Here is a 57,671-nt window from a genome sequence, read left to right as displayed (position 1 = left end):
AGCCGGAGTCTTAGTGGGCTCCGGCCCTTTGCCGCATAAGGATAGCGAGGTGAGCTATGAATGACGTTAACCTGAATGGCGCGGATTTAAAGCTGGTACGCACCAGCGATAAAGCTCCGGTTCGGGCAATTTCGTCAGCTCAGGCAGAGGGCAGGAACGCCTCAGCCCAGGTTGCTGCTTCGGACCAGAATACCGTTACATCAAAAGTTGCTGCAGCAGATCAGCTCTCGAAAGCTGAGAAGCTTGAGACTCGAAACGACGCTCAGCGCGAGCAACTGGATGAAGCCGTCTCCCAACTGAACGATTTCGTTCAGAGCGTTCAGAGGGATCTGCAGTTCGAGGTGAATGACGATCTTGGAGGAACCGTCGTAAGGGTGGTCGATCAATCGACCAAAGAATTGATTCGACAAATCCCGGATGAGGTGGCGGTAAGGTTGGCAGAGAACTTGCAGCAGAACGAACCGCTGACTTTATTTAACATCAAGGTGTAAGGCTTTGCCGCTTTTAGCCTGATGGATCAACGAAGACAGCACCGCCGCACCCGAAAGGGTCCGGCGGTGTTCTTCTTTATGGCTATACTGGTTTAACACGCGGTTACAAATCAGTTGGGCAATAGGGCAAAGTTTTGCCGCTTTCGGCCGATAAATGAAATAGAACGGATAGATAACGAATTTCGCCCCCTGAAGGAGGCATCGCAATGGCAAGTATCTCATCGCTGGGTATTGGTTCCGGAGTTCTCAACTCGGATCTTGTGGATCAATTGGTCCAGGCCGAGCGTGCGCCCACAGATAACCGGCTCACTCGAAAAACTGAGCAGACCCAGGCGCTGATTTCGGCGTATGGAAAGCTCCGTAGTGCGGTGACGGAATTGCGCTTGCCGATGCGGCAACTGAGTGCGCCGGATAACCTGAAGGCCTTCTCTGCGAATTCCTCCAATGAAGACATTGCCGTATCTGTGGACAGCACCAAGGCAAACCGTGGTACGTACAGCGTTGAAGTAACCAGCCTGGCTGGCGCGCAGGCTCTGGCATCCCGGGATGTGTTTGCTGACCGCGATGCGACCAGCGTGGGCCGTGGCGTTCTTACGCTGAACGTGGGTGATAAAACAACCAACCTGACTATTGATGGAAGCAACGACACTCTTCAGGGTCTGGCGAATGCTATTAATGACTCCGATGCCGGTGTTTCCGCGGGTGTAATCGACACCGGCAACGGGTTCCAGCTGGTTCTGTCTGCGGACGAGACGGGCACTGCCAACGCTGTCAGTATTTCAGTATCCGGTGATTCGGCGGGCACGAATACCGATAATCAGGGACTATCACGGTTTGCCTTCAATACCGGTATGGATGCGGACTCAGGTCTTCAGCAGACGATCGCCGCCACGGATGCCGTGATGAAAATCAATGGAGTGGAAGTCACTCGCTCCACCAACAGCTTCGAGAACGTGATCGATGGGCTGACTTTCGATATTGCGGCTACCGGCACCTCCACTATCAAGGTTGAGCAGGATTTGGGAGCAGTCTCCGACCGGGTTCAGGGGTTCGTCGACAAGTTTAATTCCCTGCAGTCAACCATCGATAGTCTGGCCGGTTTCAACGCGGAGGCCGGCGTAGGCGGTTTGCTGAATGGTGACAGTACCGTGCGTGGTATTCAGAACCAGCTGCGCCAGATTCTGACCCGTGTGGTTCCTGGCCTGGAAAACGCCAACGTTCGAAGCCTGGCGGACGTGGGTATTACGACCAACTTTGAAACCGGCGGGCTCGAGTTTGATCGGGTCAGGTTTGAAGAACAGCTAAAAAACAACCCGGACGACGTAACCGCATTGTTTGCGGAGCAGGGTCGCGCAACAGACAGCCAGGTTGAGTTTGTCCGCAGCGGCCTTAATACACGTCCGGGTAACTACGATATCAATATTACCCAGGCCGCTTCCCGCGGAAGTTTGCTTGCAGGTGGCTCGTTGGCAGCCGGCGTTACCATTGACGGCACCAACGACGAACTGACGTTGCGGGTTGATGGCGAAACGTCGGTGAGTCTGCAGCTAACCCAGCAAACTTACACTTCGGCACAGGATTTGGTGGACGAAATCCAGTCCCAGCTGAACAGCAATAATGCGTTGAACGCCGCTGGCACGTCCGTGCAGGTTGGGCTGGATGTGAATGGTAATCTGAGCTTCACGTCTGAGACTTATGGCAGTGAGTCGCAGGTTTCGCTGACTTCCGCTGAGAATGCCGCTACTTTTGGTCTGGGTTCGGTGACCAGTACGGCAGGTCTCGATGTGGCGGGCACGATTGGCGGCCGCACGGCAGAAGGCGATGGGCAGGTTCTGTTCCTGGGCAGCGGCAATGGCGGTGCGTCGGGCCTGCAGGTTCGCATCACTGGTGACAATACCGGCAGCCGCGGTTCGATAAGGTTCATTGAAGGTGTTGCTGAGCAGACCGTAAATCTCGTGACAAACTTCGTGGGTGCAGACGGCGCTCTTGAGTCCCGCACTGAAAGCCTGAACCGCGATCTTGAGCAGATCCAGGAAAACAGGGTTCGGCTTGAGGAACGAATTACTTCATACCGCGAGCGGCTGGTGAGTCAGTTTAGCGCAGCCGATTCGCTGATTTCCCAATTGAACAGCACCCGCGACTACGTTACCCAGCAATTGGCGGCACTGGCACCACGGAATAATCGCGACAATTAATAATTGTTGCCTGAATAGTGAACGAAGAGGTTGATTATGAATGGTTTACAGGCATACCAACGCGTCAATACCCAGACCAGCATTACCGATGCGGACCCTCACAAGCTTATCCAGCTTTTGTACAACGGAGCCATTGAGCGCATCAATATGGCCAAAGCTCGGATGCAGGCAAAGGACATTGAGGCTAAAGGCCGCTTGATTACCAAAGCGATTGAAATCATTGGTGGGCTCCGCAGTTTTCTGGACTTTGAAAAGGGCGGTGACCTTGCCCTGCGTCTTGAGTCGCTCTACGACTATATGGAACGCACACTGTTCGAAGCCAACCGTCACAATGATCTGAAGAAGCTGGACGAAGTAGCTAACCTGCTGCGCTCAATCAAAGATGGTTGGGATGGTATTCGTGAAGAGGCGGTCTCCCAGCAACAGGCTGTCTGACGCGTTTTGTTGGTAATCAAAACCCTTTCCGTTCTGCGCCGGATTCGCTATCTGGCGCTGTTTGTCTGTCTGGCCTTCGCGCCGGTTGCGGTGGCTTCCGATGAGGTTGTCACCTTTGCCATTCCCGATGTCTGGCCCTGGGCTTACGAGGATGATAAAGGCGTCCCGCGGGGCAGCCTGGTCGAGATTGTGCACCGGCTGTCGGAGTTGGCGGATGTGCCGGTCAGTTTCCGTTTGCGTCCATTGAGGCGCGCCCTGGTTGAACTCGAAGCCGGTGCCGTAAATTTCAGTCTGTTGTTTGAAAGCCCCGTCCTTGATGCCCGTGCCGTCAACGTTGGGCAGGTGCTTCAGATCAGCATTATGCTGGCAGCTCCAGTCAATACTAACTACCCCCTGACACTGGAAGCCCTGGAAGGGCAGCGGATTGGCTATATACGCGGCACCTATCTTGGCGAAGCCTTCCGCAAGGATACCGGGGTTAATAAAGTGCCGGTGGCTTTGATCACCCAGGCGGTGGAAATGCTCTCACTTGGTCGACTTTCAGCCGTGCTGGCAAGTGATCACGCAATCCTGAAGGCTCTTCATGCAATGGATCTGTCACCGGGGGTGTTGCGCTACAGAAATCATGTGCCGGGCCAGCGCGGTGCTCTTTACATGTCCCGGGAGTCTTCCCGTCCGGAGGTTGCCGAGAAGTTCCGCCAGGCTATTGTCACGATGAAAAAGAATAACGAGCTGGAGAGAATTTTCTTCGGTGAAGGCGGCCGCCGGCAACTTGATGGCTCGGCGAGTACCGCGCCGCGCGCCGCCCAATAGCCATTCAGTAAGCTCTCCCGTACAATATCCTCCTTCTTTTGTAACATCCATTCTGTTCAGTCTGGAGCACAGGCATGTCTGATATTAAAAAAGTGGTGCTGGCCTATTCCGGTGGCCTGGATACCTCGGTCATCGTTCGTTGGCTGCAAGACACCTACGATTGTGAAGTCGTTACCTTCACCGCCGACATCGGCCAGGGCGAGGAAGTTGAGCCCGCCCGCGAAAAAGCGAAAAAGCTGGGTGTAAAAGAAATCTACATTGAAGATCTGCGCGAGGAGTTCGTTCGGGACTATGTATTCCCCATGTTCCGCGCAAACACCATCTATGAAGGCGAGTACCTGCTGGGCACCTCGATCGCCCGCCCGCTGATTTCCCGCCGCCTGATCGAAATTGCCAATGAAACCGGCGCTGATGCCATTTCCCACGGCGCAACCGGTAAGGGCAATGATCAGGTCCGCTTCGAGCTTGGTGCCTATGCGCTCAAGCCGGGCGTTAAGGTGATCGCGCCCTGGCGCGAATGGGATCTGAACTCCCGCGAGAAGCTGCTGGCCTACTGCGATGAGCGCGATATCCCGGTGGAAAAGAAGAAAGGCAAGTCGCCTTACTCCATGGACGCTAACCTGCTTCACATCTCTTACGAAGGCATCAACCTGGAAGATCCCTGGGCAGAAGCCGAGGAGGACATGTGGCGTTGGAGTGTGTCACCGGAAAACGCACCGGATACGCCGACCTACGTTGAGCTGACCTATCGCAAGGGCGATATCGTGGCGGTTGACGACCAGGAGATGAGGCCCCATGAGGTGCTGGAGCATCTGAACAAGGTAGCGGGTGCCAACGGCATTGGCCGTCTGGATATCGTTGAGAACCGCTATGTGGGCATGAAGTCCCGGGGCTGCTATGAAACACCCGGTGGCACCATCATGCTGCGGGGGCACCGCGCTATCGAGTCCATCACCCTGGACCGCGAAGTGGCTCACCTCAAAGACAGCATCATGCCGCGCTACGCGGAAGTGATCTACAACGGCTACTGGTGGTCACCGGAGCGGGAAGCGCTGCAGGCGCTGATCGACCAGACCCAGACCTATGTCAACGGTACGGTTCGCCTGAAACTCTACAAGGGCAATGTGGATGTGGTCGGCCGGAAGTCTGATGACTCCCTGTTCGATGAAAAGATCGCCACCTTCGAGGAAGACGAGGGCGCTTATGACCAGAAGGACGCCGAAGGCTTTATCAAGCTGAACGCTCTGCGTCTTCGGATTGCGGCCAGCAAGGGCAGGAAGCTCTGAGCTGCATTACCCTGAAACAGGCATAAAAAAAGCCAGCTCAGTGAGCTGGCTTAAAAACAAGGAAAGAACGAAAGTGCCTGAAAAATTCGTTTATCCGGCGGACTAAACATCCCCATATGGCGGCGGAGGTACTACTCGGCTCCTCCACCATGGGGGATACTGCTTCAATCCACAATTTCAGAATAGGCCTTTCGCTCAGGGAAGTCTGTTTGTGATCTGTGTAGCAGTGTTACCGAGTGTGTAGAGAAAGCTTCCTCACGCTCCCTGCGTAATCTCGGGAAACGTCTCCGTAAAACGGCGGGTCTCATACGCATCCACCAGCCCCTGAACCGACGCCCGCTCCATTTCCTGCACCGAAGGTGTACCCTTCTGGGCATCTGCCCGGCAAAGAACCATGCCAGCCTCTACTGAGAGATAACCTTCGGTGGTTTTGAAAGCCTTGTGGTTAATGCCATCGAACACCCGGCGAAAGGCGGTGGTTGAGCAGTAATCGCTGTTGGGGAAATGGGCAATAATAGCGAACTGGTTGTCGCCTACACGGCACAGGGAGTCCATGGGCCGGATCAGGTGGCTCAGGCGGCGGGCAATGCCTACTGCCAGTTCGCTGATCACAGCCGGGGAGTGCTTGCGTTTGAGCGCCTGCCAATTGCGGATGCCACACAGTACGTAAGCTGTGGCGCCGCCACGGGATTCTGCCTGGCGCAGACATTTGCCCAGTTTTTCGCGGCCATAGCGGTTGTTGCAGAGGCCGGTTTCCAGATCAATGATGTTGGTGGATTCCAGCTCGCGGTTGTTTTCAATCAGCAGGGAATTGGCTTTCAGCAGCGTATTCTGGCGGTCGGCCATGCGGTCGGCGGCATAAATGCGCGGAATCAGCTGTTTGGTCATGTCGGACTTGTAGATGAAGTCGTCCACACCCCGGTCAAAGGCCTCCGACAGGGCTGCCACGCTTTCCCTTGCGGTCAGCAGAATCACATAGGTGTAATGGTTGTTCTGCTCATCCTGCTGGCGCACCTGGTCGGTGAGTTCCAGACCGTCCATCTCTGGCATCAGCCAGTCGGCAATCAGCACGCTGACGGGGCGCTGTTCGATAAAATCCAGAGCCGCCGGCGCATTGTTGGCGATGCGTACATCACGGTAACCGGCATTACGCAGGGTGCGGCCGACCACCATGCTGCTGAATTTGGCGTCGTCTACCACGAGGATGGGAAGATCAAGATTTGGCATATGTTATTCTCTGGACCTTGGATAATCAGAAGGGCAGCATTATAGCGTTTTGTGTTTGCCCTGACGTGGATAAATGTAAAAAGTGAGAATCCATCATGCCTTCTTTTGACATAGTGTCTGAAATTGATATGCACGAAGTAACCAATGCGGTGGACCAGGCGAAGCGTGAGCTGGGAAATCGCTGGGACTTCAAGAACGTGGAAGCCGACATCGAGCTGGACGATAAGGGCATTACCATCAGTGCCGAACAGGAATTCCAGCTGGAACAGCTGATGGACATGCTGCGGATGGCCTTCGCCAAACGCAATATCGACGCCCGCGCACTGGCCGAGGACGGCGAGAGCAAATCCGGCAAGCTGGTCAAACAGCACCTGTTGCTGAAACAGGGTATCGAGACCGATATGGCGAAGAAGATTGTCAAGATGATCAAGGACGGCAAACTGAAGGTTCAGGCCAGCATTGAAGGGGATAAAGTGCGGGTAAAAGGCAAGAAGCGGGATGACCTGCAGACCGCCATTGCCCTGCTGAAAGAGGCCGAGCTGGATATCCCGCTGCAATTCAACAATTTTCGCGACTGACCCGGGAGCTGCATCATCTTCAACGGCCTGAATGGGACCCTGCTTCGGGAAACCCTGTACACCTATACCCGCTGGCAGGTGATCGCGCTGCTGTTTTTGGGCTTTTCGGCAGGTCTGCCTTTTTTGCTGGTGTTCTCCACCCTGAACGCAAGGCTGGCGGATGTTGGCGTGGAAACGGCCACTATCGGGTTTTTCAGCTGGCTTGGCATTACCTACTCCATCAAGGTGTTCTGGGCGCCGGTTGTTGATCGACTGAAACTGCCCATCCTGGACAGGCTGCTGGGCAAGCGCCGAAGCTGGATCCTTCTGGCCCAGGCCGGAATAGCCACCGGTCTGTATCTGATGGCCCAGGTCGATGCTATTTCCGCCCCTGAAATGATGGCCTGGTGCGGATTGCTTGTGGCTTTCTCGTCTGCCACCCAGGATGTCGCTATTGACGCTTACCGCATCGAGATCGCCGATGAGCGTCTGCAGGCTGCATTGGCCGCCACCTACATATTTGGTTATCGGTTGGCTTTGCTGGTAGCTGGGGCCGGCGCGCTTTATCTGGCGGAGTTCTGGTCCTGGCAGGTGTCCTACGAAGTCATGGCCCTGCTGGTGGGCGTGGGTATGCTGACGGTCCTGATTGTTCGCGAACCGTCGGTCAATCACTTTGCCGCCGCCCAGGATATTGCCGACAAGATCCGCCACGAGGCTGGCAAGCGGGCCCACCTGGATCCGCGGCTCGCGCGATTGATCGGCTGGTTCTATGCCGCGGTTGCCGGCCCCTTTCTGGACTTTTTCCGTCGTTACAAAGAATTGGCGATTGTGATCCTGATGATGGTGGCGGTGTATCGCATTTCGGACATTGCGATGGGTGTGATGGCAAACCCTTTCTACCTCGACTTCATGGGCTTCTCCAAGACCGAGGTGGCCGATGTCACCAAGATCTTTGGCTTCTTCATGACCATTGCGGGCTCACTGGCCGGCGGTGTTCTGGTAGTGCGTTACGGCGTTCGAAAGATACTGCTGGCGGGTGCCGTAATGACCGCGGCGACTAACCTTCTATTCGTGGTGCTGGCGCAATACCCGCCGAATCTGGCAACGCTGGCGTTGGTGGTCAGCGCAGATAACCTGAGTGGCGGCGTGGCTAACGTGGCGTTGATCGCCTGGCTGTCCAGCATGACCAGCGCATCTTTCACCGCGACTCAGTATGCCTTGTTCAGCTCGCTGATGACCTTGCCGGGGAAATTCCTGGGCGGCTTTTCCGGCATAGTGGTGGCAGGGTATGGCTACGCCGAATTCTTCCTGATTGCGGGCCTGATGGGTGTTCCTGCCATCCTGCTGGCTATGTTTATGATCAAACAAGGTGATCGCCTGGATGCGCTGGCGCCGCGGGCTTCGGAAACTACCGAGGCATCGGAGTCTGGTCCTGTAGCCTGATGATTCTGTGGCTGGCCCGGCCCCAGGCCGATCATGCCTTACAGGTTTACGCTGGGCGATTGATGATCGACCATCGTAGGTCGGATTAGGCAACGCCGTAATCCGACAAATCAACTCACTCGGTGCACAAACCATGACCGAACCCACCAAAGACCAGAAAATCTGGCAGGTCGTCGCCTCAATCCCTGCGGGTTGCGTGGCGAGCTACGGCCAGGTCGCCGACATGGCCGGGCTTGGCCGGCAGGCCCGATACATCGGCAGAGCTCTGGGTAAACTCCCGGCCGGCCATTCGATACCCTGGTACCGGGTGATCCGGAGCGACGGTCAGATAGCCTTTCCCATTGGTAGTGAAAAACATGAGGTGCAGGCGCAGAGTTTGCGGGAGGAGGGTGTTGAGGTGATCGGCGGCCGGGTGTCTATGAGGCGGTTTGGGTGGCGGCCTTAGGGTTATGCGTCGGATTACGGCCCGTTGGGCGTAATCCGACCTACAGGGAGTCTGTCTTTTACACGTAGGTCGGATTAGGCGAAGCCGTAATCCGACAAACACGCCCTGACGTCTACTCGTTCCCAACTCCTTCCAAAATCGACTCATCAATTCCCCAATCCACCGGCAAAACCCCATCCCTCACAAAACTGTGAAAACTCGAATAGGGCCAATCCGCAGCTCTGGTGACATACCCATGTTTCACCGGATTGAAGTGTATGTAGTCAACGTGCAGGTTGAAATCTCTCTGGTCACGGATGGTGTGCTCCCAGTAACGCTTTTGCCAGAGGGATTTCGGGTTCTGAGCTGCGGGGGCGGCCCTGAAGCTCTTTGTCACGTCAGTTTTGATAAGTCGCCAGCGGGTTGAGTAGTTGGAGTCACCCGTTGGCAAAGTCCAGATGCAATGTATGTGGTCGGGCATTATGACTATGGCGTCTATGGTGAAAGGGTGGCGATGGATTACATGGCGGAAGGTGGTTCTGAGGCATTGAACTGCGGCAGGTTTATTGAAGATGGGAGCTCGATTGGAAGTGACTACAGTGAAAAAGTAGGTGCCGCCGGCCAGGCGGCTTCTGCGGTAGTTCATCTCATACGTCCTTGTATGGGTGGTTTGGTTTTTTGGCTCGAATATTTGTCGGATTACGGCTTTGCCTAATCCGACCTACGGGTGTTGATGCAAAGCTGGGAGAAGGCCTGAGATCGACGTGGGGGTGGGAGGGTGTTTTCTGCAGGAACAAAGTTGTCTGAGCGAAGCGAGTACTTTTTCCAAAGAAAATATCCTCCCACCCCCGCGTCAGCCCCCAGGGTCTGAGGGCCAGGCAGGCAACAATTAGAGCCGAAGGGCGCCGTCGACTTCGATCATGCGGCCGGACATGTAGTCGTTTTCGAAGATGAACGCGGCGGCGGAGGCGATTTCCTCTGGCTTGCCCATCCGCTTGAGAGGAATGCCCGCCGTCATCTTCTCCAGGGCTTCTGGTTTCATGGATGCGGTCATCTCGGTTTCGATAAAGCCCGGTGCGATGCCCATGCAGCGAATGCCGTAACGCGCCAGCTCTTTCGCCCAGACAGGCACTAACGCAGAGACACCGGCTTTCGCCGCGGAATAGTTGCTCTGGCCCATGTTTCCGGCACGGGAAATGGACGCGATGTTGATGATCACGCCCTGGTCGCCGTTCTTGATCATCTGGGTAGAAGCTTCGCGCCCACAGAGGAACACTCCGGTCAGGTTCACATCGATGACGGACTGCCACTGGGCCAGCTCCATGCGCTTCTCCACCTGACCGTCTTTCACCTTGACCATCAGCCCGTCACGCAGGATGCCGGCGTTGTTGATCAGCCCGTTGAGCTGGCCGAAGTCTTTAACAATGGCTTCAAACGTGGATTCAACGTCTGCTTCCTTTGCCACGTTGCAGACATAGGTTTTTGCGTCACCACCGGCTTTCTTGCAGGCTTCGGCGGCCTCGTTCAGTTTCTCCGGCATCAGGTCAATCAGCGCCAGCCGCGCGCCTTTGGCGGCGAGGAATTCGGCCATTGCACGACCCAGCCCCTGGCCGCCGCCGGTAATCGCAATCACGGAATCTTGAAGTTTCATGTTTTGCCCTAAGGTTAGTTGGAAGTGAAAGCGGCGATTATACCAGAGAGCACGAGAGGTTTTGCTCGCCGCTTGCGGTCCAGAACAACCTGAATCCGGAGGCTCCGTTGGGCGTTTTTCTTTTCTTATTCATCGTCATGCCCATTGTGGAAATGACGATTCTGATCAAGGTGGGCACCATGATCGGGGCCCTGAACACCGTGGGCCTTGTTCTGTTGACCGCCGTTATCGGTGCGGCGCTTTTGCGCCAACAGGGCCTTTCAACCCTTCTGAAGGCTAACCAGCGGCTGAACAGCGGCGAGCTTCCGGCCCAGGAAGTGGCCGAGGGCCTGATTCTGGCTGTTGGCGGCGCGCTGCTGCTCACGCCGGGGTTTGTCACGGATACCATTGGTTTCCTGTGCCTGATTCCCGGTTCCCGTCACTGGCTGGCAGGTCAGGCGCTAAAACGCATGGTCGTGGCGGGGCAGTCGGGCAGTTTTTCCTTTCGCGCCGGTTCCGGCCCCTTCGGCCCGGGTCAGGGACCTTTCGGGCCCGGCCAGGATCCGTTTCGGTCTGACCGGGACGACATCATCGAAGGCGAGTACCGCGATGAAACAGAGCGCGACCGCCAGCGCCTAGACCGGGACGACAGAAACGACCCGAAACCGTAAAAATTTTTTATCGCGGGTGTTGAAAACCCATCTGCGAACCCCACATAGGTTTCACAAGATCGCTGTGGGCCAATAATCGCCTTAAAACAGATGGTTAAGGTCCCAGTTTTTACGCAACCATCATTGCCAAACCTAACTTGATAATGGAGATACCGAGCAATGAAAATCCGTCCGTTACACGACCGTGTCGTCGTGCGTCGTAAGGAAGAAGAAGAGAAAACTGCAGGCGGCATCGTGCTGCCGGGCAACGCCAAAGAAAAGCCGTCACAGGGTGAAGTCATCGCTGTAGGCAACGGTCGTATTCTCGATAACGGCGAAACTCGCGCATTGGCGGTCAAGGCAGGCGATAAAGTGGTCTTTGGTCAGTATGCCGGTAACACCGTAAAGATCGACGGTGAAGACCTGCTTATCATGAGCGAGAGCGACATTTTCGGCGTTCTCGAGTAAGGCTCGCTGACGCAACAATCCGATCAGTTTTTTGACATTGGGTTAAACGAACAGGAATAGAAGACATGGCAGCTAAAGACGTTAGATTCGGTGATGACGCCCGTAAACGTATGGTCCGGGGCGTTAACGTTCTGGCAGACGCAGTAAAAGTAACCCTCGGCCCCAAAGGCCGCAATGTGGTTCTGGACAAATCCTTCGGCGCGCCGACCGTCACCAAAGACGGTGTTTCCGTGGCCAAGGAAATCGAACTGAAAGACAAGTTCGAGAACATGGGCGCGCAGATGGTTAAGGAAGTTGCTTCCCAGACCAATGATACCGCTGGTGACGGCACCACCACTGCGACCGTTCTGGCGCAGTCCATCGTTCGTGAAGGCATCAAGGCCGTTTCCGCCGGCATGAACCCCATGGACCTGAAGCGTGGTATCGACAAGGCGACCATCGCAGCCGTTCAGGCCATCCGTGACCTGTCCAAGCCCTGCGACGACAACCGTAACATCGCCCAGGTCGGCACCATTTCCGCCAACGGCGACGAAACCATCGGCAAGCTGATTGCTGACGCGATGGGCAAAGTCGGTAAGGAAGGCGTCATCACCGTTGAAGAAGGCCGTGGCCTGGAAGACGAGCTGGACGTGGTTGAAGGCATGCAGTTCGACCGTGGCTTCCTGTCGCCTTACTTCATCAACAACCAGGACAGCATGTCTGTTGAACTGGATGACCCGTACATCCTGCTGGTAGACAAGAAGATTTCCAATATCCGCGAACTTCTGCCGGTACTGGAAAGCGTTGCCAAAGCTGGCAAGCCGCTGCAGATCATTGCTGAAGATATCGAAGGCGAAGCGCTGGCAACTCTGGTTGTCAACAACATGCGCGGCATTGTGAAAGTGAGCGCGGTGAAAGCGCCTGGCTTCGGTGATCGTCGCAAGGAAATGCTGCAGGACATCGCGATTCTGTCTGGCGGCACTGTGATTTCCGAGGAAGTTGGTCTTTCCCTGGAAAACACCACGATTGACGATCTTGGCACCGCCAAGCGCGTGAACGTGACCAAGGAAAACACCACCATCATCGGCGGCGCTGGTGCCAACAAGGACATCGAAGCGCGCGTTGAGCAGATCCGCAAGCAGATCGAAGACAGCTCCTCGGATTACGACAAAGAGAAGCTTCAGGAACGCGTAGCCAAGCTGGCTGGCGGCGTAGCCGTCATCAAGGTAGGCGCCGGTTCTGAAGTGGAAATGAAAGAGAAGAAGGCGCGCGTTGAAGACGCACTGCACTCGACTCGTGCCGCCGTTGAAGAGGGCGTTGTTCCCGGTGGCGGTGTGACCCTGATCCGTGCGATTGCTGCACTGGACAAGGTTGACGCGATCAACGAAGAGCAGCGCGCCGGTGTGGCCATTCTGCGCCGTGCCATGGAAGCGCCTCTGCGCCAGATCGTAACCAACGCCGGTGGTGAAGCCTCCGTTGTGGTTAACAAGATCCTGGAAGGCACTGGTTCCTTCGGCTACAACGCGGCTACTGAAGAGTTCGGCGACATGCTGGAAATGGGTATTCTTGACCCGGCTAAAGTCACCCGTTCTGCACTGCAGGCGGCGGCTTCTGTGGCTTCCCTGATCATCACCACCGAGGCGATGATTGCGGACGAGCCTGAAGAAGAAGGCGCTGGCGGCGGTATGCCAGACATGGGCGGCATGGGTGGAATGGGAGGCATGGGCGGCATGATGTAAATGCCCCCAGGCTCCTGAAGGCCCTAAAAGCCCTTTAAAACCCCGCGTCGGTTCACACCGGCGCGGGGTTTTTGTTTTTTTGTCATGAACTTGGCAAATGGCTTTGCTAGACTCGGCAACCGACGCATGATCTTAGTGACTTGAATGACCGAATCGCCCCCAAAATCGTTTCTCAGACCCGGCAAGCTGTTTTTGCTTACGTTGGCCGGTGTGCTGATCTATCTGGGCGCTCTTGTAACCCTGGTTCCCGCAGGCTGGCTCTGGCAGCAGGCGAGTGGGCAGGTGTCGTTGCCACCGGAAGTGCAGATCCGCCAGATTAACGGCCAACTTTGGGAAGGGGCTGCCGGGCTGGTGGTCGCAGGTTTTCCTGCCCGGCTGGACTGGTCGATCGGTTCGCCTTCCCTGTCCTCGCTGACATTGCCCCTGGATTTCACCTTAGCCACTGCCGGCTCCTCGCTACGTGGCAATGTCAAAGTCGGATGGCAGGGCGACGGCCAGGCCAGTGCCGCCGGCAGAGTAGACGTATCAGAGTTCGAACCGTTGATTCGCCGCGCCGGGGGCGCCGTGATTGAGGGCGATGTCGTCGTTGAAGATCTCGACCTGGCCTGGAGTGATGGGGCGTTGACCCGGGCAAACGGGCTTGGTCGCTGGGCCGGAGGTATGGTGACCTGGCCCATGGGTAACGGGCAGGGTACTGCCGAGTTTCCTGCCATGCTGGCAACACTGACCAGCACTGCCGATGGCGTTGCGTTGACGGTTTCTGAAGAGGGCGGGGAAGGTCCCGCCGCCGAAGCCGGCATCCGCTGGAACGGGATGCTGGATCTGCGGGTCTACAAGCGGATGGTGGATCTGGCCGGGCAACCCTGGTCGGAATCTGCGGAGCCGGGAGATGTTGTTCTCAGGGTCAGACAGCCGCTGATTCCGGGGGGCGCTTTGCGATGAAAGCTCTTTCATTGGCCGCTCAAAGGCGTATCGCCCGGCTGCTGGCGAATCTGTTACTGATACTCCTGGTTATTTATGGCGCCTATACACTGGCCCAGGCAACCTGGATGATTGCCTGGAAAGAGCGGCCCATTGCTCTGGCTCCCGGTAAACCGGAGCTGGACGGGGCATCGGCAAAGCTGAAACCCATGGCCGCCCATGAAATGTTCGGCCGGCCGGCCGGTCAGGTGCAGGTGGCCGAGGCGGTTAAACGCTCCGCGCCGGAAACCCGTCTGAATCTATCGCTCCAGGGCGTGATGGTCGCACAGCGCCCGGAAGACTCTGGTGCTATAGTTGCCGGAAGCAATGGCGTCACCGAGCATTACCGCGTGGGCGATACGCTGCCGGGCAACGCCGAGTTGGCCGAGGTGGAACCCAATCGCATATTGATCCGTCGCAATGGCCAATACGAGAGCCTGAGTTTTGACGATACACTGCCAACCGACCTGATTGAGGATGTTGAGGCGCCCGGCGATGGTTCGGATGGCCTGGTTGAAACGGCGCAGAACATTCTTGCCGAACAGGGGCTGAGTGCGCTCGCCGCCTACGGCCTTCAGCCCGCGGGTGACGGCTCCGGCTATGTCTATGATGGCTCCAATGCCATGCTGAACGCGGTGGGGCTGCAGGCCGGCGATGTAATTACTGCCATTAACGGTCAGAGCCTTGGTGATTTTGAGCAGGATAAAGCCTTGCTGGAAAGCTGGCGCTCGGAAGCACAGATAGATATCGACATTGAGCGTGACGGTGCCATTCTTACCGTCAGCTATGCCATTCCAGAACAGTGGCGCTGAATGCATTAACAAAACAGGACAATGACGCCAGATGCTTAACCACAAATCCAGACTATTCCAGACCCTGATGATGGCATTGCTGCTGCCGTTGATGTCGCTTGCTCATGCCCAGCAGGAGGAAACCTGGAGACTGAACCTGAAAGACGCCGATATACGGGCGTTTGTGTCCCAGGTGGCGGATATTACCGGTTACAGCTTTGTGGTGGACCCACGGGTAAAGGGCAAAGTCACGGTGCTCTCCAGCGCGCCCATGAACAGGGCCGAGATTTACGATCTGTTTCTGGCGGTGCTTCAGGTGCATGGTTTTACCGCCATCCCGGGAGAGGAAGTGATTAAAGTGGTTCAGCAGGTGGATGCCAAGCAGTCCGCCGAATCCCTCGAGCGGTTTGAAGAAGTTCCCTCGGAACAGCTTATTACGCGGGTTATTCCCGTGGAAAACGGTAATGCCCTGGAGATGGTGCCGATTTTGCGTCCGTTGGTAGCGAAATACGGTCATCTGGCCGGTGTAGCCGGGGCCAACGCACTGATTATCAGCGACCATGCGTCAAACATCAGAAGAATTGCAGACATCGTCCGGGAGCTGGATAGCCCGCCTGACTATCAGGTGGAAGTTATCCAGCTTCAGGAGGCCTGGGTTGGCGATATGGTTGAGCTGATCCGGGAGCTTGCGCCTGACGAACTGGGCGAGGGTGGCAACCGGGGCGCAGGTCGGGATTACAGTGTCACCGCCGACGAGCGTAGCAACCGGCTGATTCTGCGTGGTGACGAAACCTTCCGACAGAAGATGCGGAACCTGATCACCAAGCTTGACCAGCCTTCAGCGACCGGTGGTACCACAAAGGTGTTCCGCCTTAAGCACGCGGATGCCGAAAACCTGACCGAGCTTCTAAAAGGTGTTATGGGTGAGGTGGTTGCAGAGGCATCCGGCGGTGGGGCCGGGGGCGGTTCAGCGTCTGGCGGAGCTGCTGGCAACGGATTTGCCGTCTTCGCAGATGCCGGGCTCAATGCTCTGGTGGTTCGCGGCGAGCCTTCGATTATTGAAGAAGCGGACAAGATCATCTCCGCGCTGGATATCCGCCGTGCGCAGGTGATGATTGAAGCCGCCATTGTGGAAATCAGCGATGAGTTGGGGCAGGACCTTGGCGTTCAGGTTGCTGTGGGTGATGAATCCGGCAGCTCCACGCCGGTCGCCGGCACCAACTTCGGCAACGTCGGCCGCAGCCTGGGGGACGTGCTGGGCGCGATCCTGTCAGAGACAGTGCTGGCGCCAGCGGTGGGTGGCATTACCGTAGGCGCCGGCCAGCGTAACGAGAACGGCGTGTCCTGGGGTGTGCTGTTGCAGGCGCTGTCTACGTCCGCCGCCGCCAATCTGTTGTCCACACCCAGCATTATCACCCTCGACAATGAGGAAGCGGAAATCGTTGTGGGTCAGAACGTTCCCTTCAAGACCGGCGAGTCGACGGTTACCGGTGATGGCACTACCAATCCCTTCACCACCATTGAGCGCCGGGACATCGGTCTGACCTTGAAAGTCACGCCGACCATTAGCGCTGATGGGCTGGTTCGTCTGGTCGTTGCCCAGAGTACGGAGAACATCGCTGATAGCATCGAATCGGCCTCGGATATCATCACCAACAAGCGCGAGATCAAGACGACTGTTCTGGCCGATGACGGCGAAACCATCGTGCTTGGGGGTCTGACAACCGATGACCTTCAGGTCAGCAAGAGCAAGGTGCCGCTGCTGGGCGACATTCCCTTTCTGGGCCGGCTGTTTTCGTCCGAGTCCGAGCGCCGGGTGAAGCGTAATCTGCTGGTTTTCCTGCGGCCCAAGATCCTGCTTAACAAGGAACAGTCCATTGCCGCCACGGACGACAAGTTCAATGACTTGTGGAAAGTGAATCTGGATGTGCGGGAAACACTGGGACTGCCGGATCGGGACGAGCCTCCGAGCAAGAACTCACTGTTCAGGCCCAACATCGAGGCGAAGTGACCGCCAGGTTATTAGAGGCGTTCAGGTTGTCAGCGGCGGCATGGGACAGTCGAGCTGATCGGCGATAAGCCGGATCAGTTCGTACTCTGTCGGCCTGATAGTGCCATCGGCCAGAATACAGTGGCACGCGGCGTCGATGATGGCCGGTTTCAGCAGCGGGGAGAGGGCGTTCAGTTCCGTCAGTGCTTCACGCAGACGCCGATGTGAAATCTGTTGCGCCAATTCGCCGGACCCACCCTTCTGTCTGCTGTTCGCAAATCCAGCCATGGTCTCTTCCAGCAGGGCCTGCTGCTGGTCCGGCCTGTCCGCTCCCAGCCTTGCCAGCAGGCTGAAAAGTACATTCAGATGGTGCTCCACGGCGCGGTAATTGCGGTGTCGCACCACCGGCACCCTGGCAGCGTCTTCCGCAAGGTGCTTTCGCAGAAAACCAATCATCGTCAGTTCGAACAGGCTGACCTTACGGTCGGCCCTGATCAGCGTTTCACAGGCATTCAACAGGTGCTCGCGCTCGTCGGGATCGAGCTTGCGCAGTGCCGGCATGGCCAGTTCAAGGGCCGGAAGGCGCACTCCCTGGCCGATTTCAGACAGTGACGGTAGCAGTTTGTCCAGCAGCGTCGGGTTGGGCGTGAACAGCGATTCGGTTTCCAGTTGCCCAAGATACGCCTGCTGATCTTCGTCCGACAGTTCATGAATAAGCAGTGCATAGCAAAGCTGAATGGCCCCCGCGCGGGTGTACAGCAGGTTGCGGAAGGTGGATGGCAGTCTGCCCAGCAGGGCGTGGGCATAGTCCTCACCGGCCCGGTTGATAGTGCCGACACTGTGCGACACAGGCTCCTTTGTGTGGTTCAACGGGGAGGTGGATCCAGACGAGCCCCCCGCAAAACCTGCGGTGCCCTCGGGCGTGGCCCGTTTCGTGGCACTGGTACCTTTGAGAGAAGAAGCTGGCTGGCTGTCACGGTGGCGGCTGCGCAGGCGCGCCATCATACCGGGCGCAATCGCCTCGATCCGTTCGGGAATGGGCGGATGTGAAGCCAGCAGAGACGATAGCTTCATGCGGGCGCTTTCACTGAAACACATGTGGTTCATGTCGCTGGCGTGGGTGGTGGTGTCCAGGTAGCCGCTCTTGATGCCAATCTTGAATAGGGCGCCGGCAATGCCGTCGGGATTGCGGGTGAACTGCACCGATGATGCATCCGCCAGCATTTCACGCTGGCGCGAGACGGCCGACTGGATCAACCTGCCAAAAAATACCCCGATGTAACCGATAACCAGCAGGGCAACGCCAATCAGTCCGAAGGCCGCCTGGCCCCGGCGATCTCGGGAGGAATAGCGCGATGAACCGGCAAAGGCCATCTGTGTCAGGAAGGTGCCGATCTGGCCGATCATCAGAATGCCCGCCAGAATGGCGATCAGCCGAACGTTAAGCCGCATGTCGCCGTTGAGAATGTGGCTGAATTCGTGTGCCACGACGCCCTGAAGCTCATCCCGGCTCAGTTGGGTGAGGGTGCCATGGGTTACCACCATCACGGCCTCGCCGGGGGTGTAGCCGGCCACAAAGGCATTGATGCCAGTTTCCTGGTCCATCACATACACGTCCGGCACGGAAATGCCGCTGGCGATGGCCATTTCTTCCACAATGTTGCGCAGCCGGCGTTCGTCGGAATCCCGGGTTGCCGGATCAACTGCTCGGGCGCCAACCATTTTCGCCACCCGATGGCCGCCACCGGCCAGGTCGACCCAGCGAACCAGCGAACCAATGCCGATAACCGCAATCACTGCCACGGCGGTGTAGAGCCCATGGGTGCTTTGAACCCAGTCCTGAAAGGCCAGATGGCTGGTTTCGCTGCGGGTGACGAAATAGCCAACCACGCACACCGCCAGGGTGATCAGGGTCACGGCAATAAGGAACAGAACAACAAGCAGGCTGGTGTTTCGCCGGGCATTGGCCTGGCGCTGAAAGAAGCCGGGATGAGCCATGTTAGCCTGCCTTTAAAACGACACTTTTGGTGCCTGACGGGCCTCGGGTGATTCAAGCTCCAGCTGTGCAGTTGGTTTGAATGCAAACATTCCGGAGATAATGTTGTTGGGGAACTGCTCGCGGAAGGTGTTGTACACCATGACGGTGTCATTGAACGCCTGGCGGGCGAAGGAGACGCGGTTTTCCGTGCTGGAGAGCTCTTCCATCAACTGCTGGATGGTTTCGTTGGCTTTCAGGTCCGGATAGTTTTCGGCCACGGCGTAAAAGTTGGCCAGAGCTTTGGTCAGCATGTTCTCGGCACCGCCCAGTTTCTGGATCTTGCCGCCGTCGGCTGGGTCGCGGGCCGCGTCTTTCTGCGCATCCACCGCGTTGTTCCGGGCCTGCATGACCTCGGTCAGGGTGTTTCGTTCGTGGCTAAGGTAGGCTTTGGCGGATTCAACCAGGTTGGGTATCAGGTCGTGGCGGCGTTGCAGTTGCACGTCGATCTGAGCAAAACCGTTCTTGAACTGGTTTCGAAGGGAGACCAGCTTGTTGTAGATATACACCAGGTAAAAGACAACAACGGCGATGACGATCAGGCCAATAACGGTGGTTCCCATAGCAGCTCCTTTCAGGGACATAGCAGGTGATGGTGTCAGCCAGAGCGGTCAGTGCCCCTCTGATTTTTCCGTAATGGAACGGTGGAAATTCTCAACAAACCGTTCAAATTCCGCGGGTTTGAGCGGCTTGCTGAAAAAATAGCCCTGGGCTAGCTGGCAGCCGCGTTGTGCCAGATAATACTCCTGTTCTGCCGTTTCCACGCCTTCGGCCACAACCGTCAGATTCAGGCTCTTGCCGAGGTCGATAATAGTATTGGCAATACGGGTGTCTTCCTCGTTGACCAGCAGGTCCCGGATGAACTGCTTGTCGATCTTAAGGTGTTGTACCGGCATCCGTTTGAGATAGGTGAGCGATGAGTAACCCGTGCCAAAATCGTCAACCGCAATGCTGATGCCCGCAGCGTGCAGGCGTTTGAGCTTGTCCACGGCCTCTTCGAGATTGGTCATGAAACTGGTTTCGGTAACTTCCAGTTCCAGGCGGCCGGCCGGAATATTGTGACGGCGAAGGGTATCCAGTATGTCTTCGACAATGCTTTCCTGTCGCAGCTGTACGGCAGACAGGTTGATGGCGATCCGCAGCGGCATGCCGTTGGTAGCCCAGCGCGAGGCCTGAGCGCAGGCCTGGTCCAGTACCCATTCACCAATTTCCACGATCCGCCCGTTCATCTCCGCAACCGGAATAAAGTCATCCGGCGGTACCAACCCCCGCTCCGGGTGCTCCCAGCGAATCAGTGCTTCGGCACCGATAATGCGGTGGGTCGCAAGATTCACCTGGGGCTGGTACACCAGATGGAACTGATTCTGGGCAAGTGCGCCCGACAGGTCTTTTTCAAGCTGTTTGCGCTCACGGATCTCCTGGTCAACGCTGGCAACGAAGAACTGGAAGTAGTTATGGCCATTTTCTTTTGCAAGCGCCATGGTCTGCTCGGCGCTCTGTAGCAGGCGATCGGCTTTATTGGCGTCTCCCGGAAAGAGGGCGATGCCCAGGGTGACCGTCATTGATACCGTCTGGTCTTCGAAGACCATGGGTTGGCTGAGGCAACCCAGGATGCGGTCGCCGGTGTCGGCCGCCTGGAAGCCATCGCGTAGCCCCTTCTCGACCACCACAAACTGATCGCTGCCCAGTCTTGCGAAGGTGAAGCGGTTGCCTGTCAGGGTCTGGGTCAAGCGGTCGGCTACGGTTTGCAGTATCAGGTCGCCAGTGCGGAAGCCACACTGTTCGTTGATGGATTTGAAATCATCAATGCCACAGCAGATCAGTGACAGGACGGTGTTCTCTTTCTGGGCTTCTTCGATATCGGCCTGCAACAGACCCATAAAAGTGTCGCGGCTGGGCAGTCCGGTAAGCTGGTCATAGCGAGCCAGCCGGTTGACCCGATCTTCCGCCTCGCGGTGGCGGGTCTGGCTGTCGCCGATGGCCACCAGCAGATTGTTTGTGGCATTGACCCAGAGCCCCAGCTCGTCGTCCTTGTGCCCCGGGGGTAGTTCAATCAGGTTGTCATCGGGACGGTCGGGGTCAACCTGCTTTACCGATTCAACAATGCGCAGCAGAGGGCGTGTCAGTAACAAGTGAAAGACTACGAACAGCACCATCCCTAGGATAACCGCGGTGGCAATACCCGAGGCAAAGGTGACAATGGCTCGATCCAGCCAGGTGTCGGCGATGGGGCCGGTGTCATAGTGAATGTCGAGAAAGCCGTAAACACTGCCGGGGTCGGCTTCACGGGTCAGTTCGGTGCGGTAGGTGCGATCAGCGTCGAAAATGGCATCGGTCAGCGGTCGCAGGGGCATTTTACGGAGCGGGCGTTCGCGCATACCCAGGGGCTCGCCATCCGGATGGGTAATTCGGGCAAGGTGGATGGATTCCTGGGCAAACAGTCCGTCCACTACCTGTTGCGCAAGATCGCTGTCGATGCTGAACACCGCCTGGGTGGAGGCATCCTCCACCAGCGCCATCGTCTGCCGGGCCTGTGCGTCCAGGGCCCCGGACACCCGGCTGGCGTCCAGAATGACCTGCACCGCGCTTACCAGCACACCACTGAGCAGGGCAACAGCAAGTACCCACCGAAGTATGCGGTAGCCCAGGCGATGTTCTAGCTCAAAAGAATTCTGCATGAAGGCCCGTTTTGATCCTTTCCAGCGCTGTCTGGACCACCTTCCGGATAAACGGGAGGTTGCGGGTCCGTAAGAGAAGACTTCTTATTATTCAGTATGGATGAGATTTCCATCCCTGCACTGTTCTGCACTGTCGATTAACAACAGTATCGGCAATTTTTCCAGATATTTCAGGATGTCAGTGTGTCATTTTGTAAGGTCAGTTATACCGCAGATACAAAAACGCCCGCAAATAAGCGGGCGTTTTTGAGACAACTTACAGAAACGTCGGCTTGATCCGTGATCAGGCCATGTTTTCGTTGACGAAATCCCAGTTGACCAGTTTCCAGAACGCCTCTAGGTAGTTCGGACGGCTGTTCCGGTAATCGATGTAGTACGCATGCTCCCACACATCGACGGTCAGCACTGGCTTATCCGCGCCTGTCAGCGGCGTTTCGGCATTGCTGGTGTTAACAATGGCAACGCTGCCATCGGCTTTCTTCACCAGCCAGGTCCAGCCTGAACCGAAGTTGCCAGCGGCTTTTTCATTGAACTCTTTTTTAAAGTCTTCGAAAGAACCGAAGGCTTTCTCGATAGCGTCTTTCGCAGCACCTGTGGGCTCACCTCCGCCGTTCGGGCTCAGGCAGTGCCAGTAAAAGGTATGGTTCCAGACTTGTGCGGCGTTGTTGAACAGCGGGCCGCTGGCGCTCTTGATAATGTCTTCGAGCGACTTGTTGGCGTTGTCAGTACCTTCGATCAGGCCGTTCAGCTTGGTCACGTAGGTGTTGTGATGCTTGCCGTAATGGTACTCAAGCGTTTCTTCAGAGATGTGCGGTTCAAGTGCGTTCTTTTCGTACGGAAGTGCGGGAAGTTCAAATGCCATGAGGTCGTTCTCCCTGTCTCTCTGTGTTTTTAGTGAATGACAACCTTCTAATATAAGGCTGACAATCGTTATATCAACCCTTTGAGGTTAAAGAACTTTCAAACTCGGGGCTGCCGGGCAGGAACTGGGCGCAGTTCTTGACCCGCCAGACCAGCTCTTCATAGCTGTCCGCCAGAATGTTGATATGCCCAAGCTTTCGCCCCGGCCTCTCACCCTTGTTGTACAGATGAACGTGGGCGTAGGGCAGCTCCAGAATACGTTCAATGTCGCCGTGCTCACCGATGATGTTGATCATGCAGCTGACACCGCGGGCGGCGACATTTCCCAGCGGATGACCGCTGACCGCCCGGATATGGTTCTCGAACTGGCTGGTCATTGCGCCTTCGATGGTCCAGTGTCCGGAGTTGTGCACCCGCGGCGCCATTTCGTTGGCGACCAGGCCTTCGGCGGTCTCGAACAGTTCAAGAGTTAATACGCCGACATAGTTCAATTCGTTCAGCAGAGCCTTGATATAACGCTCGGCGTCTTCCTGAATATGGTGTTCCAGCCCGGGGGCGGGGGCTATGGAATACCGCAGAATGCCCTGATGGTGAGTGTTTTCCGCCATCGGGTAAAACGCCAGATCCCCGGATTCGGACCGAACGGCAATAATGGACACTTCCCGACGGAACTCCACAAACTTTTCCACGATCAGCCGCGGGTGATTGATGGAGGTCCAGGCCTCTTCAGCTTCTTCGGGCGAGCGCAATACCGCCTGGCCCTTGCCGTCATAACCTTCGGTGTTGGTCTTGGCTACGACCGGGCAACCGAGGGCTTCTGCGGCAGCCTGAAGTGATTCGGCACTATCCGCAATTTTCCATTCTGGTGTGGAAATACCAAGATCACCGAAAAGTGTCTTTTCGGCCTCACGGTTTTGGCAAACCTGCAATGCGCGGGGGGAGGGATGGACGGGTTTTTCCGCCGCAATCTTCTCGGCAACTTCGACCGGCAGATGCTCGAATTCGTAGGTGACGCGGTCAACCCGGGAAATAAAGTCCGCCAGGTACTGGTTGTCCCGGTCAATCATTACTTCGCCCAGTCCGGCACTGGGGCTGCCAGACATGTCATAGAAAACAAATGTCTTGGCCAGCGGGTACCCAGCTAACGCCAACATACGTCCAAGCTGACCAGCCCCTAAAACACCAATTCTCATCTGTTATCTCCTACTAATTTTGGCAACTACAAACTTCGGCGTTTTGAGCAGGCAGGGGCAGGCTTTCCAAAACACGCTCCTTGCGGCACATCCATGTGACGCTTGGGCTCCGCCATCCATGGCTCCGCACAGTTTTGGAAAGCCTGCCCCTACCCGCTCAGCAGACCTGGGAGTTAGCTTCACTGATCCCGAGGATCAGGGCCGTCAAGAATCGTTTTTGTCTGTGTTGCTCGGAACTCGTCAACAGCTTCGCGAACGTTCTCATCAGAGGTGCCGATGATTTGTGCCGCCAGAAGACCAGCGTTGGTAGCGCCTGCTTTGCCGATGGCCAGTGTGCCTACCGCAATGCCGCCAGGCATCTGAACGATCGACAGCAGCGAATCGAGACCATTCAGGGCTTTGGACTGAACGGGGACACCCAGAACCGGCAGGGACGTCTGGGAGGCAACCATGCCCGGAAGATGCGCCGCCCCGCCAGCGCCCGCAATAATGACTTTCAGCCCCCGCTCAGAGGCGGTTTTAGCGTAGTCGAACAGCAGATCTGGCGTCCGGTGGGCAGAGACAACTTTTGTCTCATAGGGCACGCCCAGTTTTTCCAGCATGCTGGCGGCGTGTTCCATGGTGGGCCAGTCTGACTTCGAGCCCATGATGAGTCCTACAAGCGGCTGCATATGCAACAGTCCTGGTTTGTTGAAAAGCCGACCATTGTATGTGTCGCCCTCAAGCCATGCAAACCGCCAGTGGGGCGGTTTGCCCCGGTTCAGGGGCTGTATTGATTTGAAGCGTCGGGTGATACGGGTATTATCAGGCCTTACGCTTACCAACGTCCATAGAACGGAGCTGTAATGGAGCCTATCCGACCCGATGAAGACGAGCTGCGGGCATCACGCAGTAACAACACGGAAAAAAAGGAACCGCAAAAGCCAGCCAAAAAAGCGGCGAAGTCCGGAAACGGGGGTCGGTCCGGGCCATCGGCGGTGCTCTCTCTGCTGGTGATACTGGCAGTTGCCGGCGTTGGGGCCTTCGCCTGGTATCAGCATAGCCAGCGTATACAGCAGCTGGAATCCCAGCTTGAAGAAGCGGACTACTGGGTTCGGCAGAGCAAGCTGGCACTGGCGCGTTTCGAAGGTGAATTGTCCGAGACCGGTGAGGACCTCCAGGAGGCCGGCCAGTCCATCGAGCAGCGCCTGAGTAACCAGAGCGCCCGCCTGGATGAGGCCGATAGCGAGATTCGCAAACTCTGGGGCGTGGCAAACGACCGCAACAAGGCTCGCCTGAACGAACACGAGGCGAGGCTGGACAGCTTGAACGAAGCCCTGAAAGCGGCAGCCGGGCACCGGGAAGCGCTGGTGGCGGATGTAAATACGCTGGAGGAAACACTCAGTTCCGAGGTGGATGCTATAGAAACTTCCATACAGCAGCAGGCAACCGCCCAGAACCAGCAGCTTGAGAGCCAGCAGGCAGCGCTGAAAGAGCTGCAGTCAGCCCTGTCCGGCATCGAGGAATCGGTGGATAGCCGGCTGACACGCTTCCAGCGCGAGCAGGCGTTGACGATTAGCGGTCTTGAGAGTCGGATTTCGTCGCTCGAGGTTGCGACCCAGAAGCTCTCCGGCGACAGTGTGGCGTCTCTTAAGTCGGATCTGGCGAACCTGAAGCAGACGGTGTCGTCAATTGATGCGTCCCGGGCCCAGCTCACCTCAAGGCTTGTGCGTTTGTCGGAAGAAGTCAGCCAGCTCCGGGCCCGCCTGCCGGCTCAGTAACGCGCGTGTGAGACGCCCGGACTGTAACAGTTTGTAGCGATCTCTTGCGTTAGCTCTCAGTTCTGGAATCGGGTTGTTGTTAGTATCGGTTCACTCACCAAAGGATGAAGAGTGAACAACAATGATGACCCGAGTTTCTCTGCCCCGATTCTGTCTGAGCAGTAACGTCCTCTGGCGCCGACTGTCCCGGGCGGCGCTGCTGTCTCTGATGCTGGTGATGTCCGGCTGCACGGTGTACCAATCCATCGGCAAAAGCGTGGGCGGGTTTGTGCACCCGGTGACCGGCCACGATTTTGTTCATATCAGCAACGACAAGTGGAGCCGGGATAACGCGCTGGTCTATTTCTACCGGCCGCATTCGGACTGGGCTTCCTACGAGATCGAATCCCCCAGCGTCTACATAGACGACACCCACTACTTCAACTTCCGCAATGACAGTTTTACCTGGTTCGAGGTCAGCCCCGGGCAGCGCCATATTCAGATGCGCCGGCCGCTGTTGGGGCTGGAGGGAATGGGTTCGTTCAGCCTCAGCATGATTGCAGATACCATGCTGGCCGTTGAGCCCGGACAGATCTATTATCTGCGATACAGTGAGGTGGAAAAGCCTGAGGCCAACTATCCCGGCCTGCCGGAAGATCACCCGCTGCGCTCCGGCGATTTGCAGCTGGTCACCCGTGAGTACGCCATGCAGGCGGACGAAATCGTTTCTACGCGATTTCTGAACAGCGATCTTCTGTCGCCCAATCATGGCGCGGCATCTATTGTCAGGGTGACCGAGGATGTGGATTACGAGCGTCGGCGCGGCGAGCTTGAAGAAGAGCGGGCGGCGGAAATCGAACAGCTAAAAGCCGAGGGGAAACACAGCGAGCCCTCCTGGTTCTGGCCTTTCGGGGGCGGCCCCACCGTTCCACTTGAAACCGACAAGAAGCTGAACGAACTTGAAAGGGAATACGCGGCGCTCGAGCGCGAGCGGGAGCGTGAGGACGCCAGCGACGGTTGGTGGATTTTCTGATCCTGACTAGACTGTCGGTAAGAAGGTCAGAACAGGAAACGGGGTATGTCACTGAAACAGGAAGCCCAGCGGAGGATGGCCGCTGTTATAAAGCGGCTGGACAGCTTTAACTGCTCGCTTGCAGACCGAGCGCTACCTGATAGCAGGCGAAAAAAGGTCAGCGAATTGTCCCTCAGGGACAAGGCTGTGAAGGCTGGCCAGAAGGCCACAAATGTAAGATCGATTAATTCCTGAAAAGCATTTGACACTGCGGGACAAATGCTTAAAATGCCCACCTCACTTGATTGAGATGGCGACCCGTTTCGTTGTCACAACAGGTGTGCTGCGAAAGTGGGCGGTTAGCTCAGCTGGGAGAGCATCGCCCTTACAAGGCGAGGGTCACTGGTTCGATCCCAGTACCGCCCACCACTTTTCAGCATCGCCGGGCTACCCCGTCCGGTTGTGATTGTGGCAGTTCCTCTGCCGCGATCGATGCGGAGCGGTAGTTCAGCTGGTTAGAATACCGGCCTGTCACGCCGGGGGTCGCGGGTTCGAGTCCCGTCCGCTCCGCCATTTTTCTTCTCTTGCGATATCTGTCCTTTATTTCGTCATCTCATTGACACATTTGCCGTGAATACTGTTCTGAATATCAGGAGCAGGAGTTTGGTATGTCTGATTATCAGGAAGATCTTATTGCCAGTCAGTTGGAAGAATATGACGATGACATCGAGCAGGATGATGCGACAGAGCTTTGACTTCGGTACTGTCCCTGCCTCTACGGTTTAGAGTCACCTGTCACAGAATGCCCTTTTCTTTCTGCTCGCGGACGTATCGTTTTCGATGTTCTGCGGGGCTCGTTTTGAACCAGCGCTTCCACGCTTTGTGAAACGCCGCGGGGTTGGCAAAGCCCAGCAACCATGCGATTTCCGATATCGATGTCCGTGTCTCCCGAATGTATTCACTCGCCAGCTCCTGTCGGGTCTCGTCGAGTAGTTCCCTAAACCCCGTACCTTCCGCCCGCAGCTGGCGCTGCAGTGTCCAGGGTGCAAGGCCCAACTGGTCCGCGACGGTTGCCAGATCCGGCGTGTTTCCCTGGAGCAGGGGAGTCAAACGGTCTTTTACGCGGTCTCCCATGGTCCAGTGAGAGCGGGTTTTCAGAAGCTGACGCTCACATTGCCTCGCCAGAAGATCAAACATTCCCGGCTGGGACTGCAGCGCGGCTGCATCGCGTGCTGATGCTGACAGCTGAATGGCATTTCCCTTGGCGCCAAACTCCACGGGGCACCCGAACCAGGCTTCGAATTCCTCGTCCAGTCCCCGGGATGGGTATTCAATACTGACGCTTTCCAGCACCTGCTGTTGCCCCGAAACGATGCGGAGAAACTCGGTCCAGGCGGCCAGCACCGAATCCACCACAAAGTAGTTGAAGACATTGTAGGGGCGGATCGAATAGAAGTTGGCGGTCAGGCCCTTGCCGGACATCCAGGGTGTGCCACGGCTGTTGTGGCTGGTCAGCACACCGAACTTGATGAGGGTGTTCAGCCCTTCGCCGGCAGTTGGTGCACACTGCGCCGCAAGGCCTGCCATACCTGCATCAACAGGGCGGGAAAGCTGGCCCATGGTCAGGCCCAGGGCAGGATTGCCCGTTAGCCGGATGGCGGCCTCGCCCAGACGCATGAAGCGGGGGATGCTGATTCTGGCATCGGGTGTCGCCAGGGACTGTGGGCTTAGCCCGAACCGTTCCATCAAAGGGGCGGGATCCTGGCCTTCTGCGGCCACAGCGCGCGCCAGTACCGAGGCGTAAAGTACGCTCAGTTCGCCGAGGGAGTTGGTGCGTCGGGAGGGCATTCTCATCCTCCAGATACTGTCAGACAAGTTACCTTAAGACAATATATTGTCATCTCAGGATATTGTCGGCGGGCATCGGTGCGGATAACTTAACGGTCATTCACCAATAATCAGAACTCATTAGAAGAATCCAGGAGAGACCATGACCGCATCGACAACAGGCGTTGCCCGCTATCCAAACCTGCTTGAGCCTCTGGATCTGGGGTTCGTCAAACTCCGTAACCGTGCCTTGATGGGGTCCATGCATACCGGGCTGGAAGAGGCTAAAAATGGCTTTGACCGGCTCGCCAGGTTCTACGCGGATCGCGCCCGTGGCGGAGTGGGGCTGATTGTGACCGGCGGTATTGCGCCCAATGAAGAGGGCGCGGTGTTCCAGCATGCTGCCAAGATGAGTACCCCTGAAGAAGCGGAAAAGCACAAGGTCATTACCCGGGCGGTGCATGACGCGGACGGGCTGATCTGCATGCAGATCCTGCACGCCGGCCGCTACGCCTACCATCCCGGGCTGGTTGCCCCTTCAGCCATTCAGGCGCCGATCAACCCGCTCAAGCCCAGGGCGCTGGATGAAGAAGGCATCGAGAAGCAGATCCAGGACTACGTGAACTGCGCCGAGCTGGCCCGAGAGGCAGGCTATGATGGCGTGGAAATCATGGGGTCCGAAGGCTACTTCATCAATCAGTTTATTGTGCAGCACACCAATGACCGGACGGACCGCTGGGGTGGCAGCTATGAAAACCGCATTCGCCTGCCCATCGAGATTGTTCGCCGTGTCCGCGAGCAGGTGGGTGAAAAGTTCATTCTGATCTACCGTCTTTCGATGTTGGACCTTATTGAAAACGGCAGCACCTGGGAGGAAGTGGTGCAGCTGGCGAAAGAGATTGAAAAGGCCGGCGCTACCATAATCAACACCGGCATCGGTTGGCATGAGGCGCGGGTTCCCACCATCGCCACCTCTGTTCCCCGTGGCGCCTTCACCGGCGTGACCCGCAGACTCAAGGACGAAGTGCGGATTCCGCTGGTGACCACCAACCGGATCAACATGCCGGACGTGGCGGAGAAGATTCTGGCCCAGGGCGATGCCGACATGGTGTCCATGGCGCGCCCCTTCCTGGCGGATGCAGACCTGGTCAAAAAAGCCATTGAAGACCGGGCGCAGGAGATCAACACCTGCATCGGCTGCAACCAGGCCTGCCTGGACCATACCTTCAGCGGCAAGTTGACCTCCTGTCTGGTGAACCCGCGGGCCTGCCATGAGACTGAGCTTGCCTACGTGAAAACCTCCTCGCCCCGGAAGATCGCCGTGGTCGGCGGCGGACCGGCGGGGCTTGCCTTTGCCACCGTTGCCGCCGAGCGTGGCCATGCCGTCACCCTGTTTGATGACGGCAAAGAAATTGGCGGCCAGTTCAATGTGGCCAAGCTGATTCCCGGCAAGGAAGAGTTCTACGAGACCCTGCGCTATTTCAAGGTGATGCTGGATAAACACGGCGTGGACGTTCGCCTGAACAACCGGGTAAGCGCGGAAGACCTGAAAGCCGGCGGCTTCGATCATGTCATCCTGGCTAGCGGCGTGAAGCCCAGGACACCGGAGATAGAGGGCATCGACCATCCCAAAGTGATCGGGTACCTGGACGCATTGCTTGAGCGCAAGCCCGTGGGCCAGAAGGTGGCGGTGATCGGCGCCGGTGGTATCGGCTTTGATGTGTCCGAATTCATCGTTCACAAAGGCACGTCGGCCGCGCTTGACCCGGCCCATTTCATGCGGGAATGGGGCGTGGATCTCACCGTGGAACACCGGGGCGGTATCAAAGGCATGGAGCCGGAGCTGCCGGAGCCAGCCCGCGAGGTCTACCTGCTTCAGCGCAAGACGTCGAAAGTGGGCAAGAATCTGGGCAAAACCACCGGCTGGATCCACAGGACATCGCTCAAGCACCGTCAGGTTCAGATGGTGCCGGGTGTGACCTATCGCAAGATTGACGATGAAGGCCTGCACGTGACCATCACGCCCAAGGGCGCAGAGCAGGGCGAAGACCGTGTACTGCCAGTGGATACCATTATTGTCTGTGCGGGCCAGGATCCGCTGCGGGAACTGCAGCTTGACCTTGAGAGCGCGGGCCTGAGCGTTCATCTGATCGGCGGTGCTGACGTGGCGGCGGAGCTGGATGCCAAGCGCGCGATTGATCAGGGTAGCCGTCTGGCGGCGGAGCTCTGATACGGCAGAGGGTTGACGAAAATCGCGGCGATCACAAATTGTTGCAGATTTTGTTACATACACACCGTGTTAGCCGGTCGTTGACCGGCTAGACTGTTATCCGCATATTGAAATTTGAAATTCCGGATATCAGGAGTGTGCAATGGCGTCTGCCGAAAAGGTGGGTGACGAACATTCGGCAGTCTTCTTTATGGACGGCAGTGAAGTATCGAGGCAGATGCGCGCCTCGGAGTTCGGTGCGTTTCTGGACGGCTATGTCGGACTTTCGGATCTGGCGGATACCGATGTAAAGGCGGTGTTCGTGCTTTTAAGCCCGAGGCTCGAAGTGCGCTCACTGGTGTTCTTCCGCATCTATTTTGATGAGGAAGGCCGGGCGGACGCCAGCTGGAATCTGCCTGTGGAGCAACTGGCCCGTAAGGGCGCCAAGGGCCCGGACCTGGGTGGCGGGCCAATCCGGCTTGTATGCCGCAGTCAGTGCCCTGCGTCTGTCAGTGCCGATGACCTTTGGGACCCGGATATGACGCCGGGCAGCAACCACTTCCAATCCATCCGTCGGGCCGTAGAGGCCAACAGCCTTAAGTTCCGCAAGGCCGAACCGCCGGCGGAGGAAAACATTCCGGTGCTGGGTGACGAATCCCGCGAGCAGGATTCCTCCGGCGACCGCGCCCGCCTGGCCCAGCTGATCCGCGAACAGCGCCTGCGGATCAAGACCCTCCAGAGCGTCCATCGGGATGCTTTGTCCGAGCTCCAGCGGGAAAACCGCCATGAAATTCAGGCCCTTCGTAATGAGCTGGCGGACCTGCAACAGCGCTATGAACGCCAGAAACTGAGTAATGAACAGCTCAAGAAGCGTCTTGCCGAGCGCAATGAGCAGTACCTGGATATGCAGGAGCAGATCGCCAATGAAGCCGCCAGCAAGAACCGGGAAGGGGCTGCGGCGAACGCCGAGGTGGTGCTGCTGAAAGAGCAGCTCGATCGCCGGCAGCGGGAACTGGAGCTGCGGGACGAGAAAATCGTTGCTCTGGAGCAGGAGAATTATGACCTTCAGCACCAGGCGCCGGCGGAAGATTCGTTGATGGACCACCTGAAGAATCAGTCGGTTTTTCTGGTGGCCTATCACCCGGGCGTGGGCCACGTGACCCTGCCATACAGCGATATCGAGACCTATTTCCGCAATCCCGTCTCCTACGCTGCGGCGCGATGCGGCCTGAACGAGCCTGCCTATCGGGAATGGCTGGAGCATTACGAGAACCCGGTCTGCCACCACAAGAGCGGCAAAGGGGTGCAGTGCAATGAACCGGTGATGCGGGTGAGCCAGCCTTCGGAATTTCGCCCCGGCGTCGATGACCGCTGCGAGCACCACCAGCTGGTTGAGGCCCATTCCTGAATCGACGATCACGCCAATTAACACGAACTTTTTCAGAATCCCGCCGTATTTCGTTAGTATGGGGCCTTCGATCGACCCCATACAGACACCCACAGGAAGTTTCATGGACCAATTCAGGAACATCGGCGTCATTGGCCGCATGGGCAGCGTGCAGGTTGTCGAGTCGCTGCGGCAGCTCAAGCAGTACCTGATCCGCAACAACTACCATGTGATCATTGAGGAAGACACCTCCACCATGCTGCCGGGCCATGGCCTTCAGGTTGCCAGCAAAAAGCTGCTGGGCGAAATCTGTGACCTGGTGATAGTGGTTGGCGGTGATGGCAGCCTTCTTGGTGCAGCACGGGAACTGGCCAAATCCAAGATCCCGCTGTTGGGCGTGAACCGTGGGCGGCTCGGGTTTCTGACCGATATCTCCCCGTCCGATCTGGAAGAGCGTCTGGAAAAGGTCTTGCAGGGGGAGTACATCGAAGAAACCCGGTTCCTGCTGGACGGCCATGTGGAGCGAAACGGCCAGCCCCTGGGTTTCGGCACGGCGCTGAATGATGTCGTGCTGCATCCGGGCAAGTCCACGCGGATGATCGGCTTCGACCTCTATATCGACGGGCACTTTGTCTACAGCCAGCGCTCGGACGGGCTGATCGTATCAACGCCTACCGGATCTACCGCCTATTCGCTCTCAGCGGGCGGGCCCATCATGCATCCGAAGTTGGATGCGGTGGTGTTGGTGCCCATGTTCCCTCATACCCTGAGCAGCCGCCCCATCGTGGTTGACGGCAAAAGCGAGATCAAACTGGTGATCGGGGAGACTAACGAAACCTATCCCCAGATCAGTTTTGACGGCCAGATGAACATTGCCTGCGCCCCCGGTGACATCATCCGCATCACCAAGAAACCGTTTAAAATCCGCCTGATCCATCCGACGGACCACAATTTTTACGCCACCTGTCGGGACAAGCTAGGTTGGGCCAGCGAAATCGCAGCGAGTTAAACATGGCATTTCAGAAACGAAGCGCGAGTCGCGGCTACGACATCATTGGTGATATTCATGGGTGTGCCCACACCCTGAAGCGGTTGCTGGATCAGATGGGATACCGCAAGCGCAACGGTGTGTATCAGCACGATTCACGGCAGGCCATTTTTATCGGCGATATTATCGACCGAGGCCCGCGCATACGTGAGTCCCTACACCTGGTGCGGGACATGGTGGAGCATGGTTCGGCGCGGATCGTGATGGGTAACCATGAGTACAACGCCCTGGGGTATTGCACCCGCGCACGGCCGGGTAGTGGCAAGAAGTGGCTACGGGAGCACAACGCTCGCCACGACCGGCTGATCCGGGAAACCCTGCAGCAGTTTGAACACCATCCCCATGAGTGGAACGAATTTCTGGAATGGTTCTACACCATTCCTCTGTTCATCGACGAGCCGGATTTCCGCGCGGTTCACGCCTGCTGGGATAACAATCTGATCGAGAAGTTTAAGGCCCATCAGGGTGGCGCCTGCATTGATGATGATTTTCTTCATGCGTCTGCGGCGATTGAGTCCTTTGCCGGCCAGGTCATGGATACCCTGCTGCGGGGCACCGACCTGCGTCTGCCTCCTGGCGTTAAAATCACCGGGCGCGACGGCTACACGCGTGAATTCTTCCGCACCAAGTTCTGGGCCGATAACCCGAAAACCTATGCTGATGTGGTGTTCCAGCCGGACCCTTTGCCTGAAGATGTCGCCCGCCGGGAACTGACCGACCATGAGCGCAGTCAACTGGTGACCTATCCGGCATCTGCGCCACCCGTGTTTGTGGGGCATTACTGGATGGAAGGAGAGCCCGAGCCGCTCAAGCCCAATGTGGCCTGTATCGATTTCAGCGCCGTCAAGTACGGCAAGCTGGTGGCCTATCGGCTGGACGGAGAGCGGCATCTGTCTAAAGACAAGTTCGTGTGGGTAGACGTGGAGCGCCCGGAAGAGGCGGATTATCCCACCAGTGAAGACAGCATAGCGAGGTGATGATTGTACCGGGTTAAACAGATTGAGGCCGAAGCGGACCTGGCGGGATTCAGCCAGTGGCTGAAAGAGCAGGGCGTCGAACACCGGATAACGGAAGAAGGCGACTCCCAGGTGCTGTGGCTGGAGAACCCGGATCATGCAGACCCGGTTCTGCACGCGCTGGAGCGGTTCCTGAGCGAGCCGGAGCTACGGGAACGGGTCAATGAGGTGGTCAGTTCACCGGTCTTTGTCGGCGGTCGTTGGCAGCCCTCCCCGCGACACGCGCCGCTGGTGCTGGCGATGATTGTCATCGGCGTGGTTGTTTCTTTCTTTACTGAACTGGGCCAGAACCGGCTGGCGACCTATCTGATGATCATCGACCCCACGGTGTATAACTGGGGGAGCATGGCAGAGCGCATTCAGGCATTGAGCGTGACCCTGTCGAACGGGGAGATCTGGCGGCTGCTGACACCGGATTTCCTGCACTTCAGCTGGGCTCATATCGTGTTCAACGCGGTGATGCTCTGGTTTCTGGGTAGCCAGATCGAGTGGTTTGACGGTCGTCAGCGATTGCTGCTTCTGTTTGCGGTGGTCAGCGTGTTGTCCAATGGACTCCAGTACCTGGTATCCGGCCCTCTTTTCGGCGGATTGTCCGGGGTGGTTTACGGTATCCTCGGCTACTGCTGGTTGAGCCAGCGTCGGCGCCCCAGGTTCCAGTTTCCACCGGCACTGGTGACGTTTGCCGTCGCCTGGATGGTCGTGGGTTTTACGCCTTTCACGGAAATGCTGGGTCTGGGCAGAATGGCCAACGAGGCACACCTTGGCGGATTCCTGTCGGGCCTGGCGCTTGCGGTGATTTTGCCGGTGTCAAAAAAAGCCCCACATCAAGGTGGGGCATGAAGAGAGCGTGTAAGCTCTGATGAGAGAGACCAAATGAGCACAACCTCTGTCATTTGGTGAAACAATGATAATCATTATCATTTATATCTGTCAACAGTTTGCAGTAACTTTATCCCAAATCATCCACGGGAGATCGGAATGACCTATGAAGAGCTGATCAAGCGGCTTGACCCGACGGTTTACCGGAACCTCAAGCAGTCTCTGGAGCTGGGCAAGTGGCCGGACGGCCGGGCGCTGACCAAAGAGCAGCGCACCATCTGTATGGAAGCGATCATCTATTACGAGGAGCACCACCAGGTGCCGAAAGAGGAGCGGGTCGGTTACCTGGATCGTGGCAAGAAGGCCGGAACGGCCTGCGACCCCAGCGTGTCCAGAACTACCAACGGCGCCACCGGTGATTCGGATAATTTCTTCGAGGTGAAGTCTTGAGCGCAGTGGTGGACATCACCGGGCGACTCCGGAAAATGCCCGCCGAGGCTGACAGCCCGGTGAGCTACAGCCTGCTTGTGGGTGACACCCGGATTCCGCTGAATGATCTGATAGGGTACCCGCTGAGGCTGGACTTCGACGGCGTGATTCGTTGTATAAACTGCGACCGCAAAACCAACAAGAGCTTCAGCCAGGGTTTCTGTTACCCCTGTTTCAGAAAGCTGGCGGCCTGTGATACCTGTATTATGAGCCCTGAGAAATGCCACTATTATCAGGGCACCTGCCGCGAGCCGGAGTGGGGCGAAACCCATTGCATGGTGGAGCATGTGGTCTATCTGGCGAACTCATCCGGACTGAAGGTAGGCATTACCCGTGGCAGCCAGGTACCAACCCGGTGGATTGATCAGGGCGCGGTGGACGCCATCCCGATGATTCGCGTGGCCACCCGGCAGCTTGCCGGTTTCGTGGAAGTGGCCTGCAAAAAGCATGTGGCGGATCGCACCAACTGGCGCACCATGCTCAAGGGTGAAGTCCCGGACATGGACCTGGCCCAGGAGCGGGATCGTCTTCTGGGGCTGATAGAAGATGACCTGAAAGCCCTGCAGGACCAGTACGGTGAAGATGCGCTTCGCCCGGTTGGCGAAGCGGGCCTGGCGCTCAGCTACCCGGTAGAGGTCTGGCCGGAGAAGGTGAAAACCCACAATCTAGACAAGGCATCCAGTGCCGAGGGCGTGCTTCAGGGTATCAAGGGGCAGTATCTGATCCTCGACACGGGCGTGATCAACATTCGAAAATACACCGGCTATGAAATCCGCTTCCAGGCATTTCCCGATCTGGGCCATAAGCCCGATCAGGCCGCCAAGTAGGTGCCGGTAACCCATTCTGGAGACAAACCATGCGTACCAGTCAGCCACAAACCATCTATCTGAAAGACTACAAAGTGCCGGCGTTTGTCGTGGATCACGTGGATCTGCGTTTTGAACTGTTTGAGGACGGTGCCCGGGTTCACAGTCTGTTATCCATCCGGCGCAACCCCGACAGCGACGACGCCGAAAGCAATCTGGAGCTGGATGGCGACAGCCTGACGCTGGAGTCTCTGCAGCTGAACGGCGAGACCCTGTCCGAAAAGGACTATGACAACCGTGGTGAGAAGCTGGTGGTGCCGGGCGTTCCCGAGCAATTCGAACTGGCGGTGGTGACCTGGCTTGAGCCCCAGAACAACACCCGGCTGGAGGGGCTTTACAAGTCGTCCGGTATGTTCTGCACCCAGTGCGAGGCCCAGGGTTTCCGCTGTATTACCTATTTCCCGGACCGTCCGGATGTGATGGCGCGGTTCCGTACCCGTATCGAGGCCGACAAAACCGCCTATCCGGTGCTGCTGTCCAACGGTAACGATGTTGAGAAAGGCGAACTGGCGGACGGCCGCCATTTTGTGACCTGGGAAGATCCGTTCCCCAAGCCCAGCTATCTGTTTGCGCTGGTTGCCGGAGATCTGGTGGAAAAGCGGGATTCGTTCCGCACAATGTCCGGCCGGGATATCGATCTGAGAATGTACATCGAGCCCCGCAACGCCGAAAAGTGCGACCACGCGCTGGATTCCCTCAAGCGCGCCATGCGCTGGGATGAAGAGGTCTATGGCCGCGAGTACGATCTGGATATTTTCATGATTGTGGCGGTGGACGACTTCAATATGGGTGCGATGGAGAACAAGGGCCTGAACATTTTCAACTCGTCCTGTGTGCTGGCCAGCCAGGAAACCGCAACCGATATGGCGTTCCAGCGCATTGAATCCATTGTGGCCCACGAGTATTTCCATAACTGGTCCGGCAACCGCGTTACCTGCCGCGACTGGTTTCAGCTGAGTCTGAAGGAAGGTTTCACCGTATTCCGGGACTCCCAGTTTTCCTCGGATATGGGGTCGCCCACGGTCAAGCGTATTGAAGACGCCTCCATGCTGCGCACCGCGCAGTTTGCAGAAGACGCGGGGCCCATGGCTCACCCGGTGCGGCCCGAGTCCTACATGGAAATCACCAACTTCTACACCCTGACGATTTATGAAAAGGGCTGTGAAGTAGTGGGCATGATCAGGACCCTGTTGGGCGATGAGATGTTCCGCAAAGGCAGCGACCTCTACTTTGAGCGCCACGACGGCCAGGCGGTGACCACCGATGATTTCGTGCGGGCAATGGAAGACGCCAGCGGTCGTGATCTGACCCAGTTCCGGCTCTGGTACGAGCAGGCCGGAACGCCCGAGCTGACGATCTCCGATGAGTTTGATCAGGGCAGGGGTGTTTACCGGCTGTCTATTAAACAGACCATTCCGGACACGCCCGGCCAGACCAACAAGAAGCCGCAGCACATTCCCTTTGCCCTGGGCCTGCTGGGTGCTGATGGCGAACCGCTGCCGCTGAAACTGTCTGCCGACGACGCCGATGCGCCGACCGAGCGGGTGCTGGAGCTGACCGAGGCCCAACATACGTTCGAGTTCCACGGCATTGCGGAAAGGCCCGTTCCCTCACTGTTGCGGCATTTCTCCGCCCCGGTGCGTGCCCAGTACCCCTGGACCCGGGAGCAGCTGATGTTCCTGATGAGTCACGATAATGATGGCTTCAACCGCTGGGATGCCGGCCAGAAACTGGCGATTGATGTGATCAGTTCACTGATCGGCAAAGGGGATTCGGCACAGGTTGACCCCGGACTGATCGATGCCTATCGCGGTCTGCTGGCCGACGACAAGCTGGACCAGGCCCTGGTGGCCAAGATGCTTCAGTTGCCAACGGAAGCCTATTTGATTGAACTGTCTGACAAGCCGGAAGTGCAGGCGATTCACCAGGCTCGTGAGCGGGTGTTGGCCAGCCTGGCCAAAGAGCTTCGGGACGATCTGCTGGCCTGCTACCACCGCAATACGCTCAGCGGCGTGTATGAAGTGACGCCGGAATCGGTTGCCCGTCGCAGTCTGCGCAACACCGCGTTGGCCTGGCTGCTTCACCTGGATGACGATGAGGCCCGCTCGCTGGCGCTGGCCCAATACGCCGACGCGGACAACATGACCGACCGTCTGGGAGCGCTGCGCGCGCTGGTCGGTTCCGGTTTTGAAGCCGATCGGGAAGCCACGCTTGCGGACTTCTATGAGCGTTTCAGGCAGGATCCGCAGGTTGTCGAGCAGTGGTTCTCTGTTCAGGCCGCCAGTGCTCGCACGGGAAGCCTGGCCCAGATCAAGGAGCTGATGCAGCATCCGGCTTTCGACTGGAAAAACCCCAACAAGATCCGGTCGGTTATCGGTGCCTTCGCGGGGCAGAACCTGCCGGCTTTCCATGCCGAGGACGGATCGGGCTACCGTTTCCTGGCAGAGCAGGTTCGTCGGCTTGATGACAGCAACCCGCAGATTGCCGCTCGGCTGGTGTCACCCCTGACCCGCTGGCGTAAGTTTGCGCCGGTGCACGGTGATCAAATGAAGGCTGCGCTGGAAACGGTTCGTGATAAGGACGGGCTGTCCCGGGACGTGTACGAGGTAGTGCACAAGAGCCTGGCGGGCTAACAGGAATGTGACAGGGCGTGAAGCGCCCTGTCACACGACGATACAAAATCGCACTTTTGAACGATAGACAACACTGGCCAATAGTCTAATCTGGCAGCAGACAATCGTGCGTGGTTTTAAAACAAGATCTCACAATAAGAAAAGCCTTCATGAAGGCTTTCAGACAGCGTTAAGGTTTACCAATGAACGACAAAAAGAATGTTTTTCTGGGTGGTTTGCTTGCCGCATCGGTTCTTGCATCACCCGTGATGGCCGGCGTGTCTCCGAGTGAGGCCGCCAAACTTGGTCAGTCTCTTACACCTTTTGGCTCGGAAAAGGCCGGCAACGCCGCTGGCACGATTCCGCCCTGGACCGGGGGTCTGAGAGCAGAAGACGCGCCTGCGGCCTACGAAGGCAGCGGCCAGCACCACATCAACCCGTTCCCGGAAGATGAGGTGTTGTTTACGATCGGTGCCAGCAACGCCGAGCAATTCGATCAATACCTGACAGACGGCCTGCGGGCCATGTTTGAAACCTATCCCACCACCTTCAATGTGCCGGTGTATCGCAGCCGTCGTACCCACGCCGTGCCGGACTGGGTGGCTGAAAATACTCAGGATAACGCGGTCAGTGCCGAAGTTGTTGGACAGGGTGCCGGCATTGACGGTGCCTTCGGTGGCTATCCTTTCCCGATTCTGCACGGCAACAACGAACAGAAGGCCTGGCAGGTTATGTGGAACCACCTGACTCGCTGGCGCGGTGTATCGATTACTCGCCGTTCGAGCGAAGTGGCTGTTCAGACGGACGGTGACTACGGCCTGGTAACCTCCCAGCAGGAAGCCTTCTTCAATTACTACAACCCGGAAGGCAATGAAGACACGCTGGATAACGTGATCTTCTACTACCTGTCGTTCACCCAGTCTCCACCCCGCCTGGCCGGTGGTGCCATCCTGATTCACGAAACCCTGAACCAGGTCATCAATCCTCGTAACGGCTGGGGCTACAACGCTGGTCAGCGCCGCGTCCGCCGTGCGCCCAATCTGGGCTATGATTCACCGATTGCAGCGGCCGACAACCTGAGAACGGCAGACGACACCGATATCTTTAACGGTGCTCTTGACCGGTATAACTGGGATTACAAAGGCATGCGCGAAATCTATGTGCCTTACAACAATTATCGTCTCAGTGAAGCGGGCACGCCCTATTCCGAAATTCTCGGTATCTCCCATGTCAACCCGGACCTGACGCGCTGGGAGCTCCATCGCGTTCATGTTGTCGAGGCCAACCTGAAAGAGGGCGAGCGTCACATCTATGCAAAGCGTCGCTTCTACGTGGATGCCGACAGCTGGAACACCCTGCTGGTTGATCAGTATGACGGTCGTGGCGAGCTGTGGCGCGTCACCATGGGGTTCGCGAAGAATTATTACGAGCTTCCGGGTGTGTGGACTACACTGGATGTGTATCACGACCTGCAGGCCCGACGTTACCATGTACTCGGGCTTGACACTGAGCAGCCGTCAACCCGGGAATTCACCAATGACGTTCCCAACCTTCGTTACTACTCACCGGCGTCACTTCGTCGCAGGAGTGTCCGTTAACGGCGATGCAGTGAATTGAAAGGCTTCAATCGCCGTGGACTGAGGCGAGCATAGGTACCGGTGGTCGAGAGGCCACCGGTACATTCACGCTTGGAACCAGTACAATGGCGGCCCGGGAATAATCCAGTTCAACACAACATATAGGCAATCTGAATGGCTAAAAGGTTGATGTGCAACACTCTTGGAGCGGCCTGCTTTGGCTTTTCCATGGCGATAGCCGCCCCTTCAGTGTTAGCAATCGCAGACGTTATCGAAACTCCGGCCAGGCCCACGGATCTTGCGCCGGAGCGCCTGCTCACCGACGCGGATCGTGCTGGTGACAGAATCGTCGCAGCCGGAGAGCGCGGCCATATCATCTATTCTGATAATGGCGGTGATTCCTGGAGTCAGGCCGAGGTGCCTGTTTCAGTGACTCTGACCGGTGTCGATTTTGCCACCGAGACTCACGGTTGGGCGGTAGGTCACAGCGGTGTTGTGTTGCATTCCGATGATGCAGCTGAAACCTGGACACTCCAGCTGACTGGGGTCAGGGCGGCAGAATTGGCCATCGCCACCCTTGAGGAGCAGATCGCTGCCATGGAGCAGCGGATTGCCGAGGCACCTGAGGAAGACGTGCCCGATCTCGAATGGGCGCTGGGTGATCTGGAGTTTGCCCTTGAGAACCTTCAGGCGGACCAGGATGTTGGCCCGGTAAACCCGCTGCTGGATGTCTGGTTCAAAAACGAGGATTACGGTTTTGTTGTGGGTGCCTACGGCATGTTTCTGCGCACAACAGACGGCGGTGAGACCTGGGAAGATATGTCGCCGCAACTTGAGAATCCGCGAAACTTCCACCTGAACAGCATTACCAGCATCACCGGTGGTGCTCTGGTGATCGTGGGTGAAGCCGGGCAGATCTTTGTGTCGGTTGACGGCGGGGATACCTGGGAAACTCGCGAAAGTCCCTATGAGGGTTCACTGTTTGGCGCCATCGGCACCGGTAACGTGAACGAGATTCTTACATTCGGGCTCCGCGGTAATACCTTTATGTCTACGGACCTGGGCAAAACCTGGAAAGTGGTGCCGAATGAAGGCGGTGCGACCCTTAATGATGGTGCAGTTTCTGAAGATGGCCGGATCACGCTGGTCGGCAACTCCGGCGCGGTGTTGATGAGCACCAATGGCGGCGAAAGTTTCCGCCCCTACTTCAGGGACGACAGAGAAGGCGTAATGGACGTTGTGCCTCTTCCGGGCACTGATGTTCTTCTTTTTGGCGAGGGCGGAGTGAAACACACCGACGCTCGCGGCCAGGATCTACAATAACGCCCTGATGCGGCACCAACAGAACGAATTTTAGAGGGGCTTTTGAATGTCCAACCCGAAGCATGATAAGGGCGAACATTACATCACGACGCCGAAGGCCGAACCGTTTCTGGAACGGCTGATTTTCAACAATCGGGCGATTATCCTGATTGCTTTTCTCATCCTGACACTGTTTCTGGGCTATAACGCCGTAAAGATTCAGCCGGATGCCAGTTTTGAGCGAATGATTCCGCTTGAGCATCCGTACATCGTAAACATGCTTGAGCACCGAGAAAGTCTCGCCAACCTTGGCAACTTCGTCCGTATAGCGGTGGAAGTCGAGGAAGGTGACATTTTCACCCAGGAATACATGGAGACGCTCAAGCAGATCACCGATGAGGTGTTCTATCTCAATGGCGTTGACCGCTCTGGCCTCAAATCCCTTTGGACGTCGAATGTTCGCTGGGTCGAGGTAACCGAGCAGGGCTTCCAGGGTGGCACGGTTATTCCGGATAACTACGACGGTTCCCGTGAAAGCCTTGAGCAGCTTCGCCAGAACGTGCTGAGATCCAACGAGGTTGGTCGCCTGGTGGCTGACAACTTCAAGTCCACCATCGTCTACGCGCCGCTTTACGAGAAGAACCCGGAAACCGGCGAAGCGTTGAACTATGGCGAGTTCTCCCGTCAGCTTGAAGAGAAAATCCGCCAGAAGTACGAGGCCCAGAACCCCAATATCGATATCCATATTGTCGGTTTTGCCAAGAAGGTCGGTGACCTTATCGAGGGCATTGGTTCGATTGCCTACTTTGCGGGCATCACCATTCTGCTGACCACGTTGCTGCTGTTTGGTTACTCCCGTTCCGTGACCGGAACCCTGGTGCCAGTGTTCACGTCTATCGTAGCCGTCTTTCTTCAGCTGGGAACGCTGCGTTTGTTGGGCTACGGGCTTGATCCGTATTCTGTGCTTGTTCCCTTCCTGGTATTTGCCATCGGCATCAGTCACGGGGTTCAGATTGTTAACGCCATGGCTGTGGAGGCGTCGAAAGGGTTTGATAAGGTCACAGCCGCACGACTCGCGTTTCGTGCGCTGTACATTCCCGGCATGCTGGCGCTGGTATCGGACGCCTTTGGTTTCCTGACGCTGATTTTCATTGAAATTGACGTGATCCGTGATCTGGCTGTAGCTGCAGGTATCGGTGTTGCGTTTGTTATCCTGACCAACCTCGTGTTGCATGTCCTCATCATGTCTTATGTCGGTATATCCAAAGGCGGTATCCGGCACGTCCAGAATCATGACGAGAAGAATGATCGCAAATGGCGCGTCATGTCCTACTTCGCGCATCCCGGTGTCGCACCGATTTCGCTGCTGATTGCGGTCATCGGTCTTGGCCTCGGTTTGTACTATAAGCAGGACCTGAAGGTTGGCGACCTGGATCAGGGCGCACCCGAGCTGCGCAAGGATTCCAGGTACAATAAGGACAATGCGTTCATCATCGACAACTACTCTACCAGTGCGGATGTTCTGGTGGTGATGGTCAAGACCGAGGAAGAGCAGTGCACCCAGTACAATGTTCTGCGGGCGATGGATTCGCTGCAGTGGGAGCTTGAGAACACTCCGGGTGTGCAGTCTTCGGCGTCGCTGGCTGACGTGTCCAAGATTGTTACCAAGGCGCTTAACGAAGGTAACTGGAAGTGGTATGAGATTTCCCGCAACCAGACCATCATCAACGCCTCAATCCGGCAGGCGCCTGCCGGGCTGATCAACGTGAACTGCGATCTGACGCCGGTACTGGTATTCCTGGAGGACCACAAGGCGGAGACACTTGAGACGGTTACCGAGCGTGTGGAGGAGTTCGCCAGCAACAACAACACTGACGAATTCACCTTCTTGCTTGCCGCCGGTAACGCGGGTGTGGAAGCAGCCACCAACGAGGTCATTTCCAGCGCCAAGAACGTGATGCTTGCCTTCGTCTATGGCGTGGTGGCTCTGCTGTGCCTGGCGACCTTCAGGTCAGTACGGGCCGTGTTGTGTATCCTGATTCCGCTTGGGCTGACGTCGATTCTGGCCGAGGCGATCATGGCGGTCTCGGGTATCGGTATCAAAGTTGCCACTCTGCCGGTCATCGCCCTGGGCGTCGGTATTGGTGTCGACTATGGCATCTATATCTACAGCAAGCTCGAGAAATACCTGCTTGAGGGCAGAACGCTTCAGGACGCGTATTTCGAGACCCTGAGATCGACTGGCAAAGCCGTAATCTTTACCGGTATCACGCTGGGCATTGGTGTCGTGACCTGGATATTCTCACCGATCAAATTCCAGGCGGACATGGGGCTGCTGTTGTTCTTCATGTTCATCTGGAACATGGTTGGATCAATCTGGCTGTTGCCGGCACTGGCGCGGTTCCTGCTGCGTCCGGACCGTATGGTCGCGAAGGCTCGCGCCGCAAAATAGCCGACTAAAGTCTGAGTAAGAAAAGCCCGCTTTGCGGGCTTTTCTTTTTTATATCAGGTGGTTGCCGGTTCCTTGCAGGCTTTATTTCTGCCCGGAAGTGGGCTATGTTTTAACATGGATGTTGATACCTCAGAGGTATTCTTTTCAGTAGAGAATAAAACAACCAGGAAAAGGGAAGAGTCATGGCACTTAAACAGAAATTTTCCGCCATTGCGGTAGCCGCCGCCGTCAGTTTCGGGGCAACGACTGCCTCGGTAAATGCTCAGGAACAGCAGTTTGTCACCATCGGAACGGGTGGCGTGACGGGCGTGTACTATCCCGCCGGTGGTGCAATCTGCCGACTGGTCAATATGGACCGCAAGGAGCATGGAATTCGTTGTTCGGTCGAGAGTACCGGCGGTTCCGTATACAACCTGAACGCCATTCGCCAGGGTGAGCTTGACCTGGCTGTCGCCCAGTCCGACTGGCAGTTCCATGCCTACAACGGCACCAGTCAGTTCAAGGAAGATGGCGCTAACAAGGATTTGCGAGCGGTATTCTCGCTGCATCCCGAGCCTTTCACCGTGGTTGCAAGCAAAGGGTCCGGCATCAAGACGTTCGAGGATCTGGCTGGCAAGCGCGTTTCCGTGGGCAACCCGGGTTCTGGACAGCGCGCCACAGCCGAGGTTCTGATGGAGGAAATGGGCTGGACCATGGACAAGTTTGCCTTGCCTGCCGAGCTGAAAGCGGCGGAGCAGTCCCAGGCGCTGTGTGATGGCAACATCGACGCGTTCTTCTACACGGTCGGTCACCCGTCCGGTGCAATCAAAGAAGCCACCACCTCCTGCGACAGTGTGCTGGTGAACGTCGACAATGCGGCCACGGAAAGGTTGATTAACGAGAACCCGTACTATCGTGAAGCCACCATTCCGGGCGGCATGTATCGTGGAAGCGATGAGGATGTAACCACCTTCGGTGTGGCGGCAACCCTGGTGTCTTCGACCGACGTTTCCGAAGAGGTTGTGTATCAGGTAGTCAAGGCTGTGTTTGAAAACTTCGACAGCTTCAAGCGCCTGCATCCTGCCTTTGCCAACCTGGAAAAAGAGGAAATGGTCAGCAACGCGCTCAGCGCACCGCTCCATCCTGGGGCGAAGAAGTACTATAAAGAAGTGGGTCTGGTCGACTGACAGTTCAAGATCCGATGAAATGCGGGGTGGGCCAGAGGCCCATCCCGCTGTTTTCCCTCCGTTACTTCCCAGGAATAAGCTATGACCAGTAGCGAACCCAATGAAGGGGCTGGCGTGGGCCGCGATGTGGACCGCGACAAGATCAAACAAGTTCTTCAGACAGAGACCGGGGGGAGGGCTGCTACGGGGCCAGCTGCGGTTGTACTGTTCATCGTGCCTTTGTGCTGGTCTTTGTTCCAGCTGTGGATTGCATCACCGCTCCCCTACATCCTTGAGATAGGGATTTTCAATTCCACGGAAACCCGATCCATCCATCTTGCGTTTGCCGCTTTTCTGGCGTTTTCAGCCTATCCCATGATTCGGGGCAGGCATGTTAACCATGTTCCCATATACGACTGGGTGCTGGCGCTTGCGGCGGCTTTTACCGCCTCGTATCTTTTCTTTTTCTACGAAGAGCTGGCCGAGCGGCCGGGTGCGCCCATTACCCAGGATATTGTGGTGGCGCTCTGTGGTCTGGTGCTTTTGCTGGAAGCCACCCGGCGAGCGCTGGGTTTGCCACTGACCATTGTGGCGGGTATTTTTATTATCTATGCAGTGGCCGGCCCTTACATGCCGGACGTGATTTCCCACGGTGGGGCCAGTCTGAACAAGCTGGCGTCCCACATGTGGCTGGGTACCGAAGGGGTTTTCGGTGTGGCCCTGGGTGTGTCCACCAGTTTTGTGTTTCTGTTTGTCCTGTTCGGGGCGCTTCTGGAACGTGCCGGTGCGGGCAACTACTTCATCCAGGTGGCTTACGCCATGCTTGGCCACATGCGAGGGGGCCCGGCCAAGGCCGCCGTGGTATCCAGCGGCCTGAGCGGGGTTATCTCCGGTTCGTCCATTGCCAATGTGGTGACAACCGGCACCTTTACCATTCCGCTCATGAAACGGGTGGGCTTTCCGGCAACAAAAGCCGGTGCGGTTGAAGTGGCAGCTTCCACCAACGGGCAGCTGACGCCGCCCATCATGGGCGCCGCGGCTTTCCTGATGGTGGAGTATGTCGGCATCTCCTACCTGGAGGTGATCAAACACGCCATTCTGCCTGCCATGATTTCCTACGTGGCGCTCATTTACATCGTGCACCTGGAAGCCTGCAAGCTGAAGATGAAGGGCATTGAACGGCTCAATCGTCCCACTCTTGCCCAGCGTATGCTCAACTGGGTGGTGATTCTGCTGGGGCTGAGCGTCCTCACTCTTGCGGTCTACTATGGTATTGGCTGGACCAAGGATCTCTTTGGTGAAGCCGCCATATGGGTGCTGGGGCCGCTGCTTCTGCTGGCCTATATAGGGCTGGTCGGCTATGCCACCCGCTTTCCGGATCTTGAGGAAGACGACCCTGATTCTTCTATGGATAAGTTGCCGGAAGTAGGGCCGACGGTAAAAACCGGGCTCTATTTCCTGCTGCCGGTGGTGGTGCTGGTCTGGTGTCTGACGGTCGAGCGCTTTTCGCCGCAACTGTCCGCTTTCTGGGCAACCATATTCATGATTTTTATTGTGGTGACCCAGAGGCCGCTGAAAGCCGCTTTTCGCCGGCATGGCAATCTGCTGCAGCGCACTGTACAGGGCTTTAATGACCTGGTGCATTCACTGGTCACCGGCGCACGGAACATGGTCGGTATTGGTGTAGCAACGGCTACGGCCGGTATTGTCGTAGGCACGGTTACTCTGACCGGTATCGGGCTGGTTATGACCCAGTTTGTTGAATTTATTTCCGGCGGCAACCTGCTGTTGATGCTTATATTCACGGCACTCATCAGTCTGATTCTGGGCATGGGGCTGCCTACCACGGCAAACTATATTGTGGTGTCCACTCTGATGGCGCCGGTCATCGTCACCCTGGGGGCCCAGAACGGGCTGCTGGTTCCGTTGATTGCGGTGCACCTGTTTGTCTTCTACTTCGGGATACTGGCGGATGATACGCCGCCCGTGGGGCTGGCGGCTTATGCCGCCGCCGCCATATCAGGAGCAGACCCGATAAAGACCGGTGTCCAGGGCTTCACGTACGACATCCGCACGGCGATTCTCCCGTTCATGTTTATCTTCAATACTCAGTTATTGCTGATTGATCTGACCGGGTGGTTCGATCTGCTGGTCACCGTTGTGAGCGCGGTCACCGCCATGCTGGTGTTCTCCGCGGCTACCCAGGGCTACTGGTTCACCAAGAGCTATAAATGGGAATCGGCGCTCCTGTTGCTGATTACCTTTACGCTTTTCCGCCCGGGTTACTGGTGGGACATGGTGTACCCGGCCACGCAGGACCTGCCAGGTACCGCAATTGAAGAGCACGTGGAGACGGTGCCGCCGGGTGCCCCGATCGTCATCAAGGCGTCCGGTATGTCCCTCGCAGGCGATGAGGTCTCCACCTATCTGAAATTGCCGTTACCAGCGGCGGAAACCCCGGAAGCCCGGCTGGCAGAAGCCGGGCTGGAGCTTTCAGAAAGTGATGGCAAAATGGTGGTCGACTTTGTGGGCTTCGGGAGCCCGGCGGAGAATGCGGGTATAAGCTTTGGCTGGACCATTGATGCGGTTCGAGTGGAAAACGAGCGTCCACCGAAAGAACTGATGTTCATACCGGCGCTGCTGTTGCTTGGGCTTGTTGCTTTCGGACAGCTCCGGCGACGAACGCCGGAAGAGGCCAGCGTGACCTGAATTCATCAAACCGTTCTCGAAACCTTCCCCGAAACCCGGCCCGGCGTTAACCCGCCGGGCTTTTTTCTGGTAGACTCCTCCGCAAATCGGCCCGTGGTCTGTATCACGGAGAGCCGACCACACGTGGTCTTTGGTAGGGATCACCTCTGAGTCAAACAGGAGACAATTATGCCAGTCGTTACTCTGCCTGATGGCAGCCATCGCAGTTTTTCCGAATCCGTAACCGTTCATGACGTTGCCGCCGACATCGGCGCAGGTCTTGCGAAAGCCGCAATTGCAGGCCGGGTGAATGGAACACTCGTGGATACCAGTTTTCCCATTGAAGAAGACGCGGATCTCGCCATTATTACCGAGCGTGATGAAGAGGGTGTGGATGTCATCCGCCACTCGACCGCTCACCTGATGGCCATGGCCGTTCAGGAGCTGTTCCCCGGTGCCCAGGTAACCATCGGCCCGGTGATTGATAACGGCTTCTATTACGATTTCAAATACGATCGTCCGTTTACCAACGAAGACCTGAGCCGGATCGAGAAACGCATGGAAGAACTGGCAAAGCAGGATCTTCCGGTATCCCGTTCGGTGATGTCCCGTGACGAAGCCATCAAACTGTTCGATGAGATGGGCGAAGAATATAAAGTCCGCATCATTGAAGATATTCCCGGTGATGAAGATTTGTCCTTCTACCGGCAGGGCGATTTTATCGACCTGTGCCGCGGCCCCCACGTGCCTAGCACCGGCAAGCTAAAAGCCTTCAAGCTGACTAAGGTGGCCGGCGCCTACTGGCGCGGTGATACCAGCAATGAACAGCTACAGCGGGTGTACGGCACCGCCTGGGGCAACAAGAAGGACCTGAAGGCCTATCTGCATCGTCTGGAAGAGGCGGAAAAGCGCGACCACCGCAAGATCGGCAAGAAGCTGAACCTGTTCCACATGCAGGAAGAGGCTCCGGGCATGGTGTTCTGGCACCCGGACGGCTGGTCGCTGTATCAGGAAGTTGAGCAGTACATGCGCCAGAAGCAGCATGAGTACGGCTACAAAGAAATCAAGACGCCACAAGTGGTGTCCCGTGCGCTCTGGGAAAAGTCCGGGCACTGGGACAAGTTCAAGGACGACATGTTCACCACCGAGTCCGAGAAACATGACTACGCCATCAAGCCCATGAACTGCCCCTGCCACGTGCAGGTGTTCAACCAGGGTCTGAAAAGCTACAAGGACCTGCCCCTGCGGCTGGCGGAGTTCGGTTCCTGTCACCGCAATGAGGCATCCGGTGCGCTTCACGGGCTGATGCGGGTTCGCGGATTTACCCAGGACGATGCTCATATCTTCTGCGAGGAAAACGCGATCCAGAAGGAAGTGTCGGCGTTTATCGGCATGCTTCACGAGATCTACACTGACTTCGGCTTTGACCAGATTCTTTACAAGCTGTCCACCCGCCCGGAAAAGCGGGTCGGTTCCGATGAAGTCTGGGACAAATCCGAGGCGGCACTGGAGCAGGCGCTGAATCGCGAGGGCGTGGATTGGGAGCTGCTGCCGGGGGAGGGTGCGTTCTACGGCCCCAAGATCGAATTTTCCTTGAAGGACTGCATCGGTCGGGTATGGCAGTGTGGTACCATCCAGGTCGACTTTTCGATGCCCGGGCGTCTTGGCGCCCAATACGTTGCGGATAACTCCGAGCGGAAAACACCGGTTATGCTTCATCGCGCCGTACTGGGCTCATTCGAGCGCTTTATCGGTATTCTGATCGAAGAATATGAAGGGGCATTCCCCACCTGGCTGGCACCCACACAGATTGCGGTGATGAATATTACCGACAATCAGCGGGATTATTGCCAGAATCTCGCAAAAAAGTGGGATTCTCTGGGGTATAGGGTTAATGCTGACTTGAGAAACGAGAAGATCGGCTTTAAAATCCGCGAGCACACTATTAACAAAGTGCCCTTTCTTGTTGTTGTCGGTGATCAAGAGGTCGAGAACAACGCCGTTTCGGTGAGAACCCGTAAAGGCGAAGACATGGGCACTTTATCGCTGGACGCGTTTGAGCAGCTGATGGCTGACGAAATCGAACGCAAAGGCAGAACTAAAACGGAGATCTGATTATTAAACAGCGAGCGAATCGGGGACGTGCACCAAAAGCGCCAATCAACGAGAATATTGACGCAACTGAAGTCCGGCTTATTGACGCAGAGGGCAACCAGGTCGGCGTAGTGTCGATCGAAGATGCAATCAAGCAGGCAGAAGAAGCGTCTCTTGACCTGGTTCAGGTTACGGATTCCGATCCGATCGTCTGTAAGATAATGGACTACGGTAAGAAAATCTTCGATGAGAAGAAGGCCAAAGCGGCTGCCAAGAAAAAGCAGAAGCAGACGCAGGTCAAAGAGCTTAAGTTCCGTCCAGGAACTGAAGAAGGGGATTATCAGGTCAAACTACGCAACCTGGTACGTTTCCTTGAAAACGGGGACCGCGGCAAAATTACTATCCGCTTCCGTGGACGTGAGATGGCACACCAGGAAATCGGTATGAAACTCATGAACCGGATTGAAACGGATATTGAAGAGCTTGCCCAGGTAGAACAGCGGCCGAAAATGGAAGGCCGCCAGATGACCATGGTAGTGGCGCCCCGCAAGAAGAAGTAAGACTGATTTCACTAAAAACAGAATGCGGAGTTTTAAAAAATGTCCAAGATGAAAACCAAAAGCGGGGCCACCAAGCGGTTCAAAAAAACCGCCAACGGCTTCAAGCACAAGCAGTCCTTCACCAGTCATATCTTGACCAAGAAGAGCCCCAAGCGTAAGCGTCAGCTCCGCGGTACCAAGCTGATCGCCAAGTCTGACGTGGCTTCCATCAAGCGTATGACAGCGTGCTGATTCAGCCGCTAACCATTCCTGTCAAGGTATAAAGGTAGAAGGATTAAAGTATGGCTCGTGTAAAACGTGGCGTGGTAGCACGTCGTCGTCACAAAAAGATCATGAATCAGGCCAAAGGTTATTACGGAGCGCGTAGCCGCGTTTATCGTGTAGCCAAACAGGCGGTTATCAAAGCCGGTCAGTATGCGTATCGCGACCGTCGCAACCGTAAGCGCGCTTTCCGCGCCCTGTGGATCGCCCGTATCAATGCCGGCGCCCGCGCCAACGGTCTGTCTTACAGCCGTCTGATTGCTGGTCTCAAGAAGGCTAACGTAGAAATCGATCGCAAGGTTCTGGCCGATCTGGCCATGAACGAGCAGCAGGCGTTTTCCGCTGTTGTTGAAACGGCCAAAGCATCCCTGTGATTGCTTAGCTCTTTCATCGATCTGTGATCGATTCAAGCGCCTCCTGGTTATGAAGGCGCTTTCTGATAGGGGAAGGGCACGCTCTTCCCCTATTTTTGTTTGGAGCATTCCATTTCTGGATTGGAGCAGGGGCAATGGAAAACCTGGATCAACTCGTTCAGGACGGCCTGAAATCGGTTGAGCAAGCGGACGATCTGAAGGCGCTGGACCAGATCCGCGTTGAGTACCTGGGCAAGAAGGGCGTGATTACCCAGCAGGCCAAAACCCTGGGCAAGCTTTCCGCCGAGGAGCGTCCGGCCGCTGGCCAGAAAATCAATGAAGCCAAGGGACAGGTAGAGCAGGCGATCAACGCCCGCCGGGACGACCTTGAACGCAAGGCCATTGAACAGAAACTGGCCGGGGAATCCATTGACGTAACGCTGCCGGGTCGCGGTCAGGATCTGGGTGGGCTTCACCCTGTGACCCGCACACTGCAGCGTATCGAGCAGTTCTTCGGCAAGGCCGGCTATACCGTGGAACAGGGTCCGGAAATCGAAGACGATTATCACAACTTCGAAGCCCTCAATATTCCCGGCCACCATCCCGCTCGTGCCATGCACGACACCTTCTATTTCAACCCGGGTACCTTGCTTCGCACCCATACTTCGCCGGTTCAGATCCGTACCATGGAAGCGGGCAAGCCGCCTTTCCGCATGATCTGCCCGGGCCGGGTCTATCGCTGTGATTCCGATATGACCCATACGCCCATGTTCCACCAGGTAGAGGGTTTGCTGGTGGAAAAAAATGTCAGCTTTGCCGATCTGAAAAGCACCGTGGAAGAATTCCTGCGAGTATTTTTCGAGCGGGATCTGGAAGTTCGGTTTCGCCCGTCCTATTTTCCGTTCACCGAGCCTTCTGCTGAAGTGGATATCGAGTGGGGTCGTGAAGAAGACGGCAGTATCAAATGGCTGGAAGTCATGGGGTGCGGCATGGTCCACCCGAAAGTGTTCGAACACTGCGGAATCGACTCCGAGGAATACCGTGGATTTGCGTTCGGCCTCGGCGTTGAGCGTCTTGCAATGCTCCGCTATGGCGTGAACGACCTGCGCATGTTCTTCGAGAATGATCTCCGGTTCTTGCGCCAGTTCCGGTAAAGCCGGCCGCAGAACAAGAATCCAATAGCAAAAGCTCCAGTACAAGGCAGATACCATGAAATTCAGTGAACAGTGGCTCCGCGAGTGGGTCAATCCGGCAATCGACACCCAGGCATTGATGGACCAGATCACCATGGCCGGTCTGGAAGTGGACGGCTTTGAGCCTGTGGCCGGCAAGTTCAGTGGCATTGTCGTGGGCGAGGTACTCTCCGTGGCACCCCATCCGGATGCCGACAAGCTCAGGGTCTGCCAGGTGAGTGACGGCGCCAGTGAAGTTCAGGTGGTCTGTGGCGCTCCGAACGTCCGGGACGGTATGAAAGTGCCCTTTGCGGTTGTCGGCGCCGTCCTGCCCGGTGATTTCAAGATCAAGAAGGCCAAGCTTCGTGGTCAGCCCTCGGAAGGCATGCTGTGTTCCGAGTCCGAGTTGGGGCTGTCGGAGAATCACGAGGGGTTGATGGAGCTGCCGGCGAACGCACCCGTGGGCCAGCCTCTGGACAAGTTCCTTGGTCTGAACGATGTTACCATCGACGTGGACCTGACCCCCAACCGCAGTGACTGTCTGTCGATCAAGGGTATCGCCCGGGAAGTGGGTGTTCTCAACAGCCTGGTGGTTGAAGGGCCTGAAATCACAGAGATTGAAGCGGTGCATTCAGACGTGCCGGATATCGCCGTAAGGGCACCCGAGGGTTGTCCCCGTTATCTGGGGCGCATCCTCAGAAACGTCGATCTGAGCGTGCCGGCCCCGCTCTGGATGCAGGAAAAGCTGCGCCGTTGCGGTGTCCGCTCCATCGACGCTGCCGTGGATGTCACCAACTACGTGATGCTTGAGCTTGGTCAGCCCATGCACGCCTTTGACCGGTCAGAGATCAGCGGCGGTATTTTGGTCAGAATGGCCGAAGCCAACGAAAAACTGATTCTTCTGGATGGTCAGGAAGTTGAGCTGACTTCTGACACCTTGATTATTGCGGACCATGCCAAGCCGATCGCTATTGCTGGTGTCATGGGCGGGGAGCATTCCGGTGTGAGCCAGAAGACACGTGATCTGGTGCTGGAAGCAGCCTATTTCGATCCGATTACTCTGGCCGGCAAGGCCCGGCAGTACAGCCTGCACACAGACGCCTCCCATCGCTTTGAGCGGGGAGTAGACTACAAGCTCGCCCGTGATGCCATGGAACGGGCGACATCGTTGCTGATGGAGATTGTGGGCGGCGAACCCGGCGAAGTGGTGGAAGTGGCCAGCAAGAATGATCTACCGGACGATCGCACGGTTGATCTTCGGGAATCGCGGGTTGCGGAAGTTCTGGGGCTCCAAATTGACCGGACCACGGTCGAGGAAATCCTGACCCGCCTGGGTTTTCATATCGACAAGCTTTTGAAAAATGGCTGGCGGGTTCATGTGCCCAGCTTCCGTCCGGATGTGAGCATCGAGGAAGACCTGATTGAAGAAATCGGGCGCATCTACGGATACAACAATCTGCCGGTGACCGAACCAACAGGTTCGCTTGGTCTCCGACCTCAGGCGGAAGCCATCCGCCCGGTGTCTGCCATCCAGAATTATTTTGTTGATTGCGGCTACCACGAAGCGATTACCTACAGCTTTGTTGACCCCAAAGTCCAGTCACTGGTGAACCCTGAAGATCAGGGAATTGCCCTGGCCAATCCGATTTCCTCGGACCTGTCCGTGATGCGGACCAGTCTCTGGAGTGGTCTGCTGAAAACGGTCAGTTATAACCAGAACCGTCAGCAGCCACGCATCCGGCTATTCGAAACCGGCCTGAAATTTCGCAAGGATGGCGACAGGATTGATCAGCAGCCAATGCTGGCCGGCGTGGTGGTTGGCAACCAGTTGCCCGAAAACTGGGCGAACGGTCGCAGAATGGCCGACTTCTTTGATGTAAAAGGGGAGTTGGAGGGTCTGTTCCGGTTGCTGGGCATTGAAGTGGACTTTGCCGCAGGCCAACACCCGGCGCTTCATCCAGGGCAGACCGCGGAACTGCTGAGAGACGGCGAGCACGTGGGCTGGTTGGGAACCTTGCACCCGCAAGTTCAGAAAAAGCTTGAACTTAATGGCACGATCCTGATGTTTGAGCTATTCTTGAATTCGATTGTTTCCGGTTATGTGCCTAATTTCAAAGATATTTCGAAATTCCCGGAAGTTCGGCGTGATTTGGCTATCATTATTGGAAGCGACACCGGGTTTTCTGACGTCGAGCGTGTTGCCAAAAAGCATGCCGGCGAGAACCTGACAGCATTGCGTGCGTTTGATGTCTATGAAGGCGAGAGCCTTGGGGAAGGCAATCGTAGCCTCGCCCTCAGCCTGTTCTGGCAGCATCCTGAGCGCACCTTAAATGAGGAAGAAGTGCACACGCTCTTCAGTGGTGTTATCGATGCACTGAAAGAGGAGCTTGGGGCAACACTGAGGAGTTGATCAATGGCGGCCTTGACGAAAGCGGAAATGGCAGAGCGTTTGTACGAGGAATTGGGTCTTAATAAACGTGAGGCCAAGGAAATGGTCGAAGCTTTTTTCGATGAGATCAGGGGTGCCCTGAGTCACAACGAGCAGGTGAAACTGTCGGGTTTCGGTAACTTTGATCTGCGTGACAAGAAACAGCGGCCGGGAAGAAATCCCAAAACCGGCGAAGAAATTCCAATTAGTGCACGGCGCGTCGTTACGTTTCGCCCAGGTCAGAAACTGAAACAAAAAGTAGAAGCGTATGCTGGAACCCAGTCATAACAACGAACTGCCCACAATACCGGGCAAGCGTTATTTCACCATCGGCGAGGTCGCTGACCTCTGTGCGGTGAAGGCGCATGTCTTGCGGTATTGGGAGCAGGAATTCCCGCAGCTGTCACCGGTCAAGCGCCGTGGTAACCGTCGCTACTATCAGCGCGCGGATGTAATTACCATCCGTCAGATCCGTAGCCTGTTGTATGATCAGGGCTATACCATCGGTGGCGCCAAGCAGAAACTGAGCAGTCATGAGGTTAAAGACGATACCTCGCAGTACAAGCAACTGATACGTCAGATGATTACCGAACTTGAGGAAGTGCTGGATGTGCTGAATACACCGGTAAAATAGATGCCGGGCTTGAAATAACCCAGCTCTTGATGAAAAAACCGGAGGTTAAACTTCGGTTTTTTTATGGGCTCTGTTATTTCCAGGAACGTTTCGACTCGGAATCAATTTCCTCCCTGGACTCCGAAGGAATGTGCCCGGACTCTATCATGATTTCTTCCGGTGAACTGCCTGCACGTTCCCGAAGCAATTTTGCGAAAGCAACCAGCAAATCCCTGTCTTTTTCCAATAACGATATAAATATCGTGTTCAGCGCAATCTGATCCGGATTCTGCGCCCTGTTATCCAATTCGGAAATTGAAAAGACTTCTGCAAGGCTGAAGTTCAGAGATTCGGAAATCCGGTAGAGAAGGTCAAGACTGGGACGCGAAATATCTCTCTCGATACGGCTCAGGTTGCCGACATAGGAGTCGGTCCTTTGAGCAAGTTCCGCAAGCGTGAAGCCTTTTTGTTTTCTCAACTGCCTTAAAGCTTGGCCTAAGCTCATACTTGCCCTTGTCAAAAAAAACTAAATGGTACTTGGAAAATAGCGCTTAAACAAAGCTGCAACATACGCATAAAAATCTGCTTTTATAATGCGTGAAGTGCACTTATTATGGTTATGATTCCTGTATCAAGCTCAATGTCATGCTTTTGGTGCAATATTTCCATTTATAACGGAGCCAGTATTGGACATAAATAATAATAAAGATAGCCGCGGAAGAAAGTTCCTGTTTCAGCCGATCTGTTCTGCTCAGTCGGGGGGCCTGGTTGAATTGCAGGTAATACCAGAACTTGAGGGGTTTCGGGGCAGGAGTGCAAACGACCGGATGGACGGTCATCTGTTCGGACACACCGAGCATTCACAGCGCGTCGATGCAGAGAAGGCACTCGACGCCCAGGCGATTGAGTTTTTTTACCAGTGGTCTGCGACTTTTTTGAGAGAAGACGTCGGCTTTCTGATCGGATTGCCCCTGAGTCTTGAAACTGGCCTCAGCGAATTTTTTGTCGATTGGGTTTCGGATCTTGCCAAAGACCATAAAATCGGTCCGGAGCACATTGTTTTCCATTTGCATGAAACAGATTACCTCTACAACAGCGAAGTTCCTGCTCTTATCCAGGATCTTTCGAATGCTGGTTTCGGAATCTCTGTTGACTGCTTTCTGGCAGACGGACCGCATTTCGAAATCCTCTCGAGCCCCCACGTTGGATTTATCGGCTGTAACCGGCTGGTTGCCAATAGCGCGTTGGAATCGGATGTAAAATGGCGATATCTGTTGGGGCTTGTTGCGCTAGCGGAGAAGCTGAACAAACAGATCGTACTTAATGGGGTGGATACCGAACAGCAGCTGGCGCTGATCAGAAAGCTGGAAGGGGTGTGGTTTCAGGGTGCCATGGCCGGCAGTTGTTTCTCCCCGGAAGAGTTGACGTCCTATCTCACAGACTCCAGTGGCACTGAAAAAGGCTGAGCGAACCCGATTCCTCGGCGGTTCCAGCGCCCCCCATACTCGTTCGAATATTCCCTGTGCGCACAAAGCTACCCTTCAGCAACGTTGAAAAAAGGTTTCCCGAGAGGCAGACGCTGATTTCAGCCATAAAAAAGCCCGGGTCTTTCGACACCGGGCCTTTGTTTTCAATCTGGTCGGGACGGTAGGATTTGAACCTACGACCCCTTGCACCCCATGCAAGTGCGCTACCAAGCTGCGCCACGCCCCGAATTGCTTTGCCAACGAGAAACTTGAGAGAAATCTCAGTGGCTTAGCGGAAGCGAAGTCTACACCAGGCTTTCTTAAAAATAAACATCACAGGGCCATTTCCCCAGTGATTTCTAGCGCAATTTTGTTTCTCTCAGTTCCCGGATAAACTCGGGTGGGTCAAAGCTGTCACTCCGGGCTTCGGGCCAGTAGGTGTCATAGACACGGGTGCCGGTTTTCCCTTTGAGGAGGGCTCCGGGCTCCAGAAATGGAAACAGCTCCAGGTAGGAGTGAATTTCGGTTTTCGAGCTTCTACGGAGGATATGTTCTGGCCCAAGCTCTGAAGGATGCCGCAGGCCGGAAGCAGCCAGCAGATTGCTGAGCGCGTCCAGAGTGTTCTTGTGGAAGTTATAGACCCGCTGGCTCTTGTCCTGAACGTCCAGCTTGTTGCTGCGCCTGGGGTCCT

The 57,671-nt window shown here is 56.5% G+C and carries 50 protein-coding genes and 3 tRNA genes (1 of these 53 cut by a window edge); 40 read left to right on the top strand and 13 right to left on the bottom strand.

The features are described from left to right. Window positions 1-56: 56 nt before the first annotated feature. From FPL19_RS00755 to FPL19_RS00735, 5 genes are all read left to right on the top strand, one after another. Entirely contained in the window at window positions 57-491 is a 435-nt protein-coding gene (locus FPL19_RS00755; protein WP_150909669.1) for a flagellar protein FlaG, read from the top strand. A 206-nt stretch (window positions 492-697) separates the two neighbouring features. Further along, window positions 698-2,686, top strand: a complete 1,989-nt coding sequence (gene fliD, locus FPL19_RS00750) for a flagellar filament capping protein FliD (RefSeq protein ID WP_150909667.1) — start codon at window positions 698-700, stop codon at window positions 2,684-2,686. A 36-nt stretch (window positions 2,687-2,722) separates the two neighbouring features. After that, window positions 2,723-3,121: a flagellar export chaperone FliS gene (gene fliS / locus FPL19_RS00745; RefSeq protein ID WP_150909665.1), complete on the top strand. Its 399-nt coding sequence runs from the start codon at window positions 2,723-2,725 to the stop codon at window positions 3,119-3,121. A gap of 6 nt (window positions 3,122-3,127) precedes the next feature. Then, window positions 3,128-3,934: a substrate-binding periplasmic protein gene (locus FPL19_RS00740; protein ID WP_150909663.1), complete on the top strand. Its 807-nt coding sequence runs from the start codon at window positions 3,128-3,130 to the stop codon at window positions 3,932-3,934. 74 nt (window positions 3,935-4,008) lie between these two features. Further along, complete coding sequence (locus FPL19_RS00735) at window positions 4,009-5,220, top strand: argininosuccinate synthase (RefSeq protein ID WP_150909661.1); 1,212 nt, start codon at window positions 4,009-4,011, stop codon at window positions 5,218-5,220. A gap of 255 nt (window positions 5,221-5,475) precedes the next feature. On the opposite strand, the gene FPL19_RS00730 is transcribed toward FPL19_RS00735, so the two are convergent. Beyond that, complete coding sequence (locus FPL19_RS00730) at window positions 5,476-6,447, bottom strand: GGDEF domain-containing response regulator (protein WP_150909659.1); 972 nt, start codon at window positions 6,445-6,447, stop codon at window positions 5,476-5,478. Between the two features lie 95 nt (window positions 6,448-6,542). Between FPL19_RS00730 and FPL19_RS00725 the strand changes: the two genes are divergently transcribed. The 3 genes from FPL19_RS00725 (at window position 6,543) to FPL19_RS00715 (ending at window position 8,892) form a co-directional block, all read left to right on the top strand. Then, entirely contained in the window at window positions 6,543-7,025 is a 483-nt protein-coding gene (locus FPL19_RS00725) for a YajQ family cyclic di-GMP-binding protein (RefSeq protein WP_150909657.1), read from the top strand. A gap of 78 nt (window positions 7,026-7,103) precedes the next feature. After that, the gene (locus tag FPL19_RS00720) at window positions 7,104-8,447 is read left to right on the top strand and encodes an AmpG family muropeptide MFS transporter (protein ID WP_191965192.1); all 1,344 of its coding nucleotides are present in this window, start codon (window positions 7,104-7,106) and stop codon (window positions 8,445-8,447) included. Window positions 8,448-8,580: 133 nt separating this feature from the next. Then, window positions 8,581-8,892, top strand: a complete 312-nt coding sequence (locus FPL19_RS00715) for an MGMT family protein (RefSeq protein ID WP_150909655.1) — start codon at window positions 8,581-8,583, stop codon at window positions 8,890-8,892. A 112-nt stretch (window positions 8,893-9,004) separates the two neighbouring features. On the opposite strand, the gene FPL19_RS00710 is transcribed toward FPL19_RS00715, so the two are convergent. Both FPL19_RS00710 and FPL19_RS00705 read right to left on the bottom strand, forming a co-directional pair. Beyond that, a complete protein-coding gene (locus FPL19_RS00710) occupies window positions 9,005-9,517 on the bottom strand; it encodes an REP-associated tyrosine transposase (protein ID WP_150909653.1) in 513 nt (170 codons plus the stop codon). A gap of 243 nt (window positions 9,518-9,760) precedes the next feature. After that, window positions 9,761-10,522: an SDR family oxidoreductase gene (locus tag FPL19_RS00705; RefSeq protein ID WP_150909651.1), complete on the bottom strand. Its 762-nt coding sequence runs from the start codon at window positions 10,520-10,522 to the stop codon at window positions 9,761-9,763. A gap of 107 nt (window positions 10,523-10,629) precedes the next feature. Here FPL19_RS00705 and FPL19_RS00700 point away from each other — a divergent pair, with 107 nt between their 5' ends. From FPL19_RS00700 to gspD, 6 genes are all read left to right on the top strand, one after another. Continuing rightward, entirely contained in the window at window positions 10,630-11,172 is a 543-nt protein-coding gene (locus FPL19_RS00700) for an FxsA family protein (protein WP_150909649.1), read from the top strand. A 159-nt stretch (window positions 11,173-11,331) separates the two neighbouring features. Continuing rightward, window positions 11,332-11,619 carry a co-chaperone GroES gene (gene groES / locus FPL19_RS00695; protein WP_150909647.1) on the top strand — a complete coding sequence of 96 codons (288 nt, stop codon included), beginning with the start codon at window positions 11,332-11,334 and terminating at the stop codon, window positions 11,617-11,619. Window positions 11,620-11,684: 65 nt separating this feature from the next. Then, complete coding sequence (groL, locus tag FPL19_RS00690; RefSeq protein ID WP_150909645.1) at window positions 11,685-13,337, top strand: chaperonin GroEL; 1,653 nt, start codon at window positions 11,685-11,687, stop codon at window positions 13,335-13,337. A gap of 144 nt (window positions 13,338-13,481) precedes the next feature. Then, window positions 13,482-14,279, top strand: coding sequence for a type II secretion system protein N (locus FPL19_RS00685; protein ID WP_150909643.1), 798 nt, complete (start codon window positions 13,482-13,484; stop codon window positions 14,277-14,279). Continuing rightward, window positions 14,276-15,109: a type II secretion system protein N gene (locus FPL19_RS00680; RefSeq protein WP_150909641.1), complete on the top strand. Its 834-nt coding sequence runs from the start codon at window positions 14,276-14,278 to the stop codon at window positions 15,107-15,109. Before FPL19_RS00685 ends, FPL19_RS00680 begins: the two co-directional genes overlap by 4 nt. Before the next feature lie 31 nt (window positions 15,110-15,140). Further along, complete coding sequence (gspD, locus tag FPL19_RS00675) at window positions 15,141-17,099, top strand: type II secretion system secretin GspD (protein ID WP_150909639.1); 1,959 nt, start codon at window positions 15,141-15,143, stop codon at window positions 17,097-17,099. Window positions 17,100-17,120: 21 nt separating this feature from the next. Here the strand turns inward: gspD and FPL19_RS00670 are convergent, their stop codons facing one another. The 6 genes from FPL19_RS00670 to purE all read right to left on the bottom strand — a co-directional run bounded on the left by FPL19_RS00670 (window position 17,121) and on the right by purE (window position 24,516). After that, window positions 17,121-19,076: a M48 family metallopeptidase gene (locus tag FPL19_RS00670; RefSeq protein WP_150909637.1), complete on the bottom strand. Its 1,956-nt coding sequence runs from the start codon at window positions 19,074-19,076 to the stop codon at window positions 17,121-17,123. Window positions 19,077-19,088: 12 nt separating this feature from the next. Next, window positions 19,089-19,676, bottom strand: coding sequence for a LemA family protein (locus FPL19_RS00665; protein WP_150909635.1), 588 nt, complete (start codon window positions 19,674-19,676; stop codon window positions 19,089-19,091). A gap of 48 nt (window positions 19,677-19,724) precedes the next feature. After that, the gene (locus FPL19_RS00660) at window positions 19,725-21,791 is read right to left on the bottom strand and encodes a putative bifunctional diguanylate cyclase/phosphodiesterase (RefSeq protein WP_150909633.1); all 2,067 of its coding nucleotides are present in this window, start codon (window positions 21,789-21,791) and stop codon (window positions 19,725-19,727) included. 283 nt (window positions 21,792-22,074) lie between these two features. Beyond that, entirely contained in the window at window positions 22,075-22,653 is a 579-nt protein-coding gene (gene sodB / locus FPL19_RS00655) for a superoxide dismutase [Fe] (protein ID WP_150909631.1), read from the bottom strand. A 73-nt stretch (window positions 22,654-22,726) separates the two neighbouring features. Continuing rightward, window positions 22,727-23,845 (bottom strand): 5-(carboxyamino)imidazole ribonucleotide synthase, encoded by a 1,119-nt coding sequence (locus FPL19_RS00650; protein ID WP_150909629.1) that lies wholly within the window; start codon window positions 23,843-23,845, stop codon window positions 22,727-22,729. 179 nt (window positions 23,846-24,024) lie between these two features. Continuing rightward, window positions 24,025-24,516 (bottom strand): 5-(carboxyamino)imidazole ribonucleotide mutase, encoded by a 492-nt coding sequence (purE, locus tag FPL19_RS00645; protein WP_150909627.1) that lies wholly within the window; start codon window positions 24,514-24,516, stop codon window positions 24,025-24,027. A 174-nt stretch (window positions 24,517-24,690) separates the two neighbouring features. Here purE and FPL19_RS00640 point away from each other — a divergent pair, with 174 nt between their 5' ends. The 4 genes from FPL19_RS00640 (at window position 24,691) to FPL19_RS00620 (ending at window position 27,169) form a co-directional block, all read left to right on the top strand. Then, window positions 24,691-25,605: a coiled-coil domain-containing protein gene (locus tag FPL19_RS00640; protein ID WP_150909625.1), complete on the top strand. Its 915-nt coding sequence runs from the start codon at window positions 24,691-24,693 to the stop codon at window positions 25,603-25,605. Between the two features lie 121 nt (window positions 25,606-25,726). Beyond that, window positions 25,727-26,617, top strand: coding sequence for a DUF2846 domain-containing protein (locus FPL19_RS00635; RefSeq protein WP_225314239.1), 891 nt, complete (start codon window positions 25,727-25,729; stop codon window positions 26,615-26,617). A gap of 332 nt (window positions 26,618-26,949) precedes the next feature. Further along, window positions 26,950-27,025 (top strand) — tRNA-Val (locus tag FPL19_RS00625). Window positions 27,026-27,092: 67 nt separating this feature from the next. Next, window positions 27,093-27,169: transfer RNA gene (locus tag FPL19_RS00620), tRNA-Asp, on the top strand. Window positions 27,170-27,391: 222 nt separating this feature from the next. Here FPL19_RS00620 and FPL19_RS00615 read toward each other — a convergent pair. Beyond that, on the bottom strand, window positions 27,392-28,444 hold the full coding sequence (locus FPL19_RS00615; RefSeq protein WP_318527377.1) for an AraC family transcriptional regulator: 1,053 nt from the start codon (window positions 28,442-28,444) through the stop codon (window positions 27,392-27,394). A gap of 142 nt (window positions 28,445-28,586) precedes the next feature. Here FPL19_RS00615 and FPL19_RS00610 point away from each other — a divergent pair, with 142 nt between their 5' ends. The 21 genes from FPL19_RS00610 (at window position 28,587) to FPL19_RS00510 (ending at window position 55,535) form a co-directional block, all read left to right on the top strand. Further along, the gene (locus FPL19_RS00610; RefSeq protein ID WP_150909619.1) at window positions 28,587-30,653 is read left to right on the top strand and encodes an NADPH-dependent 2,4-dienoyl-CoA reductase; all 2,067 of its coding nucleotides are present in this window, start codon (window positions 28,587-28,589) and stop codon (window positions 30,651-30,653) included. A gap of 142 nt (window positions 30,654-30,795) precedes the next feature. Continuing rightward, entirely contained in the window at window positions 30,796-32,040 is a 1,245-nt protein-coding gene (locus tag FPL19_RS00605) for a DNA repair protein (protein WP_150909617.1), read from the top strand. 103 nt (window positions 32,041-32,143) lie between these two features. Continuing rightward, entirely contained in the window at window positions 32,144-33,028 is an 885-nt protein-coding gene (locus tag FPL19_RS00600; RefSeq protein WP_150909615.1) for an NAD(+) kinase, read from the top strand. Window positions 33,029-33,030: 2 nt separating this feature from the next. Further along, entirely contained in the window at window positions 33,031-34,044 is a 1,014-nt protein-coding gene (locus FPL19_RS00595; RefSeq protein ID WP_150909613.1) for a metallophosphoesterase, read from the top strand. Between the two features lie 3 nt (window positions 34,045-34,047). Then, window positions 34,048-34,923, top strand: coding sequence for a rhomboid family intramembrane serine protease (locus tag FPL19_RS00590; RefSeq protein ID WP_150909611.1), 876 nt, complete (start codon window positions 34,048-34,050; stop codon window positions 34,921-34,923). 138 nt (window positions 34,924-35,061) lie between these two features. After that, window positions 35,062-35,352: a YeaC family protein gene (locus FPL19_RS00585; protein WP_150909609.1), complete on the top strand. Its 291-nt coding sequence runs from the start codon at window positions 35,062-35,064 to the stop codon at window positions 35,350-35,352. A 35-nt stretch (window positions 35,353-35,387) separates the two neighbouring features. Beyond that, a complete protein-coding gene (locus tag FPL19_RS00580) occupies window positions 35,388-36,218 on the top strand; it encodes a DUF2797 domain-containing protein (RefSeq protein ID WP_404802808.1) in 831 nt (276 codons plus the stop codon). Window positions 36,219-36,247: 29 nt separating this feature from the next. Continuing rightward, window positions 36,248-38,890, top strand: a complete 2,643-nt coding sequence (pepN, locus tag FPL19_RS00575; protein ID WP_150909605.1) for an aminopeptidase N — start codon at window positions 36,248-36,250, stop codon at window positions 38,888-38,890. A gap of 182 nt (window positions 38,891-39,072) precedes the next feature. After that, the gene (locus tag FPL19_RS00570; protein WP_150909603.1) at window positions 39,073-40,467 is read left to right on the top strand and encodes a DUF1329 domain-containing protein; all 1,395 of its coding nucleotides are present in this window, start codon (window positions 39,073-39,075) and stop codon (window positions 40,465-40,467) included. Between the two features lie 153 nt (window positions 40,468-40,620). Then, complete coding sequence (locus FPL19_RS00565) at window positions 40,621-41,769, top strand: WD40/YVTN/BNR-like repeat-containing protein (RefSeq protein WP_225314238.1); 1,149 nt, start codon at window positions 40,621-40,623, stop codon at window positions 41,767-41,769. Between the two features lie 46 nt (window positions 41,770-41,815). Then, the gene (locus FPL19_RS00560; RefSeq protein ID WP_150909601.1) at window positions 41,816-44,200 is read left to right on the top strand and encodes an efflux RND transporter permease subunit; all 2,385 of its coding nucleotides are present in this window, start codon (window positions 41,816-41,818) and stop codon (window positions 44,198-44,200) included. 182 nt (window positions 44,201-44,382) lie between these two features. Next, window positions 44,383-45,366, top strand: a complete 984-nt coding sequence (locus FPL19_RS00555; RefSeq protein ID WP_150909599.1) for a TAXI family TRAP transporter solute-binding subunit — start codon at window positions 44,383-44,385, stop codon at window positions 45,364-45,366. An 81-nt stretch (window positions 45,367-45,447) separates the two neighbouring features. Continuing rightward, window positions 45,448-48,054 (top strand): TRAP transporter permease, encoded by a 2,607-nt coding sequence (locus tag FPL19_RS00550; protein ID WP_150909597.1) that lies wholly within the window; start codon window positions 45,448-45,450, stop codon window positions 48,052-48,054. A gap of 168 nt (window positions 48,055-48,222) precedes the next feature. Then, entirely contained in the window at window positions 48,223-50,148 is a 1,926-nt protein-coding gene (gene thrS / locus FPL19_RS00545; RefSeq protein ID WP_150909594.1) for a threonine--tRNA ligase, read from the top strand. Beyond that, window positions 50,145-50,687 (top strand): translation initiation factor IF-3, encoded by a 543-nt coding sequence (infC, locus tag FPL19_RS00540; RefSeq protein ID WP_150909592.1) that lies wholly within the window; start codon window positions 50,145-50,147, stop codon window positions 50,685-50,687. Before thrS ends, infC begins: the two co-directional genes overlap by 4 nt. Window positions 50,688-50,726: 39 nt before the next feature. Next, window positions 50,727-50,918 (top strand): 50S ribosomal protein L35, encoded by a 192-nt coding sequence (rpmI, locus tag FPL19_RS00535; protein ID WP_150909590.1) that lies wholly within the window; start codon window positions 50,727-50,729, stop codon window positions 50,916-50,918. Window positions 50,919-50,968: 50 nt separating this feature from the next. Further along, window positions 50,969-51,322: a 50S ribosomal protein L20 gene (gene rplT / locus FPL19_RS00530; RefSeq protein WP_135802535.1), complete on the top strand. Its 354-nt coding sequence runs from the start codon at window positions 50,969-50,971 to the stop codon at window positions 51,320-51,322. Between the two features lie 134 nt (window positions 51,323-51,456). Next, complete coding sequence (pheS, locus tag FPL19_RS00525; RefSeq protein ID WP_150909588.1) at window positions 51,457-52,455, top strand: phenylalanine--tRNA ligase subunit alpha; 999 nt, start codon at window positions 51,457-51,459, stop codon at window positions 52,453-52,455. A 55-nt stretch (window positions 52,456-52,510) separates the two neighbouring features. After that, window positions 52,511-54,883 (top strand): phenylalanine--tRNA ligase subunit beta, encoded by a 2,373-nt coding sequence (pheT, locus tag FPL19_RS00520; RefSeq protein ID WP_150909586.1) that lies wholly within the window; start codon window positions 52,511-52,513, stop codon window positions 54,881-54,883. Window positions 54,884-54,886: 3 nt separating this feature from the next. Next, entirely contained in the window at window positions 54,887-55,189 is a 303-nt protein-coding gene (ihfA, locus tag FPL19_RS00515; RefSeq protein WP_007151838.1) for an integration host factor subunit alpha, read from the top strand. Next, entirely contained in the window at window positions 55,170-55,535 is a 366-nt protein-coding gene (locus FPL19_RS00510) for a MerR family transcriptional regulator (protein WP_150909584.1), read from the top strand. The genes ihfA and FPL19_RS00510 overlap by 20 nt, the downstream gene beginning before the upstream one ends. 73 nt (window positions 55,536-55,608) lie before the next feature. Here the strand turns inward: FPL19_RS00510 and FPL19_RS00505 are convergent, their stop codons facing one another. Further along, on the bottom strand, window positions 55,609-56,019 hold the full coding sequence (locus tag FPL19_RS00505; protein ID WP_150909582.1) for a helix-turn-helix domain-containing protein: 411 nt from the start codon (window positions 56,017-56,019) through the stop codon (window positions 55,609-55,611). Window positions 56,020-56,200: 181 nt separating this feature from the next. Here FPL19_RS00505 and FPL19_RS00500 point away from each other — a divergent pair, with 181 nt between their 5' ends. Further along, window positions 56,201-56,980: an EAL domain-containing protein gene (locus FPL19_RS00500; protein ID WP_191965191.1), complete on the top strand. Its 780-nt coding sequence runs from the start codon at window positions 56,201-56,203 to the stop codon at window positions 56,978-56,980. 170 nt (window positions 56,981-57,150) lie between these two features. On the opposite strand, the gene FPL19_RS00495 is transcribed toward FPL19_RS00500, so the two are convergent. Next, window positions 57,151-57,227, bottom strand: a tRNA-Pro gene (locus FPL19_RS00495). A 112-nt stretch (window positions 57,228-57,339) separates the two neighbouring features. Next, window positions 57,340-57,671: the 3' end of an FMN-binding glutamate synthase family protein gene (locus FPL19_RS00490; protein ID WP_150909578.1), read on the bottom strand. Its footprint extends 1,312 nt past the window's final position; 332 of the gene's 1,644 nt are visible here — the last part of the coding sequence; its start codon lies beyond the right edge, outside the window — the gene reads right to left on this strand; its stop codon occupies window positions 57,340-57,342.

This window comes from Marinobacter halotolerans (assembly GCF_008795985.1).
Taxonomy (GTDB): domain Bacteria; phylum Pseudomonadota; class Gammaproteobacteria; order Pseudomonadales; family Oleiphilaceae; genus Marinobacter; species Marinobacter halotolerans.
This window is presented reverse-complemented; position numbering and strand designations above follow the sequence as displayed.

Coding starts and splice junctions, on each gene's coding strand:
- FPL19_RS00755 (WP_150909669.1), top strand. CDS start 57: ATGAATGACGTTAACCTGAATGGCGCGGATTTAAAGCTGGTACGCACC.
- fliD (WP_150909667.1), top strand. CDS start 698: ATGGCAAGTATCTCATCGCTGGGTATTGGTTCCGGAGTTCTCAACTCG.
- fliS (WP_150909665.1), top strand. CDS start 2,723: ATGAATGGTTTACAGGCATACCAACGCGTCAATACCCAGACCAGCATT.
- FPL19_RS00735 (WP_150909661.1), top strand. CDS start 4,009: ATGTCTGATATTAAAAAAGTGGTGCTGGCCTATTCCGGTGGCCTGGAT.
- FPL19_RS00730 (WP_150909659.1), bottom strand. CDS start 6,447: ATGCCAAATCTTGATCTTCCCATCCTCGTGGTAGACGACGCCAAATTC.
- FPL19_RS00725 (WP_150909657.1), top strand. CDS start 6,543: ATGCCTTCTTTTGACATAGTGTCTGAAATTGATATGCACGAAGTAACC.
- FPL19_RS00715 (WP_150909655.1), top strand. CDS start 8,581: ATGACCGAACCCACCAAAGACCAGAAAATCTGGCAGGTCGTCGCCTCA.
- FPL19_RS00710 (WP_150909653.1), bottom strand. CDS start 9,517: ATGAACTACCGCAGAAGCCGCCTGGCCGGCGGCACCTACTTTTTCACT.
- FPL19_RS00705 (WP_150909651.1), bottom strand. CDS start 10,522: ATGAAACTTCAAGATTCCGTGATTGCGATTACCGGCGGCGGCCAGGGG.
- groES (WP_150909647.1), top strand. CDS start 11,332: ATGAAAATCCGTCCGTTACACGACCGTGTCGTCGTGCGTCGTAAGGAA.
- groL (WP_150909645.1), top strand. CDS start 11,685: ATGGCAGCTAAAGACGTTAGATTCGGTGATGACGCCCGTAAACGTATG.
- FPL19_RS00685 (WP_150909643.1), top strand. CDS start 13,482: ATGACCGAATCGCCCCCAAAATCGTTTCTCAGACCCGGCAAGCTGTTT.
- FPL19_RS00680 (WP_150909641.1), top strand. CDS start 14,276: ATGAAAGCTCTTTCATTGGCCGCTCAAAGGCGTATCGCCCGGCTGCTG.
- gspD (WP_150909639.1), top strand. CDS start 15,141: ATGCTTAACCACAAATCCAGACTATTCCAGACCCTGATGATGGCATTG.
- FPL19_RS00670 (WP_150909637.1), bottom strand. CDS start 19,076: ATGGCTCATCCCGGCTTCTTTCAGCGCCAGGCCAATGCCCGGCGAAAC.
- FPL19_RS00665 (WP_150909635.1), bottom strand. CDS start 19,676: ATGGGAACCACCGTTATTGGCCTGATCGTCATCGCCGTTGTTGTCTTT.
- FPL19_RS00660 (WP_150909633.1), bottom strand. CDS start 21,791: ATGCAGAATTCTTTTGAGCTAGAACATCGCCTGGGCTACCGCATACTT.
- sodB (WP_150909631.1), bottom strand. CDS start 22,653: ATGGCATTTGAACTTCCCGCACTTCCGTACGAAAAGAACGCACTTGAA.
- FPL19_RS00650 (WP_150909629.1), bottom strand. CDS start 23,845: ATGAGAATTGGTGTTTTAGGGGCTGGTCAGCTTGGACGTATGTTGGCG.
- purE (WP_150909627.1), bottom strand. CDS start 24,516: ATGCAGCCGCTTGTAGGACTCATCATGGGCTCGAAGTCAGACTGGCCC.
- FPL19_RS00640 (WP_150909625.1), top strand. CDS start 24,691: ATGGAGCCTATCCGACCCGATGAAGACGAGCTGCGGGCATCACGCAGT.
- FPL19_RS00635 (WP_225314239.1), top strand. CDS start 25,727: ATGATGACCCGAGTTTCTCTGCCCCGATTCTGTCTGAGCAGTAACGTC.
- FPL19_RS00615 (WP_318527377.1), bottom strand. CDS start 28,444: ATGCCCTCCCGACGCACCAACTCCCTCGGCGAACTGAGCGTACTTTAC.
- FPL19_RS00610 (WP_150909619.1), top strand. CDS start 28,587: ATGACCGCATCGACAACAGGCGTTGCCCGCTATCCAAACCTGCTTGAG.
- FPL19_RS00605 (WP_150909617.1), top strand. CDS start 30,796: ATGGCGTCTGCCGAAAAGGTGGGTGACGAACATTCGGCAGTCTTCTTT.
- FPL19_RS00600 (WP_150909615.1), top strand. CDS start 32,144: ATGGACCAATTCAGGAACATCGGCGTCATTGGCCGCATGGGCAGCGTG.
- FPL19_RS00595 (WP_150909613.1), top strand. CDS start 33,031: ATGGCATTTCAGAAACGAAGCGCGAGTCGCGGCTACGACATCATTGGT.
- FPL19_RS00585 (WP_150909609.1), top strand. CDS start 35,062: ATGACCTATGAAGAGCTGATCAAGCGGCTTGACCCGACGGTTTACCGG.
- FPL19_RS00580 (WP_404802808.1), top strand. CDS start 35,388: ATGCCCGCCGAGGCTGACAGCCCGGTGAGCTACAGCCTGCTTGTGGGT.
- pepN (WP_150909605.1), top strand. CDS start 36,248: ATGCGTACCAGTCAGCCACAAACCATCTATCTGAAAGACTACAAAGTG.
- FPL19_RS00570 (WP_150909603.1), top strand. CDS start 39,073: ATGAACGACAAAAAGAATGTTTTTCTGGGTGGTTTGCTTGCCGCATCG.
- FPL19_RS00565 (WP_225314238.1), top strand. CDS start 40,621: ATGGCTAAAAGGTTGATGTGCAACACTCTTGGAGCGGCCTGCTTTGGC.
- FPL19_RS00560 (WP_150909601.1), top strand. CDS start 41,816: ATGTCCAACCCGAAGCATGATAAGGGCGAACATTACATCACGACGCCG.
- FPL19_RS00555 (WP_150909599.1), top strand. CDS start 44,383: ATGGCACTTAAACAGAAATTTTCCGCCATTGCGGTAGCCGCCGCCGTC.
- FPL19_RS00550 (WP_150909597.1), top strand. CDS start 45,448: ATGACCAGTAGCGAACCCAATGAAGGGGCTGGCGTGGGCCGCGATGTG.
- thrS (WP_150909594.1), top strand. CDS start 48,223: ATGCCAGTCGTTACTCTGCCTGATGGCAGCCATCGCAGTTTTTCCGAA.
- rpmI (WP_150909590.1), top strand. CDS start 50,727: ATGTCCAAGATGAAAACCAAAAGCGGGGCCACCAAGCGGTTCAAAAAA.
- rplT (WP_135802535.1), top strand. CDS start 50,969: ATGGCTCGTGTAAAACGTGGCGTGGTAGCACGTCGTCGTCACAAAAAG.
- pheS (WP_150909588.1), top strand. CDS start 51,457: ATGGAAAACCTGGATCAACTCGTTCAGGACGGCCTGAAATCGGTTGAG.
- pheT (WP_150909586.1), top strand. CDS start 52,511: ATGAAATTCAGTGAACAGTGGCTCCGCGAGTGGGTCAATCCGGCAATC.
- ihfA (WP_007151838.1), top strand. CDS start 54,887: ATGGCGGCCTTGACGAAAGCGGAAATGGCAGAGCGTTTGTACGAGGAA.
- FPL19_RS00510 (WP_150909584.1), top strand. CDS start 55,170: ATGCTGGAACCCAGTCATAACAACGAACTGCCCACAATACCGGGCAAG.
- FPL19_RS00505 (WP_150909582.1), bottom strand. CDS start 56,019: ATGAGCTTAGGCCAAGCTTTAAGGCAGTTGAGAAAACAAAAAGGCTTC.